General features: G+C 70.6%; 51 protein-coding genes, 1 other RNA gene and 2 pseudogenes (2 of these 54 running past the window's edge). 9 read left to right on the top strand and 45 right to left on the bottom strand.

Annotated elements, in window-relative coordinates:
* The 5 genes from ACZ470_RS00470 to ACZ470_RS00450 form a co-directional block, all read right to left on the bottom strand.
* A protein-coding gene (locus ACZ470_RS00470; RefSeq protein ID WP_468423014.1) for a conjugal transfer protein crosses the window boundary here: on the bottom strand, positions 1-710 show its 5' portion. It extends 388 nt beyond the left edge of the window; 710 of the gene's 1,098 nt are visible here — the first part of the coding sequence; the start codon lies at positions 708-710; its stop codon lies off the left edge, out of view.
* Positions 710-1,372 (bottom strand): GGDEF domain-containing protein, encoded by a 663-nt coding sequence (locus tag ACZ470_RS00465; RefSeq protein WP_468423012.1) that lies wholly within the window; start codon positions 1,370-1,372, stop codon positions 710-712. Before ACZ470_RS00465 ends, ACZ470_RS00470 begins: the two co-directional genes overlap by 1 nt.
* On the bottom strand, positions 1,369-1,659 hold the full coding sequence (locus ACZ470_RS00460) for a hypothetical protein (protein WP_468424019.1): 291 nt from the start codon (positions 1,657-1,659) through the stop codon (positions 1,369-1,371). The genes ACZ470_RS00465 and ACZ470_RS00460 overlap by 4 nt, the downstream gene beginning before the upstream one ends.
* 95 nt (positions 1,660-1,754) lie before the next feature.
* Positions 1,755-2,204 (bottom strand): transcriptional regulator, encoded by a 450-nt coding sequence (locus ACZ470_RS00455; protein WP_468423010.1) that lies wholly within the window; start codon positions 2,202-2,204, stop codon positions 1,755-1,757.
* Between the two features lie 45 nt (positions 2,205-2,249).
* On the bottom strand, positions 2,250-3,062 hold the full coding sequence (locus tag ACZ470_RS00450) for a DUF4097 family beta strand repeat-containing protein (protein WP_468423008.1): 813 nt from the start codon (positions 3,060-3,062) through the stop codon (positions 2,250-2,252).
* Between the two features lie 553 nt (positions 3,063-3,615).
* Here ACZ470_RS00450 and ACZ470_RS00445 point away from each other — a divergent pair.
* Entirely contained in the window at positions 3,616-4,383 is a 768-nt protein-coding gene (locus tag ACZ470_RS00445) for a helix-turn-helix domain-containing protein (protein ID WP_468423006.1), read from the top strand.
* Positions 4,383-4,856, top strand: a complete 474-nt coding sequence (locus tag ACZ470_RS00440) for an NUDIX domain-containing protein (RefSeq protein WP_468423004.1) — start codon at positions 4,383-4,385, stop codon at positions 4,854-4,856. Before ACZ470_RS00445 ends, ACZ470_RS00440 begins: the two co-directional genes overlap by 1 nt.
* Here the strand turns inward: ACZ470_RS00440 and ACZ470_RS00435 are convergent.
* From ACZ470_RS00435 to ACZ470_RS00360, 16 genes are all read right to left on the bottom strand, one after another.
* Complete coding sequence (locus tag ACZ470_RS00435) at positions 4,844-5,413, bottom strand: HD domain-containing protein (RefSeq protein ID WP_468423002.1); 570 nt, start codon at positions 5,411-5,413, stop codon at positions 4,844-4,846. The genes ACZ470_RS00440 and ACZ470_RS00435 overlap by 13 nt on opposite strands.
* Before the next feature lie 11 nt (positions 5,414-5,424).
* A complete protein-coding gene (locus tag ACZ470_RS00430; protein WP_468423000.1) occupies positions 5,425-5,862 on the bottom strand; it encodes a GntR family transcriptional regulator in 438 nt (145 codons plus the stop codon).
* Positions 5,863-5,981: 119 nt separating this feature from the next.
* Positions 5,982-6,899: a hypothetical protein gene (locus ACZ470_RS00425; protein WP_468422998.1), complete on the bottom strand. Its 918-nt coding sequence runs from the start codon at positions 6,897-6,899 to the stop codon at positions 5,982-5,984.
* Positions 6,900-6,901: 2 nt separating this feature from the next.
* Positions 6,902-7,549, bottom strand: coding sequence for a Fe(II)-2OG oxygenase family protein (locus ACZ470_RS00420; protein ID WP_468422997.1), 648 nt, complete (start codon positions 7,547-7,549; stop codon positions 6,902-6,904).
* Positions 7,550-7,732: 183 nt separating this feature from the next.
* Positions 7,733-8,041 carry a hypothetical protein gene (locus tag ACZ470_RS00415; RefSeq protein ID WP_468422996.1) on the bottom strand — a complete coding sequence of 103 codons (309 nt, stop codon included), beginning with the start codon at positions 8,039-8,041 and terminating at the stop codon, positions 7,733-7,735.
* Positions 8,042-8,304: 263 nt separating this feature from the next.
* Entirely contained in the window at positions 8,305-9,117 is an 813-nt protein-coding gene (locus ACZ470_RS00410) for a DUF6551 family protein (protein ID WP_468422994.1), read from the bottom strand.
* A gap of 346 nt (positions 9,118-9,463) precedes the next feature.
* The gene (locus ACZ470_RS00405; protein WP_468422993.1) at positions 9,464-10,645 is read right to left on the bottom strand and encodes an SUKH-4 family immunity protein; all 1,182 of its coding nucleotides are present in this window, start codon (positions 10,643-10,645) and stop codon (positions 9,464-9,466) included.
* Positions 10,646-10,875: 230 nt separating this feature from the next.
* On the bottom strand, positions 10,876-13,191 hold the full coding sequence (locus ACZ470_RS00400) for a xanthine dehydrogenase family protein molybdopterin-binding subunit (RefSeq protein WP_468422991.1): 2,316 nt from the start codon (positions 13,189-13,191) through the stop codon (positions 10,876-10,878).
* Complete coding sequence (locus tag ACZ470_RS00395) at positions 13,188-15,416, bottom strand: (2Fe-2S)-binding protein (protein WP_468422989.1); 2,229 nt, start codon at positions 15,414-15,416, stop codon at positions 13,188-13,190. The genes ACZ470_RS00400 and ACZ470_RS00395 overlap by 4 nt, the downstream gene beginning before the upstream one ends.
* On the bottom strand, positions 15,413-16,306 hold the full coding sequence (locus tag ACZ470_RS00390; protein ID WP_468422988.1) for an FAD binding domain-containing protein: 894 nt from the start codon (positions 16,304-16,306) through the stop codon (positions 15,413-15,415). The genes ACZ470_RS00395 and ACZ470_RS00390 overlap by 4 nt, the downstream gene beginning before the upstream one ends.
* A 272-nt stretch (positions 16,307-16,578) precedes the next feature.
* Positions 16,579-18,237 carry a beta-N-acetylhexosaminidase gene (locus tag ACZ470_RS00385; protein ID WP_468422987.1) on the bottom strand — a complete coding sequence of 553 codons (1,659 nt, stop codon included), beginning with the start codon at positions 18,235-18,237 and terminating at the stop codon, positions 16,579-16,581.
* A 1-nt stretch (position 18,238) separates the two neighbouring features.
* Positions 18,239-19,084 (bottom strand): carbohydrate ABC transporter permease, encoded by an 846-nt coding sequence (locus tag ACZ470_RS00380; protein WP_468422985.1) that lies wholly within the window; start codon positions 19,082-19,084, stop codon positions 18,239-18,241.
* Positions 19,085-19,113: 29 nt separating this feature from the next.
* A complete protein-coding gene (locus tag ACZ470_RS00375) occupies positions 19,114-20,103 on the bottom strand; it encodes a carbohydrate ABC transporter permease (protein ID WP_468422983.1) in 990 nt (329 codons plus the stop codon).
* On the bottom strand, positions 20,100-21,392 hold the full coding sequence (locus ACZ470_RS00370; protein WP_468422981.1) for an extracellular solute-binding protein: 1,293 nt from the start codon (positions 21,390-21,392) through the stop codon (positions 20,100-20,102). Before ACZ470_RS00370 ends, ACZ470_RS00375 begins: the two co-directional genes overlap by 4 nt.
* 227 nt (positions 21,393-21,619) lie before the next feature.
* Positions 21,620-21,901 (bottom strand): DUF3039 domain-containing protein, encoded by a 282-nt coding sequence (locus tag ACZ470_RS00365; protein WP_073931595.1) that lies wholly within the window; start codon positions 21,899-21,901, stop codon positions 21,620-21,622.
* Between the two features lie 30 nt (positions 21,902-21,931).
* Positions 21,932-22,504 (bottom strand): YqgE/AlgH family protein, encoded by a 573-nt coding sequence (locus ACZ470_RS00360; protein ID WP_468422979.1) that lies wholly within the window; start codon positions 22,502-22,504, stop codon positions 21,932-21,934.
* Positions 22,505-22,758: 254 nt separating this feature from the next.
* On the opposite strand from ACZ470_RS00360, the gene murA reads away from it, so the two are divergent.
* Complete coding sequence (murA, locus tag ACZ470_RS00355) at positions 22,759-24,105, top strand: UDP-N-acetylglucosamine 1-carboxyvinyltransferase (protein WP_468422977.1); 1,347 nt, start codon at positions 22,759-22,761, stop codon at positions 24,103-24,105.
* 174 nt (positions 24,106-24,279) lie between these two features.
* Here the strand turns inward: murA and ACZ470_RS00350 are convergent, their stop codons facing one another.
* The 10 genes and pseudogenes from ACZ470_RS00350 to ACZ470_RS00305 all read right to left on the bottom strand — a co-directional run.
* Positions 24,280-24,561: an HU family DNA-binding protein gene (locus ACZ470_RS00350; RefSeq protein ID WP_003990598.1), complete on the bottom strand. Its 282-nt coding sequence runs from the start codon at positions 24,559-24,561 to the stop codon at positions 24,280-24,282.
* A gap of 247 nt (positions 24,562-24,808) precedes the next feature.
* The gene (locus ACZ470_RS00345; RefSeq protein WP_468422975.1) at positions 24,809-26,227 is read right to left on the bottom strand and encodes an NAD-dependent malic enzyme; all 1,419 of its coding nucleotides are present in this window, start codon (positions 26,225-26,227) and stop codon (positions 24,809-24,811) included.
* Between the two features lie 403 nt (positions 26,228-26,630).
* A complete protein-coding gene (locus ACZ470_RS00340) occupies positions 26,631-28,928 on the bottom strand; it encodes a HelD family protein (protein WP_468422973.1) in 2,298 nt (765 codons plus the stop codon).
* A 60-nt stretch (positions 28,929-28,988) separates the two neighbouring features.
* Entirely contained in the window at positions 28,989-29,750 is a 762-nt protein-coding gene (locus ACZ470_RS00335) for an anti-sigma factor family protein (RefSeq protein WP_468422971.1), read from the bottom strand.
* Between the two features lie 65 nt (positions 29,751-29,815).
* Positions 29,816-30,400 carry a sigma-70 family RNA polymerase sigma factor gene (locus ACZ470_RS00330; RefSeq protein ID WP_004930798.1) on the bottom strand — a complete coding sequence of 195 codons (585 nt, stop codon included), beginning with the start codon at positions 30,398-30,400 and terminating at the stop codon, positions 29,816-29,818.
* Between the two features lie 235 nt (positions 30,401-30,635).
* Complete coding sequence (locus ACZ470_RS00325) at positions 30,636-31,229, bottom strand: CGNR zinc finger domain-containing protein (protein WP_468422968.1); 594 nt, start codon at positions 31,227-31,229, stop codon at positions 30,636-30,638.
* Positions 31,230-31,348: 119 nt separating this feature from the next.
* A complete protein-coding gene (locus tag ACZ470_RS00320) occupies positions 31,349-32,506 on the bottom strand; it encodes a uroporphyrinogen-III synthase (RefSeq protein WP_468422966.1) in 1,158 nt (385 codons plus the stop codon).
* 129 nt (positions 32,507-32,635) lie between these two features.
* Positions 32,636-33,994, bottom strand: coding sequence for a nitrate/nitrite transporter (locus ACZ470_RS00315; protein ID WP_468422964.1), 1,359 nt, complete (start codon positions 33,992-33,994; stop codon positions 32,636-32,638).
* Between the two features lie 154 nt (positions 33,995-34,148).
* The gene (locus ACZ470_RS00310) at positions 34,149-34,982 is read right to left on the bottom strand and encodes a hypothetical protein (protein WP_468422962.1); all 834 of its coding nucleotides are present in this window, start codon (positions 34,980-34,982) and stop codon (positions 34,149-34,151) included.
* Between the two features lie 26 nt (positions 34,983-35,008).
* A pseudogene (locus ACZ470_RS00305) lies at positions 35,009-35,431 on the bottom strand (ATP-binding protein); the annotation flags it as partial.
* 5 nt (positions 35,432-35,436) lie between these two features.
* Here ACZ470_RS00305 and ACZ470_RS00300 point away from each other — a divergent pair.
* Positions 35,437-35,697: pseudogene (locus tag ACZ470_RS00300) on the top strand (Scr1 family TA system antitoxin-like transcriptional regulator); the annotation flags it as partial.
* 12 nt (positions 35,698-35,709) lie between these two features.
* A complete protein-coding gene (locus ACZ470_RS00295; RefSeq protein ID WP_468422960.1) occupies positions 35,710-35,916 on the top strand; it encodes a DUF397 domain-containing protein in 207 nt (68 codons plus the stop codon).
* 302 nt (positions 35,917-36,218) lie between these two features.
* Here the strand turns inward: ACZ470_RS00295 and ACZ470_RS00290 are convergent, their stop codons facing one another.
* The 4 genes from ACZ470_RS00290 to ACZ470_RS00275 form a co-directional block, all read right to left on the bottom strand.
* Positions 36,219-37,478 carry an acyltransferase family protein gene (locus tag ACZ470_RS00290; protein WP_468422958.1) on the bottom strand — a complete coding sequence of 420 codons (1,260 nt, stop codon included), beginning with the start codon at positions 37,476-37,478 and terminating at the stop codon, positions 36,219-36,221.
* Complete coding sequence (locus ACZ470_RS00285; protein WP_468422956.1) at positions 37,475-39,676, bottom strand: polysaccharide deacetylase family protein; 2,202 nt, start codon at positions 39,674-39,676, stop codon at positions 37,475-37,477. Before ACZ470_RS00285 ends, ACZ470_RS00290 begins: the two co-directional genes overlap by 4 nt.
* Entirely contained in the window at positions 39,676-41,463 is a 1,788-nt protein-coding gene (locus tag ACZ470_RS00280; protein ID WP_468422954.1) for a hypothetical protein, read from the bottom strand. The genes ACZ470_RS00285 and ACZ470_RS00280 overlap by 1 nt, the downstream gene beginning before the upstream one ends.
* A 179-nt stretch (positions 41,464-41,642) precedes the next feature.
* A complete protein-coding gene (locus tag ACZ470_RS00275; RefSeq protein ID WP_468422952.1) occupies positions 41,643-42,611 on the bottom strand; it encodes a LysR family transcriptional regulator in 969 nt (322 codons plus the stop codon).
* Positions 42,612-42,694: 83 nt separating this feature from the next.
* On the opposite strand from ACZ470_RS00275, the gene ACZ470_RS00270 reads away from it, so the two are divergent.
* Together ACZ470_RS00270 and ACZ470_RS00265 are read left to right on the top strand one after the other, a co-directional pair.
* A complete protein-coding gene (locus ACZ470_RS00270) occupies positions 42,695-44,011 on the top strand; it encodes an MFS transporter (protein WP_468422950.1) in 1,317 nt (438 codons plus the stop codon).
* A gap of 88 nt (positions 44,012-44,099) precedes the next feature.
* Positions 44,100-45,107 carry a LacI family DNA-binding transcriptional regulator gene (locus ACZ470_RS00265; protein ID WP_468422949.1) on the top strand — a complete coding sequence of 336 codons (1,008 nt, stop codon included), beginning with the start codon at positions 44,100-44,102 and terminating at the stop codon, positions 45,105-45,107.
* A 9-nt stretch (positions 45,108-45,116) separates the two neighbouring features.
* Here ACZ470_RS00265 and ACZ470_RS00260 read toward each other — a convergent pair whose 3' ends face one another.
* The 6 genes from ACZ470_RS00260 to ftsE all read right to left on the bottom strand — a co-directional run bounded on the left by ACZ470_RS00260 (position 45,117) and on the right by ftsE (position 50,134).
* Positions 45,117-46,100: an extracellular catalytic domain type 1 short-chain-length polyhydroxyalkanoate depolymerase gene (locus ACZ470_RS00260; protein WP_468422947.1), complete on the bottom strand. Its 984-nt coding sequence runs from the start codon at positions 46,098-46,100 to the stop codon at positions 45,117-45,119.
* A 107-nt stretch (positions 46,101-46,207) separates the two neighbouring features.
* Positions 46,208-46,608: a transfer-messenger RNA gene (ssrA, locus tag ACZ470_RS00255) on the bottom strand.
* A 120-nt stretch (positions 46,609-46,728) separates the two neighbouring features.
* Complete coding sequence (gene smpB, locus ACZ470_RS00250) at positions 46,729-47,208, bottom strand: SsrA-binding protein SmpB (protein WP_468422945.1); 480 nt, start codon at positions 47,206-47,208, stop codon at positions 46,729-46,731.
* 60 nt (positions 47,209-47,268) lie between these two features.
* Entirely contained in the window at positions 47,269-48,429 is a 1,161-nt protein-coding gene (locus ACZ470_RS00245) for a S41 family peptidase (RefSeq protein ID WP_468422943.1), read from the bottom strand.
* A gap of 68 nt (positions 48,430-48,497) precedes the next feature.
* Positions 48,498-49,415 carry a permease-like cell division protein FtsX gene (gene ftsX, locus ACZ470_RS00240; RefSeq protein ID WP_468422941.1) on the bottom strand — a complete coding sequence of 306 codons (918 nt, stop codon included), beginning with the start codon at positions 49,413-49,415 and terminating at the stop codon, positions 48,498-48,500.
* Between the two features lie 29 nt (positions 49,416-49,444).
* Entirely contained in the window at positions 49,445-50,134 is a 690-nt protein-coding gene (gene ftsE, locus ACZ470_RS00235) for a cell division ATP-binding protein FtsE (protein WP_030224873.1), read from the bottom strand.
* 332 nt (positions 50,135-50,466) lie between these two features.
* Between ftsE and ACZ470_RS00230 the strand changes: the two genes are divergently transcribed.
* Complete coding sequence (locus ACZ470_RS00230) at positions 50,467-50,658, top strand: hypothetical protein (protein WP_073932041.1); 192 nt, start codon at positions 50,467-50,469, stop codon at positions 50,656-50,658.
* A 94-nt stretch (positions 50,659-50,752) separates the two neighbouring features.
* Here ACZ470_RS00230 and ACZ470_RS00225 read toward each other — a convergent pair whose 3' ends face one another.
* The 4 genes from ACZ470_RS00225 to ACZ470_RS00210 form a co-directional block, all read right to left on the bottom strand.
* The gene (locus ACZ470_RS00225; RefSeq protein ID WP_468422938.1) at positions 50,753-51,394 is read right to left on the bottom strand and encodes a hypothetical protein; all 642 of its coding nucleotides are present in this window, start codon (positions 51,392-51,394) and stop codon (positions 50,753-50,755) included.
* A gap of 309 nt (positions 51,395-51,703) precedes the next feature.
* Positions 51,704-52,810: a peptide chain release factor 2 gene (prfB, locus tag ACZ470_RS00220; RefSeq protein WP_468422936.1), complete on the bottom strand. Its 1,107-nt coding sequence runs from the start codon at positions 52,808-52,810 to the stop codon at positions 51,704-51,706.
* A 367-nt stretch (positions 52,811-53,177) separates the two neighbouring features.
* The gene (locus ACZ470_RS00215) at positions 53,178-54,422 is read right to left on the bottom strand and encodes a serine/threonine-protein kinase (RefSeq protein ID WP_468422934.1); all 1,245 of its coding nucleotides are present in this window, start codon (positions 54,420-54,422) and stop codon (positions 53,178-53,180) included.
* A gap of 131 nt (positions 54,423-54,553) precedes the next feature.
* A complete protein-coding gene (locus ACZ470_RS00210) occupies positions 54,554-56,200 on the bottom strand; it encodes a serine/threonine-protein kinase (RefSeq protein ID WP_468422932.1) in 1,647 nt (548 codons plus the stop codon).
* A 463-nt stretch (positions 56,201-56,663) separates the two neighbouring features.
* Between ACZ470_RS00210 and ACZ470_RS00205 the strand changes: the two genes are divergently transcribed.
* On the top strand, positions 56,664-57,162 hold the 5' portion of the coding sequence (locus tag ACZ470_RS00205; RefSeq protein WP_468422930.1) for an FHA domain-containing protein. It continues 3,179 nt past the right edge of the window; the window shows 499 of its 3,678 coding nt (coding positions 1-499); the start codon lies at positions 56,664-56,666; its stop codon lies off the right edge, out of view.

Here is a 57,162-nt window from a genome sequence, read left to right as displayed (position 1 = left end):
GCCGGGGTCGATTCCGGCAGGTCAGCCGTAGACCGATTCCTCTTGGTCTCGGTGGATTCCTCCGCATTTGCGATCCCGGCGAACATGGCTGACAGAGCCGCGTCCGCACCGTCCGTGACCCGATCGCGCTGGACGTCCAGCAGCCTCGATCCGAGCGCCACATCGCCGACGCCGACCCTGCGGGCCAGACGCCACGACTTGCGCTCCGACCACTTCTTGACCCGATCGCTGGGGTGGTTGGCCGCGCGGGCGCGGTGGTAGGCGAGGGCCTGCACTACGGCGACGGCGCGGCGTTCGGCCTCCGCGTCGCGGCCGTCGGTATGGACCACGATGCGACGCGCGAGGAACGCCATGCCCTCGGCCGACACGCACATGCCCATTGGAGTCACGGCGTAGATGACCGTCCGGCCCGCGTCGGGCCCCGCCATGGCGGCCATGACCGAGGCGGCGGCGGGCAGGGCCCACAGCCCGAGGCGGACGATGCGCGGCGAGGACTGCCCCAGCATGGTCAGCCCCAGCAGCACCAGGGCCAGCACGGCGGTCGCGCCCTCGCCGGCGGCGACCGCACCGAGCGCGGTTCCCTCGCCGTAGGCGCGGCTGATGTTGCTGAACGTCCCGATGCCTCCGGCCACGCCGGTGGCCAGCATCGGCACGAACGCGGCGACCAGAACAGTGATCTGTGCCTTCGTCAGCGGCTTGCGTCCGGTCATCACGCCACCTCCTTGGCGGTGCCCGACCGGCCGAAGCGACGGCCGTGGACGGTGGGCAGCGCGGGAGCCCTCTCCCACCTCGGGGCGATGCTGAAGCCCCCGCCCTCCTGCTTAATGCGGTACATGTGCTCATCGGCCAGCCGCAGCAGGGCGGACAGGTCGGCGGGTGCGCGCCAGTAGCGGGCCACCCCGATCGAGACGTGCACGTCGATGGCCTGGCCCTCGAACGGCACCGGCCGTTCAAGGCTGCGGACCAGGTCCAGCAGCTTGGCGCTCAGGTTCTCCGTGACGGTGGCTTCCTCGCCGCACACGTCGGTGACGGCGGCGAACTCATCCCCGCCCAACCGTCCGGCCACGCCGTGGTGCCCGGCCGCCCACGCCCCCAGACGCATCCCGGTAGCGCGGATCACCGCGTCACCGGCCGCGTGGCCGTGGGTGTCGTTGGTCTGCTTGAACCAGTTCAGGTCCAGCACGAGCACGGCGCGCTGCTGTCCCTTCGACAGCGATTTGCGGGCCCGCTCCTCGAACGCGTCGCGCGTCCACAGCCCGGTCAGCGGGTCGCGGCGGGCGGCCTCGATCCGGCGGGTGAGCCGCAGCGCGTGGACCGACCAGCCGACCAGTAACGGCAGGCCAGCGGCGGCGGCGGACATCAGCTCACTCATGCCGCTTCCCCCGTTCCCGGCCGGTGGCCGCGCGCGGCGCGCAGGAACGGCACGGTGCGGGTGAGCGCGTCGGCGTACAGGGCGTCCCAAGCGGCGATGTCGTCGCCGTCCTCGGCCTCCCGGCGCAGGTCGGCGAGGATGTCACGGGCCGCGTCCTCACGGGCCGCGCGCTCCTCGTCCTCCTCGGGGACCAGCGGGCCCCGGAACAGGTCGACGTCGACGCCGAGCGCCAGTTCCGCGAACTCCAGGTCGCCGTACGCCTCTTGGCCGGCGACGAAGGTGCGCATGCGCATGGTGGATCTCTCCTCTGGATACGTCGGGATGACGCGGGGCGGTCGGCTGTCCTTGTCCGGGAGTGCGACCGCCCCGCGAAGAACGGGGGTCAGACGGTGGCGATGATGAGCGCGGCGACCAGCAGCCACAGGTGGTGGAAGGACTGGTCAAGCGCGTAGGCGCCGGTACCGATGTGCGGGTTGTCGTCGTGGCCCGCGCGCGGGGCACCGAGCCGGTAGAACTCGCCCTTGCCGGTCACCTTGGCCAGCCACGCGAGCGTGGTGCGCCGGTCGGCCCACCAGTGCGAGGCCGCGTCGACCGTGAGTCCGGCGACGATGCCGAGTACCGACAGGTGCAGTCCCAGCAGTGCGGCGGCCGGGACCAGGACGGCGATCTTGGTGAGCGTCAGGGTGGCGACGTGCCGGGCGTTCGCGAGGCGGCCGACCCATCCGGGACGGCCCTTGTGCGCGGACTGGTGCGAGGTCTGCACCCAGTGGTCACCCACGCTGTGGGCGACGTACAGGGCGATGAAGACGGCGCCGAAGGTGGCAGCGTGCACGGTGGCGGACTCCTGTCCGGGTGAAGGGGTGGACGGCGCCGGGGGCTAGCTGATCTGGACGTAGCCGCTGGTCACCCGACGGCGGACGTTCAGGTGCGAGGCACCCGTGATGCGCGCGCACCCCGACGTGGCGCTGACCGTGAGGCGGCCGGTGGCCTGCGAAGTGGCGGCCATCCGGACGTTGCCGGAGGTGAGGTTCAGCCGGGTGTCGTGGCCGCTGTAGGCGCCGACACTGAGGTTGCCGGAGGTCAGGTTCACGTCCAGCGGGCCGGTCACCTCGCCGACGATGACGCTGCCGCTGGTGATCGTGGCGTCCAGATCTCCGACCCGCTCAGCGGTCAGGGTGCCGGAGGTGCCGTCGTACTCCAACCGCGCCAGCGTGCCCGTGATGACGCTGTCGGCGGTGCGCGTGCTGATCAGCGCTACGGATTTGGCGGGCAGGTGGATTTCGGCGGTGATCGGGGTGACCGAGTCTCCGGCCGGGCCGGTGGCGGTGACCTCGCGGCCGTTGATGAAGACCTTGCCGCCGCCGTGGCCGCTGACGTAGACGTTGCCGCCCACGATCTGCACGCCGTTGCCGCCTGAGAACGTCATGGTGTTGCCGCCCACGCGGATGGTGGTGCTGCCGCTCATGCCGCCGGCGACATCGGGGACGCGGACCTTGAGGTTCTGCCCCGTGAGGCTGACGGCGGTGTCGCAGATCGCGTCGGCGGACGGGCCGGAGGTGGCCTCGGTCTTCAGCACCACCCGCGCCTGCTTCAGCGCGGGGTCGACGGCGACGCGGATGCTGCCCGCGTTCATCGTCAGGTCCAAGGCGATCGGGCCGAAGGCGTCTACGGGGATGATGCGCTCGGTCATGGAAGAACTCCTGACTGCGTCGGGATAGGGAGACCAGGCGCGGCGGGCTGTCCTTGTCCGGGAGTGCCGCCGTACCGGAAGTCAGTGATGAGCTGTGCGCCCGCGCAGCGGGCGGGCGATCAGGCGCGAGGGTCTGCCCTCGTCAAAGGTTCTGCGGGCTTCAGATCAAGCAGTGCCGACTATCGCCCCAAGAGGCGTAGTCGGGCAGGTCACCCGGCCCGACATGGGCGGTCGGGATGATGACCCGCACCCATCGACCGCCCGTGTCCAGGCGGCTGGGTCGGCACTCTGTTGAGTTCTTCGCAGGACGGAATCCGGGCCTAGCTATCCGGGCCCTGCGTAAGGAACATGTATTACGTGTTCCTCATCTTGCAGAGGAAGGTTCGCCCCGTCAAGCCCTTCGGCTTTGTGGAGTTCGGCGAGACCCTCGCGCTCGATGTACCTACAGACTGGCCTCGGCGCCGACGACGAGCGACCCCGTACCTGTACGACTTGGATCGCTCTTAGCTAGCGTGAAGTCGTACCAAGTCGTCCCACGAAGGCGGAGGTTGACGTGGCGAACGAGCGACTGAGGGGCGCCATAGTGGACTTGGGCCTGACCATCGACGAGGTGGCCCAACAGCTGGGAGTGGCACCCAAGACGGTCGAACGATGGATCAACGATCCTGAACGCAAGCCATACCGTCGCTTCCAGTACGCGACAGCCTCACTGCTGAAGTGCGAAGTGTCGTACCTGTGGCCGGACGAGCGGACATCCGCAGAGGTCACCGCCTCCGGCAACGCAGAGTTGGTCAGGCTCTATCCGCACCGCTCCGTGGTGATGCAGACCCTCTGGACTGACCTGTACTCCAGGGCGAGGCGGCAGTTCGATGTGCTGGTGTACTCCGGGTTCTGGCTGACCGAAGACGCGACTTTCCACCGCATCGTGAAGGAGAAGTCAGCCGAGGGAGTACCGATCCGCTTCCTGATGGGGGAGCCGGCGTCGCAAGCGGTGGCCGTACGCGGAAACGATGAGGGGATCGGTCCAGCAATGGCAGCGAAGATCCGGAATGCCCTCGTCAACTATGGCCCGCTCTTCGGCCTTCCCGGCGTCGAGTTCCGCCTGCACGACACGACCCTCTACAACTCGATCTACCGAGCCGATGACGAGATGCTGGCGAACGGCCACATCTACGGCGTTGGCGCCTACCTGGCACCTGTGCTGCATCTACGACGCGTGCCGGGCGGCGAACTCTTCGACGCCTACGCTGAGAGCGTGGAACGAGTCTGGGAGTCTGCCCGGCCTATCTCCTCGCCCGCCGACTGGGAAGGCAAGCACTGATGAGCCGTATCGACTACTTCCGCGACCCGAACGCCCCGAAGGCCAACTCAGTCGTGCCCTCGGTGACGGCGGTAGTCCGGGACGACTCGGGACGACTTCTGCTCATCCACAAGACCGACAACGATCTCTGGGCACTGCCGGGCGGCGGCCACGACATCGGCGAGCGCATCGGTGACACGGTCGTCCGGGAAGTCTTGGAGGAGACCGGCATTCAGGTCGAGGTCGACAACATTGTCGGGCTCTACACCGACCCTGAACACGTGCTCGCCTATGACGACGGAGAGGTCCGGCAACAGTTCTCCATCTGCTTCCGGGCCCACCCCGTGGGCGGCTCCCTGCGTACGAGCAGCGAATCCAAAGAAGTCCGCTGGGTCGACCCAGCGGACCTTGACGGCTTGGACATCCACCCGTCGATGATGCTTCGCATCCGGCACGGGCTAGACGAGACGCGGCGAGAGCCCTACATCGGCTGATCGCTGGCAGGGGCTTGCGCCAACCGCTTCTCAACGCGGCCGGCCGCCGCGTGGATCTCCGGGGCAGCACGTTGGATGAACCGCCCCACGATCGTGTCCGGGCCGTATCGCTGCACGATCTCGTCCAGCCGTTCGGCGGGCGTGGTCTGCGTCCCGTCCGGCGTCGTCGTCATGTCGCAGTAGAGGAGTGCGTCGACCAAGTCCGGACTCACTAGCTGGAACTCGTCCTCCAGCTCCTGCCTCAGTCCCCGTTCCTCGGCTTCAAGGAGAGCGCAAGAGTGGTGCGCCACGAGACGCACCACCCGTTCGTCTGCTCGCTCCTGGTCTCGAAGGAATCGCGCGCCGTCCAAAGGGTGAAAGCCCGTGGTGGCGATGGCCGGCGAGTACCCGACGTCATGCAGCACGGCGGCGGCCTCCAGTAGCTCCGCGTCGTCGCCAAGGATGGGGCTCAGGGAGCGAGCACGCTTGGCGACCCCGAGGGAATGTGCCCAGCGGCGTGGCAGCGGTTCGGACAGCATCGTCTCGGAGAGCCCGTAGGCCCACTCAGTCAGTCCCATGTCGGCCAAGACTACGGCCGCGCGGTGGGAGTCGGGAGGGCACGTACCGTGCGCCCCCTCCCGTGAACAGTGGCGAGCAAGCCGTTCCCTTCCATCTGCGCCAGGACGCGCCGTACGGCGGTTCGGGACGCACCGAACCGCTCGCACAGTTTCGCCTCCGACGGGTACGCGTCACCTACCGACAGCGAATCCTCCATGATCACATCCACCATGCGCTCATCGAGGGATCGCCGATCGCCGCTCCGGGCCGGACGCCATCCGATGCCGGGTGCGGACTCGACCACGCCGTCAGCTTCGAGGACCTTGAGCGCGCGCCGGATGGTGTTACGCGAGACGCTGTGCGAACGCATGAGTGCCGCCTCAGACGGCAGGGGCTCGCCCTCCTTGATCTCTTTCCGTAGCGCTTCCGCAATGACCAGGTAGGTTCCGCGCGGACTGGCCTCCGGCACTTCGGCTCCTCTCGCGTCGCTCCGTCGCTCGATGCCAAGGGTCGCACGACCGCGTCAAACGCGGACCGGGGCGCCGCCGCCTACTCGCCGCTCGGCCCGCCGTGTCCGCCCGCACTCACCTAATCGTTCCCGTAGTCCGGTTCAATGAAGTCGTCAGGGTCTCCCTCCGTCTCGAAGGTTTCGGGGAGTCCCGCCTGCACGATTAGCTCATAGCCATTGAGGATCAGTAGACATGTGGAACAACTAAAGTAATCGGAGTCGACCGTTATCGACACCGATACTTCATAGTCCTCTTCACTGATTCGCTCGTAATGGTAGTCAGTATCTGAAACCATTTCGCCCTCTAGGCGCCCTTCGGCCCCACAAGCGGGACAGGTTTCCACTGTTCGATACTTGAGACCTGCATCGACATCCATACTGCCGGGCTTCCACTCAGCGGCAACCTTTGCAGGCAACGTCCCGCTTCGATATTGCGACAGACGCTGCTTGGCCCGCTCGATTAGAGCTTCGGTTCGATGCTCAATATTCTTGGCATTCTGTGACAGATGAGCGGTGACGGTATCCTCTCGATCAGTTCCGACGAAGTCTCCAATCTCCATATCCAGAGCGGATATCAAAATCACCGCTTGCGCCCAATACCGTGGCCACCAAGCATGAGGCGGAAGCGTCGCAAAGCCAACTCCACCGCCATGCAGGTACTCATTTCGAGCGTTCGTAATCTTTGCAGCCTCGGCCAGGCTGAACGGCTTGAATGACCGCTGGCAGCGGGTGAACAGGGTCTTGGCCTTCACCGATGTGAACCGCGCATCGCCTTCCATGAGGCCACTAGCCATTAGCAGGTTGGACCCGTCCTCGGTCGGCTCTGCGATCAGGAGCGGGTTCACCCGAGCCAATGCAGCTTTTGCCAGCAACTCCAGCGCGAGGGAAGCCCAAAGCGCCTGCTCGTCAAAGGATCGAGACTCGTCGTCATCCATCGCTCGATTAATGAAGAGCTTAGCCTTGACCCAAAGAGCCTTGTGATCGTACGGCAAAACCACGGCTATTCACCCTTCAAGCGAAAACTAACTCTTTCGATAACGCGTTCAGGATCATCGACAGCGGAAGCCCTTGCATGCAGCGCCCGGCGATTATCAATCAAGAGCAGCTTGCCCGGCGCGTCCCACAAGAACTCAACAGCGGCGGCGGCAGCTTCGCTGAAGAACTGAACGACGTCCCTCGCCCGAGCGTCGCACGGAATCATGCACCCTGGGTCATAACGGTATCTGCCGTCAGAAAAAGCGGGACTATAGAAGCTATCCCGTCCATTCTGGACAAGAAATATACCGTGGGACACATACTCGGGAGGATAGGAGAACGCATCTCCGTACTTGCGTATCCAGAGCCGGGTGGGCGTTTCACTCGTATTTTCACAAGCTAGTACAACAAAGTCTGGAGGATCATCCAAGTGCGCCCCGTCGGTGTGAAGCGGCTGCTCTCCCTTCCCGAACTGTGCGCTGAGCGAATTCTTCCGAGCCTCATCGCGGCTTCGTGGGCGCAGAGTTGTGACGGGCGACTCACCGCGCCTGTTCGCTACCTCGATGAGCCCTAGGCTGGCGGCCTCAAGGCGGATCGCATCGAGGCTGCCGAGTCCTGCCGCCCAACCTGTCTTCTTTGCCTCAGAGATCAGAGGTTCGAGCACTTTGACCATGCTCATCTTGTATCGCACTTCGGGGGTGGCCCGCTTGGTTATTGACGAACTTGTCCCCGCTTCAGCGCACTGCGGATGGTCACTGGCCAAGAAGACGGCGGCCGCAACCTCCAAGTGAGGCTGCGGCCGTCTTCCGTTTGAGTCTTCACTCCAGCCCGCACATGACTTCCGTACACCGATCGGTTACTGGGCTGCCCGGGGACCGCTCGTGACTGTCGAAGCCGGATTGCGCACCGGAGCCTCGGACCCATTCCTCGTCGAATCGATGAAGACGAGCACGACCACGACGATGCACGTGAAGACGAAGCCGAAGAACATGAGCCGCTGCTTCTGCATCGCTGCGACGCGGCCTTTCGAGTCACTCGCGATGATCTGATACTTCGACGTGCGATGCTCGAAGAACTTGTTGATCGCATTGCTGGGTAGGTTTTTGACCACCCGAGCTAGGGCGAGCACCAAACCGACGGCACCGGCAGGGATGATGGCCCACACTGGTGCACCATCAGGAAATTGAAGAAACACGTTTCGCTGACCCTCTTCGCTGCGGTCGGCAAGACAAGAGCGACATCGGCGGCACGCCTCGCTCAGGGCAAGGGGTAGCTCGATGCCTGTGAATGACGGGACACGTAGGACGCAGCCCAGCCGCAACCGCGTGACAGCGTCAGTGGGCGCAAGCCAGACCAGCGCACGCTCAGGTCAAGCCGGTGAACTCTCGCCTTCCTGCTGTAGGCGGAAGGCGCCGGCTCATCGTCGAGTTAGGCCTCAATACGGTTTTCGGCCTTGCGGCCCCGGTTCCAAGCGTTCACGACCACGCGGTACGCAGTCGTCACGCGCGACCCAGTTCCGCCGTTGTTGAATCCGCCACGGGACGATTGGCTGAGAATTTCGGAGCGCCACTTGGCAGCCGTGCCCATGCCCGCCATCTTCCTGGCAAGCTCCACGTCATCGATGAGATTGCCCCACCGGCCGAGAAACACCCCGATACCTCCAAGCAGCATGCCGTCCCAGGTTTCGGCCGACCTTCCCCAAGCCGCCTCGGCGACCGTCAGAGTGCGGTCGAGTACGGCCGCGCCGTAGCGCTCGGTGATCTGAAGCACACCGGACACGGCACCGACACCGTTAGTCGACGTGGAGCCGAGAGACAGAGCGTGCTTCTTCAGGACGTGGTCGGTGTCGACGTAGAGAAGAACGCCCCCTGTGAGCCCCACATGGAACTCATCGATCGGGCGCGGCTTGTGGGATTCCTGATTTTTAATCAGGAACAGCATCGCTTCCTGCGCCTGCGTGAGCCCGTGGTGGACCTCAGCGATGAGGGTGCTGACGCCGGCCAGGGCGCAGGCGCGCCACCTGTGTTGCCCGTCGACGATGTAGCGGCTGCCGTCATCACGCTGCGACACGATGATCGAACCGAGCGCTTCAGGGACCATCCTGCTTGCGATCTTCTGGGCACGTCGCTCGTTCAGCGTGCGCTGCGCCTGAGGGTCAATGTTCAGGTCCGCAATCTGGACTTGAACCCCGTAGTCCACCTTGTGGGCGGGGATGCGGTAAGCGTATCCACCCGTGTGCATGCCTGTGCCTTTCAGCCATGTCGTTCGCTGTTAGGCGCTGCTTTGGGTGGATGTGCGGCTATGCCGGGCGTGAGGATACAGCGCGTGCGCAGTCAATCACACTGCGGGCATCCGCTTCAACCGGCTGTCACGGCTGAGAGGCCTGAGGCCCGTCTCAGTTCCCGTCTCGTTCATCCCCATTCGCGGCCGTCCGGAGCCGTTCACTGAAGCGTTGTGGGCAGGGCTAGCGCATGGGGATGAACTCCGCTGAACGAGTCCGGATCGCGCTCTGAACAGCACAGACAAACCTGCAAAGCGAGGTACGCGGGTTCAATTCCCGCCACGGCCTCCATGGCGGGCGGGGTTCTCAGAGAACCCCGCCCGCCTCGTCCTGGAACAGCTCCGTCCAGTAATGCCAGTCCGCATCCGTGGCCGTGCCCGTCGGGTCGATGGACGACAGGACCTGAATCATCGTCAGCGCCAGCTGGTCATACGTGTCGCTGGTCAGCGCGTGGCCCGACTCCTCGTCGATGGCGCGCTCGCGGTGGAGCAGCCACAGGGTGAAGGCGAGCGTGGAGATGTCCGTGTTCAGGGCGTGGAGGGAGGCGTCCGCCTCGTTCCAGCTGTGGACCGCGCCCGTGGTGCCGTCGACGACCAGGCTGTGGTCGTCTACCAGGTACCCCAGGCGTATCAGGAGCTCGGGCCGGACGCGGAGGCGATCGGCGGGGAGCTCGCCCTCGCGTTCGTCGGCGTAGTACTCGGCGAGCGTGCGCAGCGGCAGATCGGTGTCCAGGGAGAAGAGGAAGCCGTCCTCCGGCAGACCCGTCTCGCGCAGGAAGCGGCGGGTCGGCTCGTGCGTGAGCGTCGTCGGGAAGTCGACCTCCTCGAAGCGGACCACTCCGCCCCGGCCGAACTCGTCGTCCAGCAGGCGCACCGGAAGGTCCAGGGCCAGCCCCGAGGCCGTGCCCGGGCCCGCCACCAGGGCCAGCGGGCGGATCAGCGCGGCCATCCTCCAGAACGGCGCCGGCTCGCCGTCCGTGCCCTCCTCGAACACCGCCAGCAGCTGCTGGGACGCCTCCGCTACCGCCTTGGTTCCGTAGCGGCCCGCGTAGGCGGCGAACTGGCCGCGCAGCCCCGCCAGTTCGTCCGTCGCCGCGGCGAACCGCACCAGGGTCGGCAGGGACGGGGCGAGCGGGCGGCGGTCCATCAGGTCGGGGCGGTCGTGGAAGAAGTACGTCGTCGAGACCTCGCCGGTCGCCCCGTCGAGCAGCACCGACTCCGTCTCCAGACCGCGCGGGCCCAGCAGCCCGCCGATGACCAGCTGGTCCCGCAGCTCGGCGGAGAGCCGGTCACCGGGGTCGCCCGTCGAGTCGCCCACGGTGCGCGGGCCGCCCTGTCGCGCCAGCTCCGCGAAGCTGAACAGGCCGCTGTCGGCGGGCAGTCCGGGGCCGGTCAGCCAGCCGCGTGTGGACGCGTGTGTGATGTGCGGATCGAGATCGGCGTCGGTGAGTGTGATAGCCGCCGCGACAACGGTGTCGGTCGTGCTCATGATTCCCCCGCGATACGTGTGCTCGGCCCCGGGTTCGCGAACGCCCCGCCCGGGCAGGACGGACCCGGCCCTCACGGACCCGGCAGCCGTCCCCCACTGCTCGGAACACTACGCGCCACCACTGACAACGCCCCCGGACCTGGAGACGGCGAACCGAAGCGCCCATCACTTAGGACGCTCCAACACCCCCGAGCGTTGCCTTTCCGCGCGAATCGCCCGTCACGGGTTTCTCAGCCGCCGGTCACCACCGCGGCCTGCGGCCGGATCGGCAGCCGGTTGACCGGCCGGCCCGTGGCGGCCCGTACGGCGGACGCGATGGCCGCCGGCGAGGTCACCACCGGCACCGCGCTGACCGCCTTCGCGCCGAACGGCGCGACCACGTCCCGCTCCTCGACCAGCTTCACGATGTGGATGTCCGGCGCGTCCAGCGCGGTCGGGAGGGCGTAGCCGGTCAGGTCCGGGTGGCGGACCAGGCCGCGCGGGGTGCGCAGGTTCTCGGTGAGCGCGGCCCCCAGGCCCTGGGTCACGCCCGCCTCGATCCGGGCGGCCAGCTGCGCCGGGTTCAGCACCCGGCCCACGTCCTGGGCGACCGCCAGCTCCACGACCCGTACCGAGCCGAGCTCGATGTCGACGTCGACCACCGCGCGGATCGCGCAGAACGCCATGCCGACGAAGGCGTCGCCCTGTCCGGACTCGTCCAGCGGCTCCGTCGGGTGCGGGCGGCACTGGGCGGTGGCCCACAGCTCCTTGCCGTCCATCGCCTCCGTGACGGTCGTGGACAGCACGCCGTCGTACGAGGTGATCTTGCCGTCGGTGATCTGGAGCAGCTCGGTGGACATGCCGAACTTGTGCGCGAGCGGCTGGAGGAGCTGGGTGCGGACCATCTTCGCCGCGCGCTCCACCGCGCCGCCCGACACCCAGGTGTGCCGGCCCCGGCAGCCCGGGCCGGCCGGGGGCTGGTCGGTGTCCACGGGCACGACGTGCACCTCGTCGATGCCGAGGGTCTCCTGGACGATCTGCCGGGCCAGCGTGGAGAAGCCCTGGCCGCTCTCCACGGCCGCGCACAGCACCGTCGCCACGCCGCCCTGGACCCGCACGGTGGCGGTGGACACCTCGTCCGCGCCCTCCGCGCCGAGCATGTGCACCATGCCCAGGCCGTAGCCCACGCCCCGGCGCACCGCGCCCGGTTCGCCCGCGCCCTCGGGGCCGCCGGGCAGCAGCCACTCGTCCTCCGGGGTGTCCTTGGGCAGCGGCGGCAGCGGGAAGTCCCGTACCGCCTCCAGGAGTTCGGCGACCGGGGCCGGGCAGGTCACGGTCTGGCCGGTGGGCAGGACGTCGCCGGTGGCCATCACGTTGCGCAGGCGCAGCTCCGCCGGGTCGACACCGAGCTTCTTGGCGAGCTTGTCCATCTGCGCCTCGTAGGCGGCGCACACCTGCATGGCGCCCTCGCCGCGCACATGGCCGGAGGGCGGGTTGTTGGTGCGTACGGCCCAGCCCTCGATGAAGGCGTTGGGGACGACGTACGGGCCGCAGGCGAAGGCGACGGCGGCCGCGAGGGCGTCGGAGGAGGTGTCGGCGTAGGCGCCCGCGTCGAGCAGGATCTGCGCCTCGACCTTCACCAGCCTGCCCTCGGCGTCGGCGTGGTGGCGGTAGCGCAGCAGGGTGGGGTGCCGGTGGGTGTGGCCCAGGAAGGACTCCTCGCGCGTGGCGGCGAGTTTCACCGGGCAGCCGGTCTTCAGGGCCAGCAGGCCGAGGGGGAGCTGGAAGCTCCGGTCCTCGCGGTCGGCGACGGCGCCCGGCACCCCGGTGACGACGACCTTCACCCGATCGGGTTCCAGGCCGAACGCGGAGGCGGCGGTGTCCCGGTCGCCGTGCGGGTCGGTGGACGCCAGGTACAGCTCGACGCCGCCGTCCGGGCGGGGCACGGCGAGACCGGCCTCGGCCCCTATGGGGGCGGGGTCCTGGCGGCCGATCCGGTACAGGCCCTCGACGACGACGTCACCGGCGGCCTCGGGGTCGCCGTGGCGCAGCGGGATGTGCCGGATCAGGTTGCCGTCGGGGTGCAGCGGTTCGGCCTCGAACGCCTGCTCGGGATCGGTCACCGGGTCGAGCGTCTCGTACTCGACGATGACGGCGGCGGCGGCCATCCGCGCGGTGTCCGGATGGTCGGCGGCGACGGCCGCGATGGGCTCGCCGTGGTGGCGTACGACCTCGGAGGCGAAGACCGGGCGGTCGGCGGTGCCGCGGCCGTGCAGCGGTTCACCGGGGACGTCCTCGTGCGTGACCACCGCGTGGACGCCGGGCATCTCGCGCGCGTGGGTGGTGTCGATGGACACGATGCGCGCGTGCGGGTGCGGGGAGCGCAGTACGGCCGCCCACAGCAGGCCCTCGGCCCACAGGTCGGCGGCGTACGGGAAGGTGCCCTCCGTCTTGGCGCGCGCGTCGGCGGCCGGGAGGGAGACGCCGAGCCCGTGCGGGATCGGCTGCGGTTCGGGGGCGGCCTCCGCGGCCTGTGCGGCCTGCGCGGTGGCTGCTTCGTTGGTCACGCCTGGCCTCCGTCCTGGCCGTAGGGCTGGTCGTGCGGCTGGTCCTGGGGCTGGTCACCGGGTCCGGGGGTGCCGAACGCGGAGGGGTTGACGCCGCCGGCGCCGGGGCCCGCCTGGTGCGGGATGCGGGGCGTGTCCGGCTCACCGTCGGAGTCGTCCTCGGGGGACGCGGAGTGCGCCTCGCGTTCGGCGACGACCTCCTTGACGGCGTTCACCACGCCCCGGTAGCCGGAGCAGCGGCACAGGTTGCCGCACAGGGCCTGGCGGGTCTCCAGTTCGGTGGGCGCCGGGTTGCCCTCCAGGAGGTCGTGCACGGTCATCGCCATGCCCGGCACGCAGAAGCCGCACTGCACGGCGCCGCACCGCGCGAGGGCGCGCTGTACGTCCGAGGGCCGGCCGTCCTGCGCGAGGCCCTCGACGGTACGGACCTCGCTGCCGGCCGCGGTGACGGCCGGGACCAGGCAGGACGCCACGAGCCGCCCGTCGACCTGCACGTTGCAGGCGCCGCACTCTCCCTGTGAGCAGCCGTCCTTGGCGCCGGCGAGACCAAGCCGCTCGCGCAGCACGTAGAGCAGCGACTCGCCGATCCAGGCGTCGGTGACGGGCCGGTCGGTGCCGTTGACGCGGAGCACGTAGGAGGCGAGGGGGTGGTCGTCGTGCGGCGACGGCGCGCCGTCCGCGTCCGGCACGGGCGAGGTGTCCGGTTCGCCGACACCTTCCGGGTTGTCCGAAGTGTCCGACGCCGTGTCGGTGTTCGGGGAGTCGGTGTCGGCGGGCTCCGCGTCCTGGGCGGTCCCGTCGGGGGCCGTGGCGGGCTCGGACGGGCCTTCGGCGGCCTCAGGGGCCCCGTGGGCGTCCTCCGTGACCCCGGAGGCGTCAACGGGCCGTGCGGCGTCCTGGGGGCCGGGGTGCGGGTGCTCCCGGAGTCCGGCCGGGGCGGCCTCGGTGCCCTCCGCCTCGGACGGCCACCGCGGCTCCGCGTACCCCTCGGTGGGGAACGGCTGCGGCGCACCGGCCGACCGAGGACCGGCGTGCGCGGAGTGCTCGGGCGCGCCCTGCCCGCCGTACGCGCCCGCGCCGGACGGCTGCTGAGGCGCGGCCTGCTCGGGGGCGTGACCGGGCATGCCGGTGGACTCCGGCGCGGGGCCGGCGTCGGGCCGCCCCGGCGCGAGACCGGCCGCGTGCGCCGCCTCGCCGTCGTAGCCCTCCGCGCCGGACGGCCGCTGGAAGGCGGGGCTCTCGCCCCGGCCGGGCTCGGTGGGAGGCAGGGGCCCGGCCCCAGGGAACGACTGCCCGCCGTACGTGTCCCCGCCGGACGGCTGCTGGGACGCGGGGCCTTCGGTCAGATGCTCGGAGGCGGGCATGGGCTGCCCGCCGTACGTGTCGCCGCCGGACGGCTGGTGGGGCCCGGGACCCTCACCCCGGCCGGGCTCGGACCCTGGCATGGGCTGCCCGCCGTACGTGTCCCCACCCGACGGCTGCTGGGACGCGGAACCCTCACCCCGGCCGGGCTCGGACCCTGGCATGGGCTGCCCGCCGTACGTGTCCCCTGGCGCGGGGCCCTCGGCGTGAGGGCGGGGGTCGGGGTCCTGCCGGTCCGGTGTGGGGCCGTGCTCGCCGGGTCGCCGGTCCTCGTCGTCCTGCGGGACACCGGATACGCCCGGTCCCCACGGGCGGCCGATGGCCTGGGTGGCCCAGGGCGCGGGGGCGCCGCCCGGGAGGGTGGGCGGGGGCGTGCCGCCCCACTGCTCGACCAGGGCGGACGTGGTGAACTCGCCCGACTCGTCCGGCAGGTCGCCGTCGGCCACCGGGATCGACCACTGGCCGGTGACGTCGTGCCCCGGCGCGGGGTTCTCCGCGGCCTGCTCCTCGTAGGTCCACTGCCCGGTCGAGCCGGGGTCGTACGAGAACCGGTCCCCGGGCGCCGCAGCCGCCTCCGGGTCGTGCCACTGGGCGCCGTCGACGGGCGCGCCGGGCACCGCCCAGGAGCCGGTGGCCGCCGGGTCGGTGCCCGCGGTGGTGGTCGGGGTGACCGTAATCTGCGGCGGCACATACCCGTGGCCGGGCGCGGCGAGCGGGCTCTCCATGGAGTCCAGCAGGGCGTCTATGCCGCCCTCGGGGAGATTCACGAACGCCGTGGCGCCGTCGTCGTAGTCGCCCTGGGGCAGCGGGTCCCAGCGGCCGCCGCCCGGGGGCGTGCCCTCTCCGTGCGGGTCGTCGGTCACGACAGCGCCCTCCCCAGTGCTCGTCGGGCCAGCGCGGCGACGGTGCGCCGCAGGTGCAGTACCGCGGGCGGAAGCGGTGGGACGGTGCCGTCCTCGCCGGGTGCGGCGTCGGGGATGCAGGCCGCGGCGACGTACTCCCCGAACGCGTTCAGTGCCTCGGGCACGATCGCGCGGTTGTTGTCCCAGTCGATGAGCTGCGCGACCCACTGCTCGGCGTCCAGGGGCCGCAGCGGCATCGGCGCGATGGCGCCCACCGCGCAGCGCACCCCGCGGCGGGCGGGGTCGAGCACGAGGGCGACGGAGGCGACCGCGCGGCCGGGGCCGGTGCGGCCGGTCGCCTTCAGGAAGACCTGGGGGGCGTGCAGCAGCGGCACGCGCACGTAGCCGATGAGCTCACCGGGGCGCAACAGGTCCATGCCGGCCAGCAGGTGGGACACCGGGACCTCGCGGCGGGCTCCGCCCGGGCCCGCGACGATCAGCGTCGCCTCCAGCGCGGCCAGCACGGGCAGCGCGTCCCCGGTGGGGGCGGCGGAGGCGATGTTGCCACCCAGGGTGCCCGCGTTGCGGATGTGCGGCGGTCCGGCCGCACGCGCGGAGGCGGCGAGCGCCGGGATGAGGGCGGCGAAGTCGGGGCGGCCCATGCGCGCGTGGGTGAGACCGGCGCCGAGCAGCGCGTGTCCGTCCAGGTACTGCCAGCCGCGGATCTCGCTGATCTTGCCGAGGCCGACCAGCGCGGCGGGCCTGAGCTGCCCGGAGTTGACGGCGGCCATCAGGTCGGTGCCGCCCGCGACGGGCACGGCGGCGGGCATGGCCGTGAGCGCCGCCACGGCCTCGTCGAGTGTCGTGGGCAGCGTCACGGCCTGCGCCGCCTGCGGTGCGTGCGTGGTCAAAACCGGCTGCCCCTTCCCGCTGCCCCACCTGGTCCCACCTGTGCGCCGTACGGTACGTGCTGACAGGGCGGACGTGGCAACTCTGGCACATCTTGGCAGCCGCCGAAGACGGGGGTCCGCTAGGAGGCGTTCGCCCACCTCACCCCGGACATGCCGGTTTCCGCCCGACATCACCGATGCGCTGCGGATTGGCACTCTTCAGTGACTCTTGTGCCTGTTTCGCACGACCTGTTCGACTCGGGCGGGACCGGGGCGGGGAGGGGCCGGGGCGGCTAGACGTTGGGCGGCGGGCCGTCGATCGGGCGTCCCAGGATCCCCGGGCGCTGCTGCCAGGGCAGCGGTCCGGTGGGTGGGCGGTAGGCGACACCGAGGGCGTCCAGGCGCCGGTAGTGGGCGGTCATCCGCCGTTCGAAGTCGGCGAAGTCCCGTTCCCCGGGGGCGGGCAGGGCGCTCCAGGCGACCTCGGCGAGCGCGGCCAGCCGGGGGAAGACCTGGTAGTCCACGCGCCCCTGGTCCTCCATCACCTCGGTCCACACGTTGGCCTGGGTGCCCAGCACCCGCGCGGCCTCGCCCGGCGTCAGCTCCGCCGGCACGGGCTCGAACCGGTAGACGTCCTCCAGGGTGCGCACGTACCCGATCGGCACCGGCTCGTCGGGGCCCGCGTCCTGACGGTGGTCCAGGTAGACCTGCTGCTCGGGGCACATGACCACGTCGTGCCCCGCGCGGGCGGCGGTGACCCCGCCCGCGTAGCCGCGCCAGGAGGACACCGCGGCGCCGGGAGCCAGGCCGCCCTCCAGGATCTCGTCCCAGCCGATCAGCCGGCGCCCCCGCGCGGCGAGCCAGGTGTTGAAGTGCCCGATGAACCAGGACTGGAGGGCTTCCTCGTCCGGCACTCCGAGGTTGCTGATCTGTTTCTGCGCGGCGTCCGACTCGCGCCACTGGTCCTTGAGGCATTCGTCGCCGCCGATGTGCACGAACGGGGAGAACGGCCCGGCGTCGGCGGGGAACAGTTCCAGGACTTCCTCGAGCACTCCTTCGTAGAAGCGCAGGGTGTTGTCAGTGGGGGCGAGTACGTTCGGATTGATCCCCCAGGTGTCCCAGACGGTCAGGGAGGCGGTGTCGATGACGTCGGAGTTGCCGAGTTCCGGATACGCGGCGATGGCGGCCTGCGAGTGCCCCGGTACGTCGATTTCCGGGACGACGCTGATATGCCGCTCGGCGGCGTAGGCGACGATCTCGCGGATGTCGTCCTGGGTGTAGTGGCCGCCGTGCGGCCTGTCGTCCCACAGCGGTGACGCGCGGTGGCCGACTTTCGTCCGGGCGCGCCAGGAGCCGACCTCGGTGAGCTTCGGATACCGCTGGATCTCGATGCGCCAGCCCTGGTCGTCCGTCAGATGGAAGTGGAGGACGTTGAGTTTGTGCGCCGCCATCAGATCGAGATAGCGCAGCACGCCTTCCTTGGGCATGAAGTGCCGGGCGACATCGAGCATGAGTCCGCGCCAGCGGAAGCGGGGCTTGTCCTGGATCTCGGCTTCCGGCAGCTCCCAGCGGCCGCGCCCGAGGGGCGCCCGCCGGAAGGCGTCGGGGCCGAGCAGTTGCCGGAGCGTCTGCGCGCCGGCGAAGGCTCCGGCCGGGTCACCGCTCTTGATCAGCGCACGGTCGTCACGGATGGTGATGCGGTAGGCCTCGGGCGGGAGGTTGTGGTCGTGCCGCAGCTCGATCGCGTTCTCCGCGGCCCGGCCGGGCGGGCCGAGTACGCCCTCCCGCAGCGGCAGGCCGGTGGCCGCCTGCAAGGTCGTGCGCAGCCAGCGTTCGGCGCTGCCCACGCCCGGCCCCGCCGTCAGCGTCGTGTCCCCGTCGAGGACGAAGACCCGCTCACCCCACGTGCTCGCGCTCAGCGGCGCGGGAATCAGTTCCGTCAGTGAAGTCACGTCAGTCCTTTACCGCGCCGCCCAGTCCGGAGACCAGACGCCGCTGTACGAGTACGAAGAAGACCAGTACCGGAATCGTCATCACGGTGGACGCCGCCATGACCCCGCCCCAGTCCGGGTCGTCGGGTTTGTAGAAGACCAGCAGCGCCATCGGCAGGGTCGACTGAGAGATGTCGCTGATGATGAAGGACTTGGCGAACAGGAAGTCGTTCCAGGTGGAGATGAAGGAAAACACGCTCGTGGCCACCAGACCCGGCAGGACGAGCGGGAAAAGGATCTGCCACAGAAAGCGCGCCCTGCTCGCCCCGTCGATGTACGCGGCCTCCTCCAGCGCCTCCGGAACGCCCTTCACGAACCCCCGGAGCATCCAGATCGCGAACGGCAGGGAGAACGCGATGTGGGGCAGGATCAGCGACCACAGCGTGCTCAACTGACCGAAGTCCCGCATGACGAAGAACAGCGGGATGGTCAGCGCCTCCACGGGCACCATCTGGGCGATCAGAAACATGATCAGCAGAGTGGTCCGCAGCCGGAACCGGAATCGCGTCACGGCGGTCGCGGCGAGAAAGGCGATCAGCGCCGAGGCGACCACCACGGCGACCGCGACGACGACGCTGTTGAGGAAGTACCGGCCGAATTCCTGCTGCCCGAACACCCGCCGGAACGAGTCCAGCGTGGGCGCCAGCGTCCAGGGGCGCGGCTCGGTCGACTCGATCTCCCCAGCCGGTTTGAAGGCGCTCAGCACCATCCAGTACAGGGGGAAGGCCACCACCGCGGCGATCAGCAGCGCCGCCGCCTCGGCCGCCGTCCGCCCCGGCCGCCGCACGAACCGGCGCACAAGATTCACTCGGGGTTTCCCGTCCTGGCTCACGAGCGTCACAGTTCCTCCCCCTGTCGGCGCAGCAGCCGTAGATACACCAGCGTGACGGCGAGCAGGATCAGCAGCATCACCACGCCGATCGCCGCGCCGAGGCTGTACTGCGACGACGCGAACGCCTGCTGGTAGGCGTAGACGTTCAGGACCAGGTTCTGGCCCGCGATGCCGCCGCCGTTGGTCATGACGTAGATCTGGGTGAAGACCTTGAAGTCCCAGATGACCGACTGGATGGTGACGACCACCAGGATCGGCCGGAGCATCGGGGCGAGCACGGACCGCCAGACCCGCCACTGCGAGGCCCCGTCCAGGGAGGCCGCCTCCAGCACCTCGGACGGTACGGCGCGGATCCCGGCGTAGACCGTCACCATCACGAACGGGAAGGAGCACCAGACCACTTCGAGCAGTACCAGGAAGAAGGCGCTGAACCGCCCGTACGTCCACGAGTGGTCGCCGAGGCCCAGCACCCGGTTGACCGGCCCGAAGTCGGCGTCGAAGAGGAACAGCCACACCGTGGACCCGGTGATCGCCGGCGTCGCCCAGGCACCGAGCGCCGCCAGCATCAACGCGAGCCGCGGCACGGCCCGCACCCGGGTGAGCAGCACGGCGAGCGCACACCCCACGGCCAGGGTGCACACCACACAGGCCGCCGCGAACACCACGGTGGCCAGCAACACCTGCCAGAACTGCTCGTCCCCGAACAGCTCGGCATAGTTCCCGAACCCCTCAAAGGTGGTCGGCTCCCCACCACTGACCTGGGCTTGGGTGTAGTGGAAGAACGAAATCAGCCCGAGCTGATAGATCGGGTAGGCAAGCAGCCCCCCAAGGACCACAAGAGCAGGCGCGAGATACAACCACGGTGTACGGGAACGCCCCCGATAGGGGCGCGGGGCTGTGCCGGATCTGCGGCTGCCGCCGCGTGGGCGCGAGAAACCACGAACAACCGGCACCCGCACACGCTCCGCGCCCCGCGAGCCAGTAGGCACCGTCATCCGACGGACCCAAACGCCTCGTTCATCTTCCGCGCCGCGTCCGCCGAGGCGGCAGCCACGCTCTTCTTCCCGGAGACGACCTCCTGGAACATCGTCGGCAGCACCAGCGACGAATCGATCTGCGCCCACGCCGGCGAAGCCGGCACGAACTTCGTCTCGGCGGACAGCGTCTCGACGAACGGCTTCACGAAGGGCTCCTTCGCGGCCACCTGCTGCCGTACGTCGGAGAAGGTGGGCAGGAAGCCCATGCCCTCGAAGAGGTCGCCCTGCGCCTTCTTCGACGCGAGCCGCTTCATCAGGTCGACGGCGAGGGTGCGGTGCGAGGTGGACTTGAGCACGCCGAGGTTGTTCCCGCCGGCGAACGCGGGGGCGATGGACCCGGACTCGACCCCCGGAAGGGGTACGACGGCGTACTTGCCCTTGACCTTCCCGGCCTCGACGGCGGCGTGGCTGAAGTCGCCGCCGATCGCCATGGCCGCCTTGCCCGATGCGAAGGCGGTCACCGTGTCGTTGCCGCCCATTCCGGCGCACTTGGCGGCCGGGCAGTTGTCGTCGCCGAAGAGGGAGGTGTAGGCCTCGATGCCCTTGCGGGCGTCGGCGCTGTCGATGGCGGAGGCGTACGAACGGCCCTTGCCGGTGGCGAGTTCACCGCCGTGGGCCCAGATGAAGGGCATCGCGCCGTAGGTGTAGGCGCCGCCGACGGCGATGCCGTACATCTCGGGCTTGGCGGCGCGGATCTCCTTGGCGGTGGAGATCAGTTCGGCCTGGGTCCTCGGGACGTCGAGGCCGAGTTCGTCGAAGACGTCGGTGCGGTAGTACAGGGCGCGGACGCCGACGAAGTACGGGGCTCCGTAGACCTTGCCGTCGACCGTGACCGACTGTCTGGCGGTCGGGTCGGTGTCCTTGGCCTCGTCCCAGGCCGCGAACTCCTTGGTGACGTCGGCGAGTCCGCCGTCCTTCACATAGCCGGCGGTGTCGGTGTTGCCGTACTCGATGAGGTCGGGTGCGGACTTCGGGTCGTTGAAGGCGGCCTTGATGCGCTGGGCGCGCGTCTCGACGGGGATGTACTCGACGGTGACCTCGGTGCCCTCGTGCGCCTTCTCGAAGGCGGCGAGGACGGAGTCGACGAGCTGTTCCTTGGGCTTGTTGTTGACCTCCTGGAAGAGCCAGACGCGCAGGGTGCCGGTCTTCTCGTCCTTGTCGGAGGAGGAGGTGTCGGAGGTTTGGGGCGCGCAGGCGGCGGTGGCGAGGACGGCCGCGACGGCGACCAGGCGGGCGGACAGCTTCATGGAGTTGCTCCTCCGAACGCGTTGCAACATACGCAATGGCGGTTTCGCTGTGCACAACACCACGGAGGCTAGGGACTGGGTGAGTCAGGCCACAAGAGGTCTCAACCACTCTGTGACCGGCCGAAGCGCCCTGCGCAACGCGCGGACAGCACAAAGGCCTCCAGGGCGCGCAAAACGCGCCCGGAGGCCTTGATGAGGGTCAGGAGGGTCCGAGGGAGGAGAGGGGGCTACTTGTCGCCCTTGCCCTTGTCGTCGCCGCCGGCGCCCATGGACTCGTAGATCTCCTTGCACATGGGACACACCGGGTACTTCTTCGGATCGCGGCCGGGAACCCAGACCTTGCCGCACAGCGCCACGACGGGGGTGCCGTCGAGGGCGCTCGCCATGATCTTGTCCTTCTGGACGTAGTGGGCGAAGCGCTCGTGGTCACCGTCGCCGTGGGAGGTCTGCGGCGTCGGCTCGACGAGGGTCCCCGTACCAGTCCCGCGCTCGGGCTCAAGAGTGCTCATAACAGCCAAGGGTACTGAAGCTCACACACTTCAGTTGAGCGAAGGGTCGTCCGGATACGTGGCCACCATCGCCAGCTCGTTGCGCTGGCGGCGCAGCACTTCGCGCCAGAGCCGCTCGGGGGACGGGGACGACACGTCGCCGGGCTCCGACTCCACCACGTACCAGGCGCCGTCCACCAGCTCGTCCTCCAGCTGGCCGGGGCCCCAGCCGGCGTATCCGGCGAAGATGCGCAGCGAGCCGAGGACGGAGGCGAGCAGCTCCGGCGGGGCCTCCAGGTCCACCAGCCCGATCGCGCCGTGCACCGGGCGCCAGCCCAGCGGCGCGGCCTCCCCGGCCGTCCCGCCGGGGACGACGGCGACACCGAGGGCCGAGTCCAGGGACACCGGGCCGCCCTGGAAGACGACACCGGGTTCGCCGGCCAGTTCCGCCCAGCCCTCGAGGATGTCGCCCACGTCCACCGGGGTCGGACGGTTGAGGACGACACCGAGGGAGCCCTCCTCGTCGTGGTCGAGGAGGAGCACCACCGCGCGGTCGAAGTTCGGGTCCGCCAGGGCGGGAGTGGCCACGAGCAGCCGCCCTGTGAGCGAGGACACCTCGGTCATGCCAGACATGATCCCGCATCTCGCTCCCGCGTGGGGAGGCAACGGGGGTACGGGAGTGAATGCAGCTCAGGGCGGACGGGAGCATCCCCGGCGCACGGCGGCGATGGTGACCCCATGTGCCCGTCGCGGAACCGTTCGTGTTGTGACAGACCCATGACGTTCCCGGGCCCTCCTCGGGCTTACAGAAGGGGGGTGCGGGGCGATTACCCTTTCCCTTCTGGCCCCTGCCCCACTCCCCACGGAACGCGAGATTCATGACCGTCAACGACGTTGATGACGTACTGCTTGTCCACGGCGGAACCCCGCTGGAGGGCGAGATCCGTGTCCGCGGTGCGAAGAACCTCGTACCGAAGGCCATGGTCGCCGCGCTGCTGGGCAGCGCTCCGAGCCGCCTGCGCAACGTTCCGGACATCCGTGACGTCCGCGTCGTGAGGGGTCTGCTGCAACTGCACGGGGTGACGGTCCGTCCGGGCGAGGAGCCCGGCGAACTGGTGCTCGACCCCACGCACGTGGAGAGCGCCAACGTCGCCGACATCGATGCCCACGCCGGTTCCTCGCGGATCCCGATCCTGTTCTGCGGCCCGCTGCTGCACCGGCTCGGGCACGCGTTCATCCCGGGTCTGGGCGGCTGCGACATCGGCGGCCGGCCCATCGACTTCCACTTCGACGTGCTGCGGCAGTTCGGCGCGACCATCGAGAAGCGGGCGGACGGCCAGTACCTGGAGGCCCCGCAGCGACTGCGCGGCACCAAGATCCGGCTGCCGTACCCGTCCGTCGGCGCGACCGAGCAGGTGCTGCTGACGGCGGTCCTCGCGGAGGGCGTCACCGAGCTGTCCAACGCGGCGGTGGAGCCCGAGATCGAGGACCTGATCTGCGTCCTCCAGAAGATGGGCGCCATCATCGCGATGGACACCGACCGGACGATCCGCATCACCGGTGTGGACAAGCTCGGCGGCTACACCCACCGCGCCCTCTCCGACCGCCTGGAGGCCGCTTCCTGGGCCTCCGCGGCGCTGGCGACCGAGGGGAACATCTACGTCCGCGGCGCGCAGCAGCGCTCGATGATGACGTTCCTGAACACCTTCCGCAAGGTCGGCGGCGCCTTCGAGATCGACGACGAGGGCATCCGCTTCTGGCACCCCGGCGGGCAGTTGAAGTCCATCGCGCTGGAGACGGACGTGCACCCGGGCTTCCAGACGGACTGGCAGCAGCCGCTGGTGGTCGCCCTGACCCAGGCCACGGGCCTGTCCATCGTCCACGAGACGGTCTACGAGTCCCGGCTCGGCTTCACCTCCGCGCTCAACCAGATGGGTGCCCACATCCAGCTGTACCGAGAGTGCCTCGGCGGCTCCGACTGCCGCTTCGGCCAGCGCAACTTCCTCCACTCGGCGGTCGTCTCGGGCCCGACGAAGCTCCAGGGCGCGGACCTCGTCATCCCCGACCTGCGCGGCGGCTTCTCGTACCTCATCGCCGCCCTCGCCGCCCAGGGCACCTCCCGTGTCCACGGCATCGGCCTGATCAACCGCGGCTACGAGAACTTCATGGAAAAGCTCATGGAACTGGGCGCGAAGGTCGAACTCCCGGGCAAGGCCCTGGGCTAGCACGACCCCACACCAACGCCGATGGGGCGGTCACCACTTTCCGGTGACCGCCCCATCGGCGTTGGTGCAACACCCTGAGGGGCGCGGGGCCGCAGACATGTGCGGCTCCGCCGCGCGGGCGCGACCAGCCACAACGGGCCCGCAGTCGCCCACGACGCTCTCAAAAAGGCGAGGTTACTTGCCCTTGGCGGCTTCCTTCAGCTTCGAGCCCGCCGACACCTTCACGCTGTACCCCGCGGGGATCTGGATCGGCTCACCCGTCTGCGGGTTGCGCGCCGTGCGAGCGGCACGGTGGGTGCGCTCGAAGGTCAGGAAGCCGGGGATGGTGACCTTCTCGTCGCCCTTGGAGACGATGTCGCCGACGACGTCGGCGAACGCGGCCAGCACGGCGTCGGCGTCCTTGCGAGTCACCTCGGCGCGGTCGGCCAGCGCGGCCACCAGCTCACTGCGGTTCATTTTGTTACTCCCGTGTTCTTCTTGCCGTTGAGGCGTGCATCGCGCCCAGGGACGCATCCTGCCTCTACCTGCGACGGTAATGCCAATCCGGCACCCGCAGGAATCGTGAGAGCACCCGAGGGAGTCACACGAAGAGCGCCACAGCCCGGCCGCCCACCATAGAGGGCCGCCGGGATCTTCGGGTGCCCCGACGCGCCGGTTCGAACCGGCCGTGGCGATCCTCACAGCCCCCGGGCGTCCGGATGCCCTACGGGGCCGACGCGCCCGCGGCCTTCGCCGCGTCCCGCACGGCGCCCGCGACGGCGCCCGCGACCTTGTCGTTGAAGACGCTGGGGATGATGTAGTTCGGGTTCAGCTCGTCCTCGGTCACCACGTCCGCGAGCGCCTTCGCGGCGGCCAGCATCATCTCCGTGTTGACGGTGCGGGACTGGGCGTCCAGCAGACCGCGGAAGACACCGGGGAACACCAGCACGTTGTTGATCTGGTTGGGGAAGTCGGAGCGGCCGGTGGCCACAACGGCCGCCGTCTGACGGGCGATTGCCGGGTCCACCTCGGGGTCGGGGTTCGCGAGCGCGAACACGATCGCGCCCTCGGCCATCGCGGCCACGTCGGCGCCGTCGAGGACGTTCGGGGCGGAGACGCCGATGAAGACGTCGGCGCCGCGCACGGCCTCCTTCAGGGTGCCGGTGAGGTTCTCGGGGTTGGTGTTGTCGGCGATCCAGCGCAGGGCGGAGCCGGGGGCGGCGTCCACCAGGTCCTCGCGGCCGGCGTGCACCACACCGTGGATGTCGGCCACGACGGCGTTCTTCACACCCGCCGCGAGCAGCAGCTTCAGGATGGCCGTACCGGCCGCGCCGGCGCCGGACATCACCACGCGGATGTTCTCGATCGCCTTGCCGGTGACGCGCAGGGCGTTGGTGAGGGAGGCAAGGACGACGATGGCGGTGCCGTGCTGGTCGTCGTGGAAGACGGGGATGTCGAGGGCCTCGCGCAGCCGGGCCTCGATCTCGAAGCAGCGGGGTGCGGAGATGTCCTCCAGGTTGATGCCCGCGAAGCCCGGCGCGATGGCCTTGACGATCTCGACGATCGCGTCGGTGTCCTGGGTGTCCAGGCAGATCGGCCAGGCGTCGATACCGGCGAACCGCTTGAACAGGGCCGCCTTGCCCTCCATGACCGGCAGCGCGGCCTTCGGGCCGATGTTGCCCAGGCCCAGCACGGCGGAGCCGTCCGTCACGACCGCAACGGAGTTCCGCTTGATGGTCAGGCGGCGGGCGTCCTCGGGGTTCTCGGCGATGGCCATGCAGACGCGGGCCACGCCCGGCGTGTAGACCATGGAGAGGTCGTCACGGTTGCGGATGGGGTGCTTCGACGCCATCTCGATCTTGCCGCCGAGGTGCATCAGGAACGTACGGTCCGAGACCTTGCCGAGGGTGACGCCCTCGATGCCGCGCAGCTCCTCGACGATCTCGTCGGCGTGGGCGGTGGAGGAGGCCGCGATGGTGACGTCGATGCGCAGCTTCTCGTGTCCGGACGCGGTGACGTCGAGGCCGGTCACCGAGCCTCCGGAGGACTCCACGGCGGTGGTGAGCTGCGAAACGGCGGTTCCGCTCGCGGGCACCTCCAGCCGGATCGTCATCGAGTAGGAGACGCTGGGCGCCGTTGCCATGGCCGACTTCCTCTGCTTTTACCGTGTCGCTGAATGTGCCGTCCGATCGTCGCACCTACCCCTGAGTACGCGGTAGCCGCCTCGGATTGCGGACGTTTTGTTCACCGGCACGTACCGTGTTTTCGGAAAAGAGTTTCCACCATACGAGAGTCGCTCGGGCAAGAAAAGAGGCCCACGTCACATTCCGTGACGTGGGCCTCTCAAGGGCCTAAGTGACACCGACCCGCCATGCTCGCCTCGCGGCAAGTGGTCGCTCGTAGCGACGAAGGTTGGGCCCGGGGGCTTGGATCGGGCCGGTGCCACACCAAGGCTAACAAACGGATCCGGTAAGGCCATTCCCGTGGCGCAAGCGCTTTTTCGGGACGGCCTCAGCCCCTCGGAGCCCTCAGTCCCCCGGGCGCCCTCAGTCCCTCAGCAGATCCGGTACTCCGTTCGCGTCCGGCTCGTCGCGGTCCGTCGAGACGACCGTCAGCTGCTGGGTCGCGCGGGTCAGGGCGACGTACAGGACGCGCAGGCCGGCCGGGGACTCGTCGGCGATCTCCGCCGGGGAGACGACGATCGTGGCGTCGTACTCCAGACCCTTGGCCTCCAGGCTGCCGAGCGCCACCACGCGGTCGCCGAGCCCGTCGAGCCAGCGTCGGGCCTCCTCGCGGCGCTGCATGGCGACGACCACACCGACGGTGCCGTCCACGCGGTCCAGCAGCCGGGCCGCCTCCGCGCGCACGGTCTCGGCGAGCGCACCGTCCGCGACGGAGAAGCGCGGTTCGACGCCGGTGGAACGGACCGCCTTCGGCGACTCGGCACCGGGCATGGCGAGGGCGAGCACCTTCGAGGCGAGCTCGGCGATCTCCGCCGGGTTGCGGTAGTTCACGGTGAGCTCGAAACGGCGGCGCGGGCGGGTGCCGAGGGCCTCGTCGCGGGCCTGGGCGGCCTCGTCGGGGTCGGACCAGGAGGACTGGGCCGGGTCGCCGACGATCGTCCAGGTGGCGTGCCGGCCGCGACGGCCGACCATGCGCCACTGCATCGGGGTGAGGTCCTGGGCCTCGTCGACGATGACATGGGCGTACTCGACGCGCTCCTGGGCGAGCCGCTCGGCCCGCTCGCGCTGTGTCTCCTCACGCACCGGCATCAGCTCCTCCAGGCCGGTGAGCTGGTCCAGCGGGTCGAGCTCGCGCTTCTTCCGGGGGCGCGCGGGGGTGCCGAGGATGGACTGGAGCTCGTCGAGGAGCGCGATGTCGTGCACCGAGCGCCCCTCCCGCTTCAGCGAGCGGGCGACCTTGCGGACCTCGCCGGGGTTGAGGATCCGCCGGGCCCAGCGGCCGAGGCGTCTCTCGTCGGCCATGGCGTCCAGGACGGCGGACGGGGTCAGCTCGGGCCACCAGGCGTCGAGGAAGGCGATGAAGTCGTCCTCGGAGGTGATGTCCTCGTCGAAGGAGGCGCGCAGCTCGGCGGCCAGCTCCGGGTCGGTGTGCCGGTTCCCGGCGCCGGAGCGCTCCCACAGGGCGTCCAGGAGCAGCTTGCGGGCGCGGGGGCGCAGCAGGTTGACCGGGGCGGTGCCGCCGAGGGCGGTGCGGCGGATGCCCGCCAGCTCCTCCGCCTCCAGCTCCAGCCGGCGGCCGAACGCGACGACGCGCAGCCGCTGCGGCGAATCGTTCAGCTCCAGCGCTCCGCGCGCGGCCTTCCGCACCACCTTGAGCATGCGGTACGAGCCCTTGGCGCGGGCCACCGACGGGGAGTCGTACAACGTGGCCTCGGCGCCGTCGACCAGCGAGCCGATGGCGCGGATGGCGACCTGCCCCTCCTCGCCGAGGGAGGGCAGCACGCCCTCGGTGTAGGCGACGAGCAGCGGGGTGGGCGAGACGATCAGGATGCCGCCCGCGTACCGGCGCCGGTCCTGGTAGAGCAGGTAGGCCGCGCGGTGCAGGGCGACGGCGGTCTTGCCGGTGCCGGGTCCGCCCTCGACGTAGGTCACGGAGGCGGCGGGGGCGCGGATCACCAGGTCCTGCTCGGCCTGGATGGACGCCACGATGTCCCGCATGGTGTGCGTACGGGCCTGGCCGAGCGCGGCCATCAGGGCGCCGTCGCCGATCACGGGCAGCTCGTGGCCGTCCAGGGACGCCGTCAGCTCGGGGCGCATCAGGTCGTCCTCGACGCTCTGGACACGGCGGCCCTTGGAGCGGATCACGCGACGGCGTACGACCCGGCCGGGGTCGACCGGCGTGGAGCGGTAGAACGGGGCGGCGGCGGGGGCCCGCCAGTCGATCACCAGCGGGGCGTAGTCCTCGTCCAGCACGCCCATGCGGCCGATGTGCAGGGTCTCGGCGATGTCGGCGGTGTTGTCGGGGCGTACGGCCCCCTCGGCGGGCTCGACGGCGGTGTACGCGCCGTCCGGGCCCTTCTTGCCGTCCTTGCCGAGCAGCAGGTCGATACGACCGAAGAGGAAGTCCTCGTACTCGTTGTTCAGCCGGTTGAGGTGGACGCCGGCCCGGAAGACCTGGGCGTCCCGCTCGGCGAGGGCGCCGGGCGTGCCGACCTGGCCGCGCCGGGCGGCGTCGCGCATGAGGAACTCGGCCTCGTGGATCTTCTCCTCGAGGCGCAGGTACACCCGGTCCAGATGTTCCTGTTCGACTCGGATCTCCCGGTCGCGAACGGAGTCGTGAACCGGATCGACCGCGGATTCCTGTTGAGCCTGAGCGGCCACCGGGCCCCCTTCTGACGTGCTGGGCAGCCGTCAACCGTACGCGAAGGGGGCCCCGATCGGCTACGCGTCGACCTCCACGAGCAGCTTTCCGTCGAAGGTCATGACCTGGAAGTGGTCGATCTCGTTGGGCTGGAACGCGGCGCCGCCCTGGACGTAGAGCGGCTGCTTGGCCTTGTCCGTCGTGGCGTCCGGCAGTCCGTAGCCCTCGCCGGGTACGGACCAGGAGTTGACGGTCTCGCGCTCGCCGTTCTTGCCGACGGCGATCAGCGAGCACTTCTGGGGGCCCTCGACGTTCTTCAGCTCCGTGACGATCTCGGTGCCCCAGAGCTTCTTCTCCAGGGCCACCGTCGCGGTCACCTGGGTGCCGGGGTCGGTCGCCATGATCTTCTCGGAGCTCTTGTCGAAGGCATCCTTGGCGGGGTTGGCCGCGAGCGTCCGGTTGGTACCGCTCCCGCCGCCCCCGTCGTCGTCCCCGCCGCTCGCCGCGACGGCCACGAACGGGCCGCTGACGATCAGCGCGCCCGCGGCGGCCACCATGTAGAAGTTGCGTCGGCGCTTCCGGGCGCGGCGCTCGGCGACCTCGTCGACCAGCTTCTCCACCACGCGCGGGGAGGGCTTGGCGGACAGCGACTCGCCCAGCGCGGGCGTGCCGGTGCCGGGCAGGTCCGCGAGCGCGGCCAGCATCGGTTCCATGCCGGCGAGTTCGTCGAGCTGCTGGGCGCACCACTCGCAGGTCGCCAGGTGCGCCTCGAAAGCGGTTGCTTCGGCGTCGTCGAGAATCCCGAGGGCGTAGGCGCCGACGGTCTCGTGTTCGTTCGGCACCGGTGATCCCTGCATGGGACCAGACATACCCGTACCGCCCTCTCCGTATCCCCCGTACACACTCGTCACGCCGTCACCCCCCGCTCCTCCAGAGCCAGCTTCATCGACCGCAGGGCGTAGAAGACCCGGGAGCGGACGGTGCCGCTGGGTATGCCGAGTGTCTGCGCCGCCTCATTGACGGTACGCCCCTTGAAGTAGGTCTCGACGAGGACCTCCCGGTGGGCCGGGGTCAGGTCGTCGAGCGCGTCCGACAGCGTCATCAGCCACAGCGCCTTGTCGATCTCGTCCTCCGCGGGGATGACCTCCAGCGGCGACGGATCGACCTCCTGCGGCCGGGCCTGCCGACTGCGGTGGCCGTCGATGACGATGCGCCGGGCGACCGTCACCAGCCAGGGGCGTACCGAACCGGTCGCCCGATTGAGCTGACCGGCGTTCTTCCAGGCACGGATGAGCGTTTCCTGAACGACGTCCTCGGCGCGCTGCCGGTCTCCGGCGACCAGCCGCAGGACGTAGGCCAGCAGAGGTCCGGCGTGCTCGCGGTACAGCGCGCGCATCAGCTCCTCGTCGGGTTCCGAGGGCTGTGAGGACATGCGATGTCGGGCCCTCGCTCCACGTTCATTGGCCACGGCCGCATCCTTGCGCACGCCCACCTCCGGTGTCCGGGGGATCCCCCAGTCGGTCGCTCGACAACCGGTACGGGCGGGGGGCGTTGGATGTTCAACGCGGGGTGACAGTTTTCTGTGGGGTGACGTGACGACCGGGACATGAACCCACAATCCCCCCGCCACTTCTTTACATTTCCGACACAACGACAACGGTGTGACGACGGTCACTGTGCGGGGGCGGGTGAACGGCGGTGTAACCGACGTCACTTCGGCGTGTCGGTCAGGCCCGCGCGAGCGCCGCGCGGCGGCGGTGCCGGGCCACGCGTTCCCGGTTGCCGCAGATCTCGCTGGAGCACCAGCGCCGCCTGCGCCCCCGGGAGGTGTCGAGGTACACGATGGGGCAGTTGTCGCCCTCGCACTGCCTCAGACTCGCCCGCGCGACGGGGTCGGTGAGCAGGTCCACGGCGTCCCGCGCGACCGCCGCGAGCAGCGCGGCACGGCCCGGCGGTCCGTCGAGCCGGCGCACCAGCACACCGTCGTCGGCGGGCACCGCGCGGGGCGCCGGGGGTGCGGCGCGGGCGAGTTCGTTGACCCGCGCGAGCGCGAGGTCGTACGAGCGGACACCGGGCGCCGGCCGGCCGCGCACCAACGGGGCGAGCTGACCGCGCAGTTCGCGGAAGGCCACCAGCCAGGAGGCGTCGGCGTGGGCCAGCGCGGTGTCCGTCGGCACGAGCCCGGAGCCGGTGATCCAGGCCCGCAGCACCTCCACGGAGCCGAGCCGTTCCTCGGGGTGGGTGGTCGCGAGCAGATCCAGGCAGATCCGCCCGGTGTCGAATCGCAGCTCGTGGGGCGCCGTGACCGTACCCAGTGCCATGTTCCTGCCACCGCCTAGGTTGGCCCCGCGCGTGTGGGGGGCCGGTGTGAGCGATCCGGGAAACCGTTCCCTCCCACAGTGCCTGCCCACCCCGGCGGCCGTAACCCCCCGGGCCCGTCTCAGCCGTCCGCGTCGTACTTCGACTCCGCCGACGGGTCCAGGGCGAGGCGGTAGCCCCGTTTGACGACGGTCTGGATCAACTTCGGGGCGCCGAGGGCGGAACGCAGGCGGGCCATCGCGGTCTCCACCGCGTGCTCGTCACGGCCCGCTCCCGGAAGCGCCCGCAGCAGCTCCGCGCGGGAGACGACCCAGCCGGGCCGCCGGGACAGCGCCCGCAGCAGGGACATCCCGGCCGGCGGTACGGGCCTGAGCGCGCCGTCGACCAGGACCGCGTGGCCCCGGATCTCCACCCGGTGCCCGGCGACGGGCAACGAGCGGGCGCGGCCCGGCAGTTCCTTGCAGAGCAGCTGGACCAGCGGGCCGAGCCGGAAGCGCTCGGGCTGGACCGTGTCGAGGCCGCGGGCCTGGAGGGGCAGCGCGGTGACCGGGCCGACGCAGGCGGGCAGCACGTCGTGCCCGAGGGCGGCCAGCAGGTCGTCGAGCAGTCCGCGCTCCTCCGCGCGGGAGAGGAGGGACGCGGCGGCGGGCGCGCTGGTGAAGGTGACCGCGTCCAGGGTGCGGGCGACGGCCGCGTCGATGAGCCGGTCCACGGGACCGAGGTCCTCCGGCGGCAGCCACCGGTACACCGGCACCCCCACCACCTCCGCTCCCCCGGCCCGCAGCGACTCCACGAACCCGGGCAGCGGCTCACCGTGCAGCTGGACGGCGATCCGCAGTCCGTCGACGCCCTCCTCCAGCAGCCGGTCGAGCACCTCCGCCATCGACTCCGACGCCGGCGACCACTCCTCCGTCAGCCCGGCGGCCCGGATCGCGCCCTTCACCTTGGGCCCGCGCGCCAGGATCCGCACCCCGCGCAGCCGCGCCAGCAGGTCCTCGCCCAGTCCCCATCCGTCGGCGGCCTCCACCCAGCCCCGGAACCCGATGGCGGTGGTGGCGACCGCGATGTCCGGGGCCTGCCCGATGATGTCCTTGGTGGCGGCCAGCAGCTCGCTGTCGTCGGCGAGCGGCACGATCCGCAGGGCCGGGGCGTGCAGCACGGCGGCTCCGCGCCGCTCCAGCAGCGCACCCAGTTCGTCGGCCCGGCGCGCCGCGGTCACACCCACGGTGAACCCCGCGAGGGGCCCGTGCTCCGGTGGCTGCTCTTGTTCGTCGTACATGGCTCTCGTCCCGGCTCGAGTCGGCGTACTGCGCGAAGGTGCGGCTCCACCTTCATGCCGAGCGAGCCTGTCAACGATCCATGACAGGCTCGGTTCGGCTTCATGTCACCAGTGTTACGTCACTTCGCGTCACACTTCGGCGTAGCTGAGCTGCGGCTTCTCCTCCGGCGCCGGGCTCGCGCCACCCGCGCGGGCGACCGGGCGGCGGAGGTATACGGCCCAGGTGACCGCGAAGCAGACCGCGTAACAGGCGAGGAACGCGACGAACGCGCCGGTGCCGGAGCCGTAGGAGAGGAAGGACTGGCGGAAGGCCAGGTTGATGCCGACCCCGCCGAGCGCGCCCACCGCGCCGATCAGCCCCATCGACGCCCCGGACAGCCGCCGCCCGTACGCGGCGGCCTCCTCACCCGCGAGCCCCTTGGCCAGGGCCTTCGCCTGGAAGATGCCGGGGATCATCTTGTACGTCGACCCGTTGCCGAGGCCGGTCAGCACGAACAGCACCACGAACGCGACGGTGAACAGCGCCAGCGACTTCTGCATGGAGGCGACGATCAGCACCGCCGTCGCCGCTCCCATGGCGACGAAGTTCCACAGCGTGATCCGCGCGCCGCCGTAACGGTCGGCGAGCGAACCCCCCACCGGGCGGATCAGGGAGCCGAGCAGCGGGCCGATGAAGGTGACGTACGCGGCCTCCAGGGGCGTGCGGTCGAACTGGTTCTGGAGCACCTGCCCGAAGGCGAAGCTGTAGCCGATGAACGAGCCGAAGGTGCCGATGTAGAGGAACGACATGATCCAGGTGTGCGCGTCCCGGGCGGCGTCCTTGGCGGCACCGGTGTCGTTCTTCACCGAGGCGAGGTTGTCCATGAACAGCGCGGCGAGGACGGCGGCGACGACGATCAGCGGGATGTAGATGCCGAGCAGCACCCGCGGCCCGCCGCTCGCGCCGATGATCGCGAGGGCGGCGAGCTGGATCACCGGGACGCCGATGTTGCCGCCGCCGGCGTTCAGCCCGAGCGCCCAGCCCTTCTTCCGCAGCGGGAAGAAGGCGTTGATGTTGGTCATGGAGGAGGCGAAGTTGCCGCCGCCGATACCGGCCAGCAGGCCGACGAGGAGGAAGGTGGAGAAGGACGTCCCCGGCTCCATCACGGCGAACGCGGCGACGGTGGGCACGAGCAGCAGTCCGGCGGAGACGATCGTCCAGTTCCGCCCGCCGAACACCGCGACGGCGAAGGTGTACGGCACCCGGACCACGGCACCGACCAGCGTGACCATGGACGTGAGCAGGAACTTGTCGGCCGGGGTGAGCCCGTACTCGGGGCCCATGAAGAGCACCAGCACGGACCACATCGTCCAGACGGAGAACCCGATGTGCTCGGAGAGCACGGAGAAGAGCAGGTTGCGCCGGGCGATCTTCTCTCCGGTGCGGTTCCAGAAGGTCTCGTCCTCCGGGTCCCACTCCTGAATCCAGCGGCCACTGCGGGCTGTCATGAGGCCTCCACTGCTCTTCGGGACGCGGACGGTGCCGCGAGGGGCTGATTCCGAAGGTAGGGAGGGAGCGTTTCCGGTCTGTGGCACGCGGTGACCGGTAGGGAACGTTGCTCTCACCTGTGGCGGAGGCCGGGTGAGAGGTACACCCGCGACGTCAGCGCTGCGGGGGCTGCCAGTGGGGGTTCTGCTGGGGGTGGGGCGGCTGGGCGGGCTGACCGTATGGGGTGCCGTAGGGGGCGGCCGGGGGCTGCTGGGCGTAGGGGCCCGGGGCCGGGGCGGCCTGAGGAGGCTGCGGGGGCTGGTACCCGTACCCCGGCACCGGTGCCGCACCTGGCACTGGCACACCCCCATACGGCCCGCCACCACCCCCGAAGGGATTCCCGTGCCCCGGCATCTGCCCGCCCGGGGGCAGGTAGCGCACCCGGCCCGTCTCGTCGGCCATCGGCGCGAACCCCGCCGCCTGCAACCGCGCCGCGAACTTGGCGTTGCGCTTGCGGTTGACGACGAACCCGACACCGAAGACGGCCATCAGGCCCACCCAGATCAGGGCTGCGATGACGAAGTCGGAGGACGTGCCCCCGAGCTGGTAGGCGGTGGCCACGCAGCCGATGGACACACCGAGGGCCCCGTAGCCCATCCGCTTCTCGGCGCTCTTGCCGGTCAGATCGAAGTTGATGCGCGCCTTGAGCAGTTCGAAGGCGTCCGGCACGAGCGGCGGCAGGGACACCCCGTCACCGGCGTTCGGGTACTGCGCCCAGTTCTGCGCCGCCCGTGCCCGCCCCTGCGGGCTGAGGTCGGGCACGATCAGCATCTTCAGCTGACTGTTGTTCCCGCCGCCCTGCCGCACGTCGGCGTACTCGTACCCGAACTGCTGGGCTATGAAGGCGAGTTTGGCGAGCTTCTTCACGGACGCCATCGGACTGGTGAGCTCGACGGCCTCCCCACTTGCCATCAACTGCAGCATCTTCTGCACCTGCCGCTTACTCATCCACCCTCGCCCCCTGGCCCCACTGTTCACTTCCGCAACAGGGGCAGTGTGGCACGCCTGCCGACTTCGAACCACAGCAACTTTCCGGCCCCGCGCCGCAGCATCCCGTCACCGAGGGCCCAGCCGCCCCACGAGTCGGCGTACTCCTGCACGAGACGCAGGCCACGCCCGCTTTCGGCATCGGGCTGAGCAAGCGGGACGGACTCCCCGCCGGCTCCGCTGAACCGGGCGGGAATACAGGGGTCGCTGTCCCACACCCCGACCCGCAGCCGGCCGTCGCTCAGACACGTGAGCCGCAGGGACGAGGCCCCCTTGGTGTGCAGGTAGGCATTGGTCACCAGCTCCGACGCCAGCAACTCCACGACGTCGCGGGCGTCCTGCATACCGTGCCCATCGAGCGCGGCCCGCACCGTCATGCGTGCGACGCGTACCGCGCGGGGGTCACGGGGGCGGCGAGATGCCCCACGTCACCATCCGAGTGATCCCGTTCGGCACGGCCTACTTCCCGAGCACCAGCCAGTCCTTCGACTACCTCTCGGGCGCTGTACCGCAGCTCGACACGGTCCAACTGGACACGCACCACGGGGGCTGCGGATTCCTGGACGCGGAGGCACAGTTGGCCAAGTACCGAGCCGTACTGGACCACATGACGTCCTGCGCACTCGGCCCCGCCGAGTCCCGCGACTTCATCCACAACCTCATCCGGAAAGCCTGAGAAGGAAACACCGTGCAGACCACCCGCTGGCGCAAGTCGTCCCACAGCGGCGACAGTTCGAACTGCGTGGAAATAGCCACGACTCCCGCCACCGTCCTCATACGCGACTCGAAGAAGACGCCCAGCCCTGAGCTCGGCCTCTCCCCCACCACATGGGTTACCTTCCTCGCGTACATAAGTCAGTGCTCTTCGATGACGTCGATCACGACAGCGAAGTGACGTTCAAGGTCACGGGCGAACTCCTCCCCTCCCTTTCCGGGGACCACGTGATGCCACCAGGCAAACGCCTGCGGGTCAGCAAGCCTGATGGGCACAGTCGCGATCTTGCGAAACCGCTCGTCGACAAATCCTTTCCGATACCCACGACCCCTTCTTGGCTTCGTCACCCTCCTCTGCGCACCCCACCTCGCCTCCTGGCATCGAGGGTCACACTCACCACAAGAGACTCACCGAACACCTCGCCCGAACCGTGCGGTTCTACTCCGGCAGCCGCACGGCCCTCTCGGCTCGGGCACGTGCCGTCAGCCGCGGTGTGCCCCGGCCCTCGGCTGGGGCCGGTTGCTCCTACTGCCGTTCGGCCACAGGCTTGGCTTGCGTTTTGCCGCGAGGTCCTCGACCCAGCCGACCGCGAGGATCATCAGGCCGATGAGCGGCCAGACCAGGGCGAAGGTCCAGATCGTGTACGTGCTGTCGAGAGCGGCCGTCGCCCGCTCACTCTGCATGAACGGGAGCTCGTACAGCAGGTCGATGATCGGGAACGTCGCCATGATCATCATGTTGTGCCACAGGTAGATGGTGACCGCCCGGTTGTTGGACAGGGTCACCAGCTTGTCCCAGTTCGCCAGGCGTCCGGGGAGTTCCCGCCACGACGGGGAGTATTGGAGCAGGATCACCACGAAACCGAACGACCAGGCGGCATCGGCCAGCGGGATCTCGTTGAGGTCCCAGCCGGCGGGACCGAGGTGGCCCGAGGCCCACCACACGCCGAAGGCCATGATCAGGGACGCGAGGGAGACGGAGACGTACCGCGGGATCTGCTTCAGCAGGCCGTCGTGGTGGGCGAAGCCCAGGACCCAGCAGCCGCCGTAGACCGCGAAGTCCGTGACCGCGTTGCCCAGCTCCCCGGGGATCGTCACCAGGCCCGTGCCGACGATCGCCGTCAGGCCGATCGGGGCGAGCATGGTCGGCCAGGGTGCCCGCCGGTAGAGCCAGAGCAGCAGTGGCGACGCGACGACGAACCACAGGTAGGCGCGCAGGTACCACAGCGGTCCCACCGTCTCGTCGGCCCAGGTGCTCTCCAGCGGACCCAGGACTCCGGCATCCACCGGGTAGGGCGGGGCGCCGATCGGGACGAGGTAGTTGACCAGATTGATCAGGCCCCAGGTCCCGTCCTGGTCGGGGTCCTCCGACGGGTTCCAGCCGCCCGCGAACAGCAGCGCCAGCACGACCACGGCGAACACCCACAGGGGCGGCAGCAGTCGGCGGACCCGCCCGCGGATCACGCTCCACGCCGGACGCTTCAGTGAACGCGCCATCAGGGAGCCCGCGAGCGCGAACATCACGCCCATCGACGGGAACAGCACCGTCAGCCAGGCCCAGCCGAAGAGGTGGTACAGCACGACACGGACCAGGGCGATGGAGCGCAGGACGTCCAGGTACCGGTCACGGACCGGCTTCCTGGGCTCCGGGGCGGGCTCCGTCGTCCGCTGCTGAGGGAGCATCCCGTACGGGCCCGTCGGTTCGGGGCTCGTGCCCGTGCCGGTCGTGTATCCGTGGGTCATGCCACGGGCCTCCGATCATCGCTGCCCCGCCCGCGTTGGCCCGGCACCGCTCCGGCGACGGGGGCCCCGACCACGCCGGTGCGCCGCAGCTTCTGCCAGCGCAGGCGGCCGCCGGTGAGCGCGGTGATCCAGGACTGGAGCAGCACGACGTACATGAGTTGGCGGTAGAGGATCTGCTGGAGCGGCAGCGAGATCAGATGGGTCATGCGCTCCCGGTCGAGGCGGAACGCGTACGCCGCGCAGACCGCCTGGATGGCCAGGACGCCCAGCCAGGCCACGATCGTCTTCTCGGTCGGGCCGAAGACGATGCCGTAGAGGAGGAAGACGTCGATCAGGGGGGCCAGCAGGGGGGCCAGGACCATGAAGAGGGAGACGAAGGGGAGGCCCACGCGGCCGAAGCGGCCCGAGGGGCCCTTCTCGATCACCGCGCGGCGGTGCTTCCAGATGGCCTGCATGGTGCCGTACGACCAGCGGTAGCGCTGGGACCAGAGCTGCTGGACGGTCTCCGGGGCCTCGGTCCAGGCGCGGGCGTTCTCGGCGTAGACCACGCGCCAGCCGGCGCGGTGCAGCGCCATGGTGACGTCGGTGTCCTCGGCGAGCGTGTCGTCGCTCATGCCGCCGATGGGCTCCAGGGCGGAGCGGCGGAAGGCGCCGACCGCGCCGGGAATGGTCGGCATGCAGCCGAGGATGTCGTACATCCGGCGGTCCAGGTTGAAGCCCATCACGTACTCGATGTGCTGCCAGGCGCCGATGAGGCTGTCCTTGTTGCCGACCTTCGCGTTGCCGGCGACGGCTCCGACCCGGGGGTCGCCGAAGGGCTGGACGAGTTCGCGGACGGTGGACGGCTCGAAGACGGTGTCGCCGTCCATCATCACGACGATGTCGTAACGGGCGTTCGCCAGGCCCCGGTTGAGCGCGGCCGGTTTACCCGCGTTGAGCTGGCGGATCACCCGTACGTTGGGCAGGCCCATCGCCTCGACGAGGCGGGCGGTGCCGTCGGTGGAGCCGTCGTCGATGACGAGCACCTCGATCGGGTGGTCGCTCGCCATCAGGGAACGGACCGTGTTCTCGATGCACTTGGCCTCGTTGTACGCCGGGACCAGCACCGTCACGGGCTCGGTGACCGGCGGGCCCCAGCGGAAGTTCCTGCGGCGGACCCGGCGGGCGTGGACACCGGAGAGGAGCAGCATCAGCACGAACCGGCCGATGACCAGGGTGCCGATGATCGCCAGACCGACCACGAGGACGTCGGTGATGTGCTCCGAGGCCTGGACCAGGAAGATCCACGCCTTGCCCTTCCACAGGTCGGCGCCGGTGACCGGACTGTGCGCGCTGGGCACGCCCAGGGCCTCGGTCAGGTTGTCGAACTCGTAGCCCTTGGCCTTCAGGTCGGGCAGGAAGCGGTCGAGCGCCGCGACGGTCTGGCTGCGGTCGCCGCCGGAGTCGTGCATCAGGACGATGGCGCCCTCGCGGCCCTCGGGCGTGGCGCGGCGGATGATCTCGTCGGCGCCTGGCCGCTTCCAGTCCTCGCTGTCGGTGTTGTTGACGACGGTGAGGTAGCCGCGGCTGCCGATGTACTGGGTGACCGGCCAGGTCTCGTTGTCCATCGCCGCGGCGAAGGAGGAGTACGGCGGGCGGAACAGCGAGGTGCGGATGCCGGCCGCGCCGGTGATCGCCAGCTGGTTCTGCGACAGCTCCCAGTCGATGCGCTTCTTGGACTGGAGGGCGAGGTCGGGGTGGTTGAAGGTGTGCAGGCCGATCTCGTGGCCCTCGTCGACCATGCGCTTGACGAGGTCCGGGTAGCGGGAGGCCATGGTGCCGGTGACGAAGAACACCGCGTGGGCGTCGTGCTTCTTCAGCACGTCGAGCACCCTCGGGGTCCAGGTCGGGTCGGGGCCGTCGTCGAAGGTGAGGACGAGGCGGCGGTCGGGCACGCTCAGGCTCTGGGTCTGTCCGGCGCGGGCGTCGATGACCGGGCCGCCCTCCAGTATTTCCTCCGGCACCTGTGTGGTGGGGGCGGGCGCCTGGACCCGGTGGTCGGCGAGGATCTCGCTGTGCACGTAGCCGCGCAGCATGAGCATCGCGGCCAGGGCGACGAGGACGAGCACCGGGAGCAGCAGGCGCAGGGGCACGCGGCGACGCGGGGAGCCGCCACGGGCCTGGCGGGGAGGCCGGTGGCGGGGGGAACGGGATGCCATCAGACGACGTTCTCCGGGGACGGTGCGGCGGGTTCGGTGGACGGGTCCGGCTGCGTGGCGGAGCCGTCGGAGGCGGCGACCGGCCGGTCGGCGGGGGCGCCGGCGACGTTGTCGGTGCCGCCGGCCTCACCGCCGCCCGTCGGGGCGGTCGTCACGGGGTCGGGGTCCTCGGACACCGGCGGGTCGACGGGCGGGGTGCTCATGGTGTCGTCCGGGGGCGTGGCGGTGGCGTCGTCGTCGCCGGTGGCCGGTTTCGAGGGGTTCTTCGCGGTCGGCGTCGGTGACGGGTCGGCGGCGTCGGGCTGGTCCGCGGTGCCGTCGGTGCCCGGGGCGGGGACGGTGGCGCCGGGGGTGGGCAGGGTGGACGCGCCGGTGCTCGGCGTGGTGCCGGGGGCGAGGCTGGTGCCGGAGCTGGGGGTGTCGTCCGTCTCGGTCGGCTGGGGGGTGGTCTCGACCTTCCCGGCGGGCTTGTTCTCCTGGCCGGGGGCGGGCATCCAGGGGGCGTCGGAGTTGCCGGACAGCAGGGTGGCGACCATGACGACGGCGTAGCCGGCGCAGGCGAGGCCGATGGCCATGCCGATGCGGCGGTAGAGCCGGCTGCGGCGGCCGGACTCGTCGACGAACACGGGTCCGGCGGCGTCCTGCCCTCCGCCCGGCCCGCCCTGCGCGCGCCGCAGCTCCAGTCCTTCCCCGATCTGTACGGAGTCGAGCTGGACCGTCACCTCGTGCGGGTCGTGGGTGGCCGCCGCGACGGGCTCGTCGGCCTCCTCCTGCCAGGGGTCGCGGACGGGGGTGCGGGGCGCCGGCGGGGAGGCGGCGACGACGCGGGTGTCGTCCAGGGGGGAGCCGGGGGCTCCGGCTGCTCCGGGGGTGCCCGAGGGTCGGGGGCCGCCCGCACGGGAGGAAGGCGCGTGGGGTGCGTGCGGGGAGCCGGCGGCTCCGGGGGTGCCGGAGGGTCGGGGGCCGCCCGCGCGGGACGAAGGTGCGTGGGAGCCGGGGGTTCCGGGGTTCCCCGAGGGGTGGGGGCCGCCCTCACCCGGGGAGGGTGTCGTCGCCTTGGGGCCGGGGGTGCCGCCCGGCTGGCGGGGGATCCGCAGGGCGGTGGTGCGCTCGGAGTCCCAGGGGGTGTCGGTCCGGTCCCCGGACGGCTTCGGCCGGTCCGGTGCCGGGGGGACACGTACGTCACCGGCGCGCGCGGCGGGGTCCGGGCGGTGTGCGGTGGAGTCCGGGCGGCTGGTGCCGCGGTCGGGGCGGTCAGGGCCGCGGTGGGAGCGGTCGGTGCCGGAATCCAGGCGGCCTGCTCCGAGGTCGGCGCCGGAGTCGGGGCGGCCCGCGCCGGAATCCGGACGGCCGGCGCCGCGGTCCAGGCGGCCCGCGCCGAGGCCGGGGCGGTCGGCGCCGGAATCCGGGCGGCCTGCGCCGCGATCCAGGCGCCCCGCGCCGGAATCCGGACGGCCGGCGCCGGAGTCGGGGCGGCCCGCGCCGAGATCCGCGCCGCGCGTGGCGTCGGGCAGCACCTGGGTCTTGTCGTTCCCGCTGGGGAAGACCCCGAGCCGGGCCCAGCGGGCCTCGAGGGAGTCGGGACCGGAATCGGGCGCGCGTGAGGACTCGCGCGAGTCCTCACGGGTGTCCGCGCCGGGTCTCGCGCCGGGCTTGTCGCTCAGGGGGAGGACGCGTGTCTCACGCAGGTCCTCGTCCTCGGTGTTCTCCGGGATCCCACCGAACGCCCCCGCGGCCCCGGGCCGTTCCGGCCGTTCCGGTTGGGCGTCTTCTCGCCAATTTTCCACGCGCACGCACTTCCCCCCACAGGACACTTCCGGCGCGCGCACGACCCGAGCACCCGCCGACGGACCGGGCCCCCACCCGCTCCGAGCGCCCCGTTTATCACACTGTGCTCGGGCAATGAATGTAGCGCACGCGGGGGTTCTGTGTTCGCCGTGCGCTCATTCGTATCGGTAGTGAGACATCACGGGTTCGCCATCACGAGACTATCCCGATCGGGAAGCCACCCCTCCGCCGGGCGCCGCAACCAGCCCTCCTCCGCCGCGACCAGGGCCGCGGCCCGCCGCAGCTCGTCCAGAGCGGGATGAATCAGACCCTTCCGCCACACCAGGGACACCGGCGACAGCGGGACCGGCTCCACGAGAGGGCGCAGCACCGTCGAGGGCAGTGGCGGAAAGTCGACCACGGCGAGCACCGGATGACGCGTTCTGGCCATGATCCGCTGGAACTCCTCCTCCCCGACGGCCAGCGGCGCGGGCGACGCGAGCGTGATCCCGCGCCCTTCGAACAGCAGCCGTGCGAGGTCCGTCCACTCCGGCGTGCGGGGGTTGCCCGCCCCGGCGTAGACCGTCTCGCCGGCCAGCGCGGCCAGCGGCACCTCCTCCCGTGCCGCCAGCGGGTGGTCCTCGGGCAGCACGATCGCCATCGGCTCGTAGCGCACGGGCTGCTGGTCGAGACCGGCCCGCAGCGCGCGGGCGAGCCCCGCGAACCGGCCGAAGGACGCGTCGAGCCGCCCCGCGAGCAGCTCCCCCGCGGCCCCCGTCAGCCCGCTCTCGTAGCGGGCCATCAGCTCGTGCCCGGGGGCGAGTTCGCGGGCCCGGTGCAGCACCCGGCGCGGGGTGTTCAGGCCCGGGGAGTTGAGGTCCACCAGCAGGGGCCGCGTCTGTCCGGCGGCGGCGAGCAGGTCGTCGTGCGCCTGGAGCACCGCGCGGGCGTACGGCAGCAGGCGTTCGCCGTCGGCGGTGAGCGTCACCTGGCGGGTGGTCCGTACGAACAGCTCGCTGCCCAGCTCCCGTTCCAGTCTCCGTACGTCCCTGCTGAGGGCCTGCTGGGCGATGAAGAGGCGCGCGGCGGCCCGCGTGAAGTGCAGCTCCTCGGCGACGGTCACGAAGGCGCGCAGCAGACGGGGGTCGAGGTGGGCGGGGTCCGGCACCTCGTGAACTTACAACACAGGTGCGTCAATCGGCATCCGGAAGGTGTTGGACCGGCCGCCGCGCCACGGGCGACGGTGGGGCCATGCCTCAGCCGACCTCCCGGGACACTCCCCTGCTCACCCTCACCGCCGACACCCTGGTCGCGGTCGACTTCCGCCCGCGCGGGCGGAACGAACCCCGCGCGAAGGGCCCGTACCGCCGCCTGTTCGACGTGCCCGGCGCCCGCGCGTTCACCGCCGGGAACCTCATCGCGCGGCTGCCGATGGGCATGTTCAGCGTGAGCGCGGTCGTGATGATCGCGGGGACGCGGGGGTCGTACGCGCTCGCCGGCGCCGTCACCGCGACGGGCCTGGCGGCGACGGCGGTGGTCGCCCCGTGGACAGCGCGCCTGGTCGACCGGTACGGACAGGCCCGGGTCGCGCTGCCGGCCACGGTGTTCGCCGTGCTCGGCTCCCTCGCCCTGCTGCTCTGCGTACGCCACGGCGCCCCCGACTGGACCCTGTTCGCCTCCTACGCCGCGACCGCCACCACCCCGAACACCGGCGGGATGTCCCGCGCCCGCTGGGCCCACCTTCTCAAGGGGGACGCCGAGGCCCTGCACACCGCGAACTCCTTCGAGCAGGCCGCCGACGAACTCTGCTTCATGCTCGGCCCCGTGCTCGCGGCCCTGCTGTGCGGGACGCTCTTCCCGGAGGCGGGCACGCTGGTGGGTGCCGTGCTGCTGCTGACGGGTGTCCTGCTGTTCACGGCCCAGCGCTCGACCGAGCCGCCGGCCCAGCGGCGTTCCTCCGCGCGGGCGCCGTTCCGGGCACCCGGCATGCGCCCGCTGCTGCTCGTCTGCCTGGCGACGGGCGCGGTGTTCGGCTCGATGGAGGTCGTGACCATCGCGTTCGCGGACGAGCGGGGGCACCGCTCGGCGTCCGGGGCGGTGCTCGCGCTCCAGGCGGCCGGTTCCTGTGCGGCGGGGCTGCTGTACGGGGCGACGCGCCCGGCGGGGTCCGCGCGGACCCGGCTGCCCTGGTGTCTCGCCGCGATGGCCGCGCTGATGACCCTGCCGCTGCTGGCGGCCGGACTGACCGGTTCGCTCCTGGTGCTGGCGGGGGCGCTGCTGCTCGCCGGGATGGCGACCGCGCCGACGATGGTCACCACGATGACCCTAGTCCAGCGCTACACCCCCGAGGGCCGGCTGAACGAGGGCATGACGCTCGCGGTGACCGGACTGCTCGGCGGGATCGCCTGCGGCAGCGCGGCGGGCGGCTGGACGGTGGAGCACGTCTCGGCGGTGGCCGGGTACGGAGTGCCGGTGACGGCGGCCGTGATCGCCCTCTTCGTCTCCCTCGTGACCCTCTCCCGGTTCGGGCGGTCGAACCGCTCCACCGATTTCATCCCGGCCCATTGACGAGCACAGGCCCCGCACATACCTTCACCCGTCGAAGCGCTTCGAAACCGCTTTCTATCCCCACGGACAGTGCCAGTGAGGACCCCCGATGGTGAAGATCACGGATGTGGCCCGGCGCGCCGGGGTCTCCCCCAGCACGGTCTCGTACGCGCTCAGCGGCAAGCGGCCGATCTCCGACGCGACCCGGCTCCGCGTCCAGGCGGCGGTGCGCGAGCTGGGCTACCGCGCGGACGGCGGCGGCCGCGGCGGGGCCGACCGCGGGACGAAGGTGCTGGCCCTCGCGGTCCCGATGCGCTCGGGGGTCCATGTGCCGGTGGTGACGCAGTTCGCGGTGTCGGTGGTCACCGCCGCCCGCGCCCACGACCACGACGTACTGCTGCTCACCCAGGGGGAGGGCGAGGAGGGGCTCCGGCGCGTCGTGGACACGGGGCTGGCGGACGCGGTGATCGTGATGGACGTCCAGCTCCAGGACCCGCGGCTGCCCCTGCTGCGGGCGCGGTCCTTACCGTCCGTACTGATCGGTGTCCCCGCCGAGCCGGACGGGCTGACCTGTGTCGACCTGGACTTCCGGGCGGCGGGCGAGCTGTGCGTGGACCATCTGGCGCGGCTCGGGCACCGGGTGGTGGCGCTGGTCGGCTCGCCGCCGGAGGTGTACGTACGGCGGACCGCTTTCGCGCGGCGCCTCGTGGAGGGGTTCACCTCCGCCGCCGACCGGCACGGGCTCACCTCCGCCGTGCACCCGTGCGGGACCGGCCGTGAGGCCGCCCGCGCGATCGCCGAGCGGCTGGTGCGCGAGCTGCCCGCGCTGACCGGGGTGGTCGTGCACAACGAACCGCTCCTCGACCCGCTGATCGACGCCTTCGAACGGCTGGGGCTGAGCATTCCCGGCGATCTGTCCCTGACCGCCGTCTGCCCGTCCCCCGTCGCGGCGGCCGCCCGTGTCCCCGTCACCTCGGTCGCCGTCCCGTCGGCGGAACTGAGCACCCGCGCGGTGCACCTGCTGATGCGGAAGCTGTCCGGCGCTCCCGTGCCGGGGGCCACCCTGCTGCCGCCCCGGCTGACGGAACGGGCGAGCACGGCACCGCGCGGGGCGTGACGCACCGCTTCAGCCCAGTTCCCAGGCCTTCCCGAGCCGGTACGCGGCGCACAGGCCGACGTCGAGGAAGTACGCCCCGGCCGTCCCGCACTGCTCGCTCCCGCTGCCCGGGTCGACGGGCTGGCCGTGCCCCATGCCGGTGAGACCGTACGTCTCGACCACCGCGTCCCCGCCCGGGCCCCGGAAGACCTGGTGCGGATATCCGGCGACGGTGTCGCTGACGTCGGCGGTGCGGTCGGCGCCGTGCACGTCGGTCCACTGCTCCACGAGGTCGGTCATGTTGGCGGGCCGCACCGTGTAGTCGGCCGTGCCGTGCAGGACGGTGAGGGCGGGCCAGGGGCCGGTGTACCCGGGCCGTGCGGCGCGCACCCGGTCGCCCCACTGGCCCGGGGTCTGGGTGGCACCGACGTACATGCAGACGTACGGCGACCCGGCGGCCTGCGCGCACCCGTACGGCAGTCCGGCGACGACACCGCCCGCGGCGAACTTCTCCGGGTACGCCGCCATCATCACGGCGGTCATCGCGCCGCCGGCGGACAGTCCGGTGACGTGGACGCGCGAGGCGTCCCCGGAGACGTCGGCGAGCTGCCGGTCGACCATCTGGGCGAGGGAGGCGGCCTCCCCCTGTCCACGCCGGATGTCGGAGTCCTGGAACCAGTTGAAGCACTGGCTGAGGTTGTTGGCGCTCTGCTGCTGGGGCAGCACGACGGAGAAGCCCCAGCGGTCGGCGAGCGTCGTCCAGCCGGTGCCGCCCGCGTATCCGGCGGCGTTCTGGGTGCAGCCGTGCAGGGCGAGGACGACGGGCCGGCCGGCGGGCAGCCCCTCGGGAACGTACCGGTACATCTTCAGGGCCCCGGGGTTGCTGCCGAAGCCCGTGACCTCCTGGAGGGAGGCGACCTGGAGGGAGGCGGCGGCGGCCGGGGCGGGGGTGAGCAGCACGGAGAGCAGCGCTGCGAGGACGGTGAGCAGGGTTGCGGCTCTGGTCTGTGTCATGGGGAGGGAAGGTAGAAGCGTGAACCAGCCCTCAATATGGGGCCGGGCCCCACAAACACGACGAGGACCCGGTGGCGTCACACCACCGGGTCCTCGTCACATGGAGATTGTGGAGATGGCGGGAATCGAACCCGCGTCCAACGGTGCGGAACCAGGGCTTCTCCGTGTGCAGTCCGCTTCGATTTTCTCGGCCCCGGAGATCACGCGAACAAGTCTCCGACGGGCCCAGTCACTGTTTGGTTTCCCTCTTCACCCCGTGACCGGGATCAAGGTTTAGTCCCCTAGCTGATGCCAGGATCCGGGTCGGGAACACCCCCGGGCTGACACTCCCTTTAGTAGGAGGCTCGCTCTGCTACCTGAGATCAGGCAGCGAGGGCGAAGGCCTGCTGGGAGGAATCGCGCTTAGAGTTGGCGATTATTTTTTTCGGCCTGTGGTTTACGAGATCATGGCCGCTTCCTCGACACGCTTCCCCTGCTTCGACAGCCGCTGTCGAAACCGATCATCCCCATGTTGTTTTTTCAAACCCTCCGAGAGGAGGCCCTCCGAGGAGGGGGCGTGCACCCTCCGTGGGGCGCGTTGCCATCGTACGTGACCAACGCACGACCGTGCCAGCCTATTCCCGGGGGGTCAGGCCCGCTGCTTGCGGCGGATCGCCGAGATCGTCCGCTCCGCCTCGCGCCGGTCCTGCTTCTCGCGCAGCGTCTGCCGCTTGTCGTACTCCTTCTTGCCCTTGGCCAGCGCGATCTCGACCTTCGCGCGGCCGTCCTTGAAGTACAGGGCCAGCGGCACGATGGTGTGCCCGGTCTCCTGGGACTTCGACTCCAGCTTCTCGATCTCCGCGCGGTGCAGCAGCAGCTTGCGCTTGCGCCGCGCGCTGTGGTTGGTCCAGGTGCCCTGGCTGTACTCCGGCACGTGCACGTTGTGCAGCCACGCCTCGTGGTCGTCCAGCTGGACGAAGCCGTCCGCCAGCGACGCCCGGCCCTGGCGCAGGGACTTCACCTCGGTGCCGGTGAGGACCAGGCCGGCCTCGTAGGTGTCGATGATGAGGTAGTCGTGCCGCGCCTTCTTGTTCTGCGCGATCAGCTTGCGCCCTTTTTCCTTAGCCATAGTGCCGCCCATTTTCGCACTACGGAGGGGGTCCGCGGGAAGCCGATTACCGACCGCGGGCTACCGGCCGAGCCCGCTGAGGACCGTCTCGGCCCGCTGGAGCGCCTCTTCGCCCGCCTCCAGGTCGGGGGTGAGGCCGCGGCCGTCGACGCCCCGGCCGGAGGGGGTGCGGTAGTGGCCGACGGTCAGCTCGGCGACGGAGCCGTCGGGCAGCGGCGTCGGCATCTGGACCGAGCCCTTGCCGAAGGTGCGGGAGCCCACGACGACCGCCCGTCCGCGGTCCTGTAGGGCGCCGGTGAGGAGCTCGGCCGCGCTCATCGTGCCGCCGTCGACGAGCGCGACCAGGGGTCTGGTGGTGTCGCCGCCGGTCTCTGCGTGCAGGGCGCGCTGCTCGCCCTCGACGTCGTACGTGGCGACCAGGCCGCCGTCGAGGAAGGCGGAGGCCGCGGTGACCGCCTCGGCGACCAGCCCTCCGGAGTTGCCCCGCAGGTCGAGGACGATCCCGGCGCCGGACGGGGCCTGCCGCACGGCGGTACCGACCTCGTCGCCGGAGCCCTTGGTGAAGGCGCCGACCTTGATGACGGTGACCCGGGAGGCGAGTTCGCGGACGGTGACGGTGTCCCGGGACAGCCGGGCCCTGCGCACAGTCTCGTGCCACGCGCGCGTGCCGCGTTCCAGGCCGAGACGGACGGTGGTGCCGGCGGTCTCGCCGGTGGTGTCGCCGCGCAGTAACGAGACGACCTCGGTGACGGGCCGTCCGTCGACCTTCTCGCCGTCGACGCTGCGCAGCCGGTCGCCCGCGCGGATGCCGGCGTCGGCGGCGGGCGTGTCGTCGCCCACCTTCGTCACCTCGATACGGCCGTCCCGCTCCCGGGCCCACAGTCCGACGCCGGTGTACCGGCCGTCCAGGGACTCCTCGAACTCCTCGTACTCGCCCGGGGAGTAGACGGCGGCCCAGCGGTCCCCGCTGCGGCTGACGGCGCGCTGGGCGGCCTCCATGGGGGAGGTGCCGTCGGCGGCGGCCTCCTCGGCCGCCTCGGTGACGTCGGCGTGGTGGCCGACGGGAGCGGCCGGAGGCGCCCCGTCCGCCGTGCTCCCGCGGTCGGCCACGGGAAGGCTGCCCGTGGCCGCACCGGCAACGAGCACGCTCGCGAACACCAAGGTCAGGGCGGCCCCACGGCGGACGCGGCGGGGCTGACAGAACGGGTCACGACCTGACATGCCGGTGAGTCTAGGACAACGCGAAGGGGCGCACGGCCGGTTGGCCGCACGCCCCCTCTTGGCAAGAGTCACACCTTCAGATACTTGCGCAGCGCGAAGAACGCGGCCAACGCCGGCATCAGGAAACTCGTCACGAGGATGAGCGGCAGATACTTCAGCACCGCGTCCCAGCCGATGAAGTTGATCAGGGTCAGCTTCTCCGACAGGGCCAGCCCATGGTCGATGATGAAGTACCGCGCGATCACCAGGAAGCCGCACGCGAGCGTGCCGCCGATGAGTCCGGCGACCGCGGCCTCCATGATGAACGGCGCCTGGATGTAGAAGCCCGAGGCGCCGACCAGACGCATGATGCCCGTCTCACGGCGGCGGCTGAACGCCGAGACGCGCACCGTGTTCACGATCAGCATCAGGGCGACGGCCAGCATGAGCGCCATCAGCGCGCGGGCGGCCCAGTTCATGCCGTTCAGCAGCTCGAAGAGGTTGTCCAGGATGCCCTTCTGGTCCTGCACCGACTGCACGCCGTCCCGCCCGTCGAAGGCGGTCGCGATGACCTGGTACTTCTCCGGGTCCTTCAGCTTGATGCGGTACGACTCCTGCATCTGGTCCGGCGTGAGGGAGCTGGCCAGCGGGGAGTCGCCGAACTGCTCCTTGTAGTGCTTGTACGCCTCGTCCTGCGACTCGTACGTCACCGTGTCGACGACCGACATCTTCTCCAGGTCGGCCTTGATCAGGCCCTTCTGGTCGTCGGTCACCGCGCCCTTGGCGCAGTTGGGATCGGACTCGGCGTCACTCTTGTTGCACAGGAAGATGGAGACGTTGACCTTGTCGTACCAGTAGCCCTTCATCGTGTTCACCTGGTCGCTCATCAGGAGCGACCCGCCGAACAGGGCGAGCGACAGGGCGACGGAGACGACGACGGCGAAGGTCATCGTCAGGTTGCGGCGGAGACCGACGCCGATCTCCGACAGGACGAACTGGGCGCGCATGGCGTCTGATCAAGCCTTTCCGTGGAGCGTCAGTGCTGGTAGCCGTAGACGCCGCGTGCCTGGTCGCGGACGAGGCGGCCCTTTTCCAGCTCGATGACGCGCTTGCGCATCTGGTCCACGATGTTCTGGTCGTGCGTCGCCATCACCACGGTGGTGCCGGTCCGGTTGATCCGGTCGAGCAGCTTCATGATGCCGACGGAGGTCTGGGGGTCGAGGTTGCCGGTGGGCTCGTCGCAGATGAGCAGCTTGGGCCGGTTGACGAAGGCCCGCGCGATCGCGACGCGCTGCTGCTCACCGCCGGAGAGCTCACCGGGCATCCGGTCCTCCTTGCCGCCGAGCCCGACGAGGTCGAGCACCTGGGGCACGGACTTGCGGATCTCACCGCGCGACTTGCCGATGACCTCCTGCGCGAAGGCGACGTTCTCGGCGACCGTCTTGTTCGGCAGCAGGCGGAAGTCCTGGAACACGGTCCCCAGCTGGCGTCGGATCTGCGGCACCTTCCAGTTGGAGACGCGGGCGAGATCCTTGCCCAGGACGTGCACCTGTCCGTGGCTGGCCCGCTCCTCGCGGAGGATCAGCCGCAGGAAGGTGGACTTTCCGGAGCCGGAGGACCCCACGAGGAACACGAACTCGCCCTTCTCCACTTCCAGGGAGACATCCCTGAGTGCGGGACGGTTCTGCTTGGGGTAGGCCTTGGACACGTTGTCGAATCGGATCACGGATGCACCACGGGTAGCCGGGGGTAGATGAGCGTGACCATACGCGACTCCGGGAGGCGAGTGCAGGCACCGGTAGGGGTTGCGCAAGACTTGCGCCATTTGTTCCGGTACCGGGTGAGGACAACCCCTTCAGGGGCGCGGGGCTGTGACATGTGCGGCTCCGCCGCGTGGGCACGACCAGCCCCCACGGCGCCGCAGCCGCGAAATCCCCGGAACCACCCCTCCGGGAGCGATCCGGCGCAGCCTCCGCAGGAACCTGGCACAGTGGAAGGGGAACGTTCGCGTAAAGGCGCGCGTTGTTCATCTGGAATCGGTGCGAGGAGGGCGAGCGCATGACGTACGACCGGCTGGTGTGCGCGAACTGCGCCGCGCCCGTGAGCGAGGGCCGGTGCCCGGTGTGCCGTGCGAACCGCGAGCGGCTGCAACAGGAGAACTTCTTCGCGGGGCTGAACCCCATGACACTGATCGCACTGCTGGCGGTGCTGGTCGCGGCGGTGGCGCTGCTCGCCCACCAGACCGTCTGACGTACGGGGACAGGGAAGGGCCCGGAGCGCTTGGTCGCGCTCCGGGCCCTTCTCGGTCACGTCACCCGTACGGTGCGTACACGCGCGGCCACCGTCAGGCGGCGGCGCCTCCGCGGCCGGTCATCAGGCGCGGCAGCACCCGGAAGCCGATACCGCCGGCGATCATCGTGGCGGCGCCGATCAGCAGGAAGGTGGTCTCGGCGGCACCGGTCTCGGCGAGCTCCTTGCCGTTGCCCTGCGCCGAGGTGGCGGGGGCTTCCTCGCCGGTGTCGGTGAGGGCGGAGGAGCCCTGGTCCTGCGGCGACGCACCGCCGTCGGGGTCGGCGGCGTTGCCGCCACCGTTGCCACCGCCGTTGCCGTTGCCGTTGCCCGGGTTCTCAGAGGGGTCCTCGGTGGGGTCCTCCGTGGGGGGCTCCTCGGTCGGAGGCTCCTCCGTCGGGGGCTCCTCAGTGGGCGGCACCTCCGTGGGAGGCTCCTCCGTCGGGGGCTCCTCCGTCGGGGGCTCCTCGGTGGGGGGCTCCTCCGTGCCGGGGATGGTGGTGGGCGGGTTCTCCTCCGGCGGCTCCGGGTCGTCGAGGTCCGCGCTGATACCGAGGTTGAGACCCTCGTTGCTCACCTCGGCCTCGCCGGTGAGGTCGAGGGCGGAAGCGGCACCGGCCGCCGTCAGCGAGGCGCCGGCCGCGATCACGGCGCCTGCCGCGATCCGTGCGACACGGATCCGCGTCTTCTTGGTCATGTGGTTGCTACCCCCAGTAGCTCATCGTCAATGAGGCGGCGCTCGGGGCCGTGATCAACGGAGGCTGCTGCGGTGAAATCGCCCCCCGGTTCACATGCGCCCCAGAGATACGCATGCCACGCTTCACCCTTCCGATTTTTCAAAAGAACGTCAAGGCCGTTGCGTACGCGATGTCCAACTAAGCCTGCTTTGCGGAACATTGAAGCTGTGAGTGTGATGTAAATCCCGGACATCCCCGGCACGCAAAAGGCAACTGCCGCCCATTGGACGGCAGTTGCCTTGTCGACAAAGCGCTCTTCGCGCGGGGAGTTACTTCTCCTGCTGCTTGCGCCAGCGAATTCCGGCCTCGAGGAAGGCGTCGATCTCGCCGTTGAACACGGCCTCGGGGTTGCCGACCTCGTGCTCCGTACGCAGGTCCTTGACCATCTGGTAGGGGTGCAGCACGTACGAACGCATCTGGTTGCCCCAGGAGTTGCCGCCGTCGCCCTTGAGGGCGTCCATCTTGGCCTGCTCCTCCTGACGGCGCCGCTCCAGCAGCTTGGCCTGGAGGACGTTCATCGCGGTGGCCTTGTTCTGGATCTGCGAGCGCTCGTTCTGGCAGGAGACCACGATGCCGGTGGGGAGGTGGGTGATGCGCACCGCGGAGTCCGTGGTGTTCACGCCCTGGCCGCCCGGACCGGAGGAGCGGTAGACGTCGATGCGCAGCTCGGACTCGTCGATCTCGACGTGGTCGGACTGCTCGACGACGGGGAGCACCTCGACGCCGGCGAAGGACGTCTGGCGGCGGCCCTGGTTGTCGAAGGGCGAGATCCGCACGAGACGGTGGGTGCCCTGTTCGACGGAGAGAGTGCCGTAGGCGTAGGGCGCCTGGACGGAGAAGGTGGTCGACTTGATGCCGGCCTCTTCCGCGTACGACGTCTCGATGAGCTCGGTCTTGTAGCCCTTCTGCTCCGCCCAGCGCAGGTACATCCGCTGAAGCTTCTCGGCGAAGTCGGCGGCGTCGACGCCGCCGGCCTCCGCGCGGATGTTGACGAGCGCCTCACGGGAGTCGTACTCGCCGCTGAGGAGCGTCCGGACCTCCATCTCGTCCAGCGCCTTCTTGACGGACTCGAGCTCGGACTCGGCCTCGGCGCGGGTGTCCGGGTCGTCCTCCTCCTCGGCCATCTCGAAGAGCACGGCGAGGTCGTCGATCCGGCCCCGCAGTCCTTCGGCCTTCCGCACCTCGGCCTGGAGGTGGGAGAGCTTGCTGGTGATCTTCTGCGCCTCGTCCGGGTTGTCCCACAGGGACGGCGCGGCCGCCTGCTCCTCGAGCACGGCGATGTCTGCCCTCAGCTTGTCGAGGTCCAGGACGGCCTCGATCGACTCCATGGTCGAGGAGAGGGACTTCAGCTCTTCGGATACATCGACGACTGCCACGCCCTCCAGCGTAACGGCTCCACGCGGTGGCCCTCGCCGGGCGGGCGTGTCCCGGTGACTGCGGGCGCGCCCGCGTAGCTGCGGGCAGTCGTGCCGCTGGGGCGGCACGGGTGGGCGCAGCGGCACCCTGTAAGCGCCGGCAAGCGGTCGTCCCTGCCCCATGGCTCGGCGCGGCGGCCCACGCACCCGGTAGCTGCGGGCAGTCGTGCCGCTGGGGCGGCACGGGTGGGCGCAGCGGCACCCTGCGAGCGCCGGGAAGCGGTCGTCCCTGCCCCGTCAGGACAGGGTTGGTTCGCCCCCGCCGCCCCTTCCCGTCCCGTCCCCGGGGCTTCGCCCCCGGACCCCCTTTGCGCAGTTCCCCGCGCCCCTAGGGGGTGGCCGGGGCTGAGTTTTGGGTGTCCCGGGGTGGGGGTGACTCGTCTTCCGTTGTGGCCAGCCAGGTGGCTACGCCGGTCGCTGTCAGGACCAGTGCCGCCACGGCCAACGTCAGCCGACGGCGGCGGGTAACCGCGCGGTTGCGGGCCGAGCCCGGGCGGGGTGCGCCGGACGCTCGGGGTGCGCGGGCCGTGCCTCGGGCGCCGCCGGCCAGCTCGTCGGGCGCCGGCACCCTCATCGACGTATGCGTGTCGCGGTTGGAGTCGGCCGGTTTCGCGCCCGGCACCAGCGGTACCGCGCCGCGGCGCCGCACCGGCTCCCCGGCGACCGGGACCGGCCCGGAGGACAGGGTCTCCTCCCCCGCCTCCTCCGCCTGCTCGGTGTCCGGCTCGTCGACGTCCAGCGGCGGCATCCCCGCCAGCATCGGCAGCAGCTCCCGCAGCCGCGCGCCCAGCTCGGAGGCGCGCAGCCGGGACGCCGGGGCCTTCGCCAGGCACTGCACCAGCAGCTGCCACAGCTCGTCGGGGATGCCGGGGAGGGGGACGACCGTCTCGGTGACGTGGCGGCGCAGGACCGCGCCCGGGTGGCCGCCACCGAACGGGGTGAAGCCCGCGAGCAGCTCGTACAGGACCGTGGCCAGCGCGTAGATGTCGACCGACGCGCGCGGCGGCAGACCCTCGACGATCTCCGGCGCCAGATAGTCCGGCGTCCCGATGATCTTCGTGGCGCGGGTGCGGCGCGGGGTGTCGATGAGCTTCGCCACACCGAAGTCGGTGAGCAGGGCGCGGTGCGAGCCGCCGGGGCCGAGCGGGCCCTGCATGTCCAGCAGCACGTTCTCCGGTTTCACGTCCCGGTGCACGACACCGGCCGCGTGCGCCGCCGCCAGACCGTCCGCGACGTCGGCGACGATCGCCACGGCGGCCTCGGGTGCCAGCCTGCGCTCCCGGTCGAGGCGGGTGCGCAGGTCCGTGCCGCGGACGAGGTCCATGACCAGCGCGAGATCGTTGCCGTCGACCACCAGGTCGCGCACGGAGACGACGTGCGGATGCTCGAGACCGAGCAGCGCCGTCCGCTCCTGCACGAAGCGGCCGACGAGCTCCTGGTCCGAGGAGAGATCCTCACGCAGCAGCTTGATGGCGACGGGCCCGTCGGGGCCCTCGCCCAGCCACACCGTGCCGGCGCTGCCCCGCCCGAGGATCTGATGGGCGGTGTACCGGCTGCCGATTCTCCGTGCCAAGACTGCTCCTACCGACGCGTGTTGTCGCTAAAACTACGCGTCCTGGGCGCCGGCCTTCACCGCGGATCCGGAAATCAGCCTTCAGATGTCGACAAATCAGCAAACAAGCCCTGTTTGGTCCCGGAGGGTCACTAGGGCTCCGACGGGCCACCCAGGTCCTCGATCCAGCCCGTCACCGAGCCGAACCAGTCGGTGAGCTGGTCCCAGTAGCCCTTGCCGGTTCCGATCCAGTCCTGGAGCGGGCTCAGCTCCCAGACCAGCCAGCCCGCGACGAACAGGATGACGATCGTGAACAGGCAGCCCTTGAGGCAGCCCAGTCCGGGGATCCGCATCGGGTTGGCGCCGCGCTGCCGCTGCCGGGGCTCACGGGGCTCACGAGCCGGACGCTGCGGCTCCGGCGCGTACCGCTGGGGCTGCGGCTGCTGGGGCCGCTGCGGCTGGGGCGGCGGCGGGGCGTACTGCTGGGGCTGGTGCTGCTGCGGGTGGCCGTACCCGGGCGCGGGCTGCTGGGGCTGCGGGCGGCGCTGCGGCGGCTGCGGCTGGGGCCGTGCGACCTGCCGCTGGGGGCGGCGGCGCAGCGGGTCCTGGTTCGGGTCGAGGTACTGGACCTGGGTCTGCTCGTTGCGGTCGCGGGCCGCGCGGAGCTGGTTCTGCCACGGGTGCGGGTCCTCGGGGCCCGGCCCGCCGGACTGGCCCGGCTGCCCGGGCGGCATCGGGGGCATGACCGCCGTGGGGTCGGCGGCGCCGGCCGGCCCGCCGGTCTGCGGCAGGACGCTGGTCGCGCCGTTGGGGTCGTAACCCCCGGCGCCGTGCGGCAGCACCTGCGTGGGGTCGGCGTCCCCGGGCGTGCCGGGTACGGTCGCGGGCGCGGGGTCGGGCGCCAGGAGCGCGCCGACGTTCTCGGCGGCGGCGATCTGCGCGGAGTTCGCGTGCACGCCGATGCCGTCGGCGACGACGCGCAGGCCCCGCGCGAGGCTCTCGGCGCTGGGCCGCTGGTCGGGGTTCTTGCGCAGGCAGCGCTCGATGACCGTCCACAGCGGGTCGGGGACGGTGGAGGGGCGGCGCGGTTCGGCGCTCAGGTGCTGGTGCAGCACCTCCAGGGCGGAGCCGCCGGAGAACGGCGGGCGGCCGGTGACCAGCTCGTACAGCAGGATGCCGGCGCCGTAGATGTCGACGGCGGAGGTCTGCGGGCGGCCCTCGGCGGACTCGGGCGCGATGTACGCGGGCGTGCCGACGAACTCGTGGGTGCGGGTCAGGCCTGGGGAGTCGGCGAGGCGGGCGATGCCGAAGTCGGTCAGCATCGGGTGCATCTCGCCGCCCTGCTGCTTCAGCAGCACGTTGGCGGGCTTCAGGTCGCGGTGCACCACGCCGTCGGCGTGGCTGGCGCCGAGCGCGTCGGCGATCTGCGCGGTCAGGAGGGCGGCGGCCACCGGAGTGAACGGGCCGTTCTCGCGGAGATGGCGGTGCAGGTCGGGACCCTCGACGAGGTCCATGACCAGCGCCAGCAGATCGCCCTCGACCACCAGGTCGCGGACCCGGACGATGTTGGGGTGGGTGAGCCGTAGCAGGACGGAGCGCTCGCGGAGGAAGCGCATCACGACGTCGGCGTCGTTCGCGAGCTCCTCCTTGAGGACCTTGATCGCGACGGTCTCGCCGGGCTGTCCGGGCACGGCCGCCTCGGCGCCCGCGGTCTCCCGCTGGCGGGCTCGCCAGACGGTGCCCGTGGCGCCGCGTCCCAGCGGCTCCTCGAGCAGGTACTTGCTGCCTACCGGCCGCACGTCATGCGCTCCCTGCTGCTTGCTTGGCGTACACCGTGGTCCACCGTGCTACGGAATGTTCCGACCCACTGTAGTGCCGCCGCGCGGGATACCGGCTGGTCGTCTTCGACGTGATCCCACTGTGGGTCTTACGTACCGGTTCCCTTCCGTGTTCGAAGAGTCCGAAGGAAAGACGCTCTACTCGGTCCGTTGGTTGCCGCGCGCCGGACGTGACCGATCTCAAGTGGCCCCGGAGCGATCATTCGCCCGTCACTGGTCAGGCACTTTTGCGGGCAGAGCCGACCAATCAAGATCATTTGATGCCCGGGGGCGGGCGCGTTGTCGGTGGCAGGTGCGAGGATGCCTGCGGTACTGGCCGTACGTGCGCGTGTGGCGGTGGGGGTGGCCCGCGGTTGGGGGACCGCGGTGTGGCTGTGGTCCCCCCGCGTCGCGGGCGCCCGCGCAGAAGGGACAGCTGACGGCGATGCAGATCCGGCTGACCGTCGTGGACCCGCTGGGCCCCTCCTCCCCCGCGCGGGAGCGGGCCGCGAGCTGCGACGTGCTGGTCACGGCACCCGCGGGCACGGCCCTGGCCGCGGTCGCCTCCGCACTGGCCTCGGCGGTCTCCGGCGGCGACGGCCCGTCGGGCTCCTCGGGCACACCGGTGCTGTACGCCGGTGACCAGCGGCTCGACGCCCAGCGCTGCACGCTGGGCGAGCCGCCCCTGATCGACGGCGCGGTGCTGGCCGTGGGCGCCCCGGGCGAGCCCGAGCCGCACCCCGAGCTGGACGAGACCCCGACCCGGCTGCATGTCGTCGCCGGTCCCGACGCGGGCGGGGTGCATCTGCTGCACGGCGGGGAGATCCGCATAGGCCGGTCGGCCGACGCCGATGTGCCGCTCGACGACCCGGACGTCTCCCGGCTGCACTGCGCGGTGACGGTCGCCTCCGACGGCCGGGTCTCGGTCGCCGACCTCGGCTCCA

This window comes from Streptomyces sp. NPDC031111, from assembly GCF_055570675.1.
The sequence above is the reverse complement of the archived record's forward strand: the minus strand, read 5'-3'. Positions and strand labels throughout refer to the sequence as shown.

Coding starts and splice junctions, on each gene's coding strand:
- ACZ470_RS00465 (WP_468423012.1), bottom strand. CDS start 1,372: ATGAGTGAGCTGATGTCCGCCGCCGCCGCTGGCCTGCCGTTACTGGTC.
- ACZ470_RS00460 (WP_468424019.1), bottom strand. CDS start 1,659: ATGCGCACCTTCGTCGCCGGCCAAGAGGCGTACGGCGACCTGGAGTTC.
- ACZ470_RS00450 (WP_468423008.1), bottom strand. CDS start 3,062: ATGACCGAGCGCATCATCCCCGTAGACGCCTTCGGCCCGATCGCCTTG.
- ACZ470_RS00440 (WP_468423004.1), top strand. CDS start 4,383: ATGAGCCGTATCGACTACTTCCGCGACCCGAACGCCCCGAAGGCCAAC.
- ACZ470_RS00435 (WP_468423002.1), bottom strand. CDS start 5,413: ATGGGACTGACTGAGTGGGCCTACGGGCTCTCCGAGACGATGCTGTCC.
- ACZ470_RS00420 (WP_468422997.1), bottom strand. CDS start 7,549: ATGGTCAAAGTGCTCGAACCTCTGATCTCTGAGGCAAAGAAGACAGGT.
- ACZ470_RS00410 (WP_468422994.1), bottom strand. CDS start 9,117: ATGCACACGGGTGGATACGCTTACCGCATCCCCGCCCACAAGGTGGAC.
- ACZ470_RS00405 (WP_468422993.1), bottom strand. CDS start 10,645: ATGAGCACGACCGACACCGTTGTCGCGGCGGCTATCACACTCACCGAC.
- ACZ470_RS00375 (WP_468422983.1), bottom strand. CDS start 20,103: ATGACGGTGCCTACTGGCTCGCGGGGCGCGGAGCGTGTGCGGGTGCCG.
- ACZ470_RS00370 (WP_468422981.1), bottom strand. CDS start 21,392: ATGAAGCTGTCCGCCCGCCTGGTCGCCGTCGCGGCCGTCCTCGCCACC.
- ACZ470_RS00365 (WP_073931595.1), bottom strand. CDS start 21,901: ATGAGCACTCTTGAGCCCGAGCGCGGGACTGGTACGGGGACCCTCGTC.
- ACZ470_RS00360 (WP_468422979.1), bottom strand. CDS start 22,504: ATGACCGAGGTGTCCTCGCTCACAGGGCGGCTGCTCGTGGCCACTCCC.
- murA (WP_468422977.1), top strand. CDS start 22,759: ATGACCGTCAACGACGTTGATGACGTACTGCTTGTCCACGGCGGAACC.
- ACZ470_RS00350 (WP_003990598.1), bottom strand. CDS start 24,561: ATGAACCGCAGTGAGCTGGTGGCCGCGCTGGCCGACCGCGCCGAGGTG.
- ACZ470_RS00345 (WP_468422975.1), bottom strand. CDS start 26,227: ATGGCAACGGCGCCCAGCGTCTCCTACTCGATGACGATCCGGCTGGAG.
- ACZ470_RS00325 (WP_468422968.1), bottom strand. CDS start 31,229: ATGGCACTGGGTACGGTCACGGCGCCCCACGAGCTGCGATTCGACACC.
- ACZ470_RS00320 (WP_468422966.1), bottom strand. CDS start 32,506: ATGTACGACGAACAAGAGCAGCCACCGGAGCACGGGCCCCTCGCGGGG.
- ACZ470_RS00315 (WP_468422964.1), bottom strand. CDS start 33,994: ATGACAGCCCGCAGTGGCCGCTGGATTCAGGAGTGGGACCCGGAGGAC.
- ACZ470_RS00310 (WP_468422962.1), bottom strand. CDS start 34,982: ATGAGTAAGCGGCAGGTGCAGAAGATGCTGCAGTTGATGGCAAGTGGG.
- ACZ470_RS00290 (WP_468422958.1), bottom strand. CDS start 37,478: ATGACCCACGGATACACGACCGGCACGGGCACGAGCCCCGAACCGACG.
- ACZ470_RS00285 (WP_468422956.1), bottom strand. CDS start 39,676: ATGGCATCCCGTTCCCCCCGCCACCGGCCTCCCCGCCAGGCCCGTGGC.
- ACZ470_RS00270 (WP_468422950.1), top strand. CDS start 42,695: ATGCCTCAGCCGACCTCCCGGGACACTCCCCTGCTCACCCTCACCGCC.
- ACZ470_RS00265 (WP_468422949.1), top strand. CDS start 44,100: ATGGTGAAGATCACGGATGTGGCCCGGCGCGCCGGGGTCTCCCCCAGC.
- ACZ470_RS00260 (WP_468422947.1), bottom strand. CDS start 46,100: ATGACACAGACCAGAGCCGCAACCCTGCTCACCGTCCTCGCAGCGCTG.
- smpB (WP_468422945.1), bottom strand. CDS start 47,208: ATGGCTAAGGAAAAAGGGCGCAAGCTGATCGCGCAGAACAAGAAGGCG.
- ACZ470_RS00245 (WP_468422943.1), bottom strand. CDS start 48,429: ATGTCAGGTCGTGACCCGTTCTGTCAGCCCCGCCGCGTCCGCCGTGGG.
- ftsX (WP_468422941.1), bottom strand. CDS start 49,415: ATGCGCGCCCAGTTCGTCCTGTCGGAGATCGGCGTCGGTCTCCGCCGC.
- ACZ470_RS00230 (WP_073932041.1), top strand. CDS start 50,467: ATGACGTACGACCGGCTGGTGTGCGCGAACTGCGCCGCGCCCGTGAGC.
- ACZ470_RS00225 (WP_468422938.1), bottom strand. CDS start 51,394: ATGACCAAGAAGACGCGGATCCGTGTCGCACGGATCGCGGCAGGCGCC.